The organism is Herbiconiux sp., assembly GCF_004297105.1.
In the GTDB taxonomy this organism is placed as follows: domain Bacteria; phylum Actinomycetota; class Actinomycetes; order Actinomycetales; family Microbacteriaceae; genus Herbiconiux.
This window is the reverse complement of sequence record NZ_SCVE01000012.1, coordinates 393,673-449,869: the sequence shown is the minus strand read 5'-3', so window position 1 is coordinate 449,869 and position 56,197 is coordinate 393,673. Positions and strand designations below refer to the sequence as shown.

The following is a 56,197-nucleotide window of genomic DNA, read 5'->3' as shown; positions in this document are numbered from 1 at the left end:
CGCGATCGCAGACCGGTTCGGTCGGCGCCGCGTGATGCTGGTGGGCCTCACACTGCTCGCCCTCGCCAGCGCCTCCACGGCTCTCGTCACCACACCCGAGCAGCTCATCGCCGTGCGCGCCGTGGTGGGCATCGCCGCCGCGATGACCACCCCCGGCTCCCTGGCGCTGGCCTTCCGGCTCTTCGATGAGGAGTCCCTGCGCGTTCGGGCGCTCACGCTCATCTCCACGGTGGGCCTCGTGGGGTTGGCCGTCGGACCGACGGTGGGCGGCTTCATCCTCGCGTTCGCACCGTGGCAGGTGCTGCTCCTCATCAACGTGCCCATCGCGATCCTCGCCTTCATCGGCATCCGCGTGGGCGTCGCGAACGACCTCCCCGAGGAGCTGCATCGCGACCCCCTCGACGTTCCAGGGGCGCTCCTCGGCACGGCCACCATCGTTCTGACGCTCGTGGCTCCGACCCTGTTCGTCGACGAAGGAATCGGGTCCTGGACTCCCTGGGCTGCGAGTGCCGGCGCCGTGGGGGCGGCCGCCCTCTTCGTCGTCCGCGAACGCACCGCGCGCTACCCGCTCCTGGACCTCGAACTCGTGGCGCTTCCCCTCGTCTCGAGCGGCCTCGCCTACAAGGCCGCTTCCGGTCTCGCGATCGCGGGCCTCGGCTACATGGTCACCCTGCAACTGCAGTTCGCGTGGGGATGGCCGCCCGCGCTGGCATCGATCGGAATGCTCCCTCAGGTCATCGTGCTGTTGTTCGGCGGCCGTCTCGTGGGTCCGTTCCTGCGCGTGGTGGGGATGAATCGTGCCGCCTGGATGAGCGCGGCGGCGGTTGTGCTCGGCCTCGCCGTCTTCGCCGTGGGGAGCCGCTTCGGGTACGTCTGGATCGCGTTCGCCCTCGTCCTCGTGGCTGCAGGGATGCGGATCGTCGGCGTCGTCGCCGGCACCAACGTCATGACGGGGCTGCCCGAGAACCGCACCACCATCGGTGCCGCCCTGGTCGACACCTCGAGTCAGGTCGCCACGGGAGTCGGGATCGCCGTCACCGGCACCATCCTCGCCGCGCTCTTCACGGGCGACATCTCGTCGTCCGCCTGGAGTGCCGACCAGGCCGCCAGCTTCCAGACCGGAGTCACGGTCGCGGGATTCGCCGTCACCGCCCTGGCCGCCGTCCTCGTGCTGTTCGGGATGCTCCGAGCCCGATCAGGTCGCGGCGCCCTCTAGACACCGAATCACGTCAGGCGAACCCGTCCGTGGGCGGGATGCTCCGCCCTGCGATGAGCCGGCGCAGCCACAGGGCGCTGTCCTTCACGATGCGATCCTGCGTGTCGTAGTCGACCCGGATGATGCCGAAGCGCTTGGAGTAGCCGTAGCCCCACTCGAAGTTGTCGAGCAGGCTCCACACCTGATAGCCGCGCAGGTCGACTCCCTGGGCGAGCGCCCGGTGCGCGGCCGTGAAGTGCCGCTGCAGGTAGTCCACGCGGAGTCGATCGTGCACACGCGGAGCTCCGTCGGCACCGTCGAGGGTCACGACATCCTCGAACGCGGCCCCGTTCTCCGTGATCATCAGCGGCTGCGAGGGGAATTCTTCGTGCAGGGCCAGCAGCAGCTCGAGCAACCCCGACGGATCGATGTTCCAGCCCATCGAGGTATACGGCCCCTCCTGCGGCAGGAACTCGACGTCGTCGGCACCCGGCCACGGCGACCCGCCGACATCCTTGTGTCCGTCGGCCATCAGCCGCGGCGACACCCCGTCCCAGTGCCGCACGACGGTGGTGGCGTAGTAGTTCACGCCCAGCACATCGATCGGCTGGCGGATCACCTCGAGGTCGCCGGCCTGCACGAACGACCAATCGGTGACGGATGCGGTGTCCTCGAACAGGTCGGCAGGGTACGCGCCGTGCAGCAGCGGCCCCGTGAACGCCCGGTTGGCGATGGCGTCGATCCGGCGCACCGCGTCGGCCCCCGACGCGCCCGATCCGGCCTCGGCCCGCAGCACGTGCAGGTTGAGGGTGATGGAGTACTGCGGTGCGTTCGACACGACCGGGCGCAGCGCCTCGATCGCCAGGCCGTGCGCCAGGTTGAGATGGTGCACCGCCTTCAGCGCCGCCTCGGGTGAGGTCACCCCGGGAGCGTGCGCCCCCGACCCGTACCCCAGGTAGGCCGAGCACCAGGGCTCGTTCAGGGTCGTCCACACCGCGATGCGGTCGCCGAGCGCTTCTCCCATGATGCGGGCGTACTCGGCGAAGGCCAGCGCCGTCGACCGGGCGGTCCAGCCGCCCTCGTCCTCGAGCGCCTGCGGCAGATCCCAGTGGTAGAGCGTGGCGATCGGCGTGATGCCGCGGGCGATCAGGCCGTCGACGAGGCGCGAGTAGAACGCGATCCCCTCGGGCAGGGCTGGTCCCCGGCCGGTGGGCTGGATGCGCGGCCAGGCGATCGAGAACCGGTACGACTCGAGTCCCAGCTCCTGCATCAGGTCGAGGTCGGCCTCCCACCGGTGGTAATGGTCGTCGGCCACGTCACCGGTGTCGCCGTTCCAGACCTTTCCCGGGGTGTGACTGAAGGTGTCCCAGATCGACGGCCCGCGACCGTCCTCGTCGAAGGCTCCCTCGATCTGGTACGACGCGGTGGCCGAACCGATCACGAACCCGGGTGGAAAGGTCAGTCCCGTGTCTCGGTAGTCGTCCCGCCCCGTCGTGGGGTCACCGGAGTCGTGCGTCGCGCTCATGCGCCGGCCTCCCGCACCGCGAACTCGAGGTCGGCGGCATCCGTCGTCACCGCGACCGAGCCGTCACCTGTGCGCGTGATGTCGAACACCACGGTGCGCCCGTCGGAGGGCGAGGTGACCGTCACCGACGACGGCCCGCCGCCGCCCGGGTAGGTCACGAACGACAGCGAGTCGAAGTAGTCGTGATCGGGCCGGTCGACCCGCGACGTCATCGGCAGCACCGATCCGCCCCGCACCCAGACCGGGAGACTGAAGACATCGTGCGTCTCGCGCCGCCAGGTACCCACGGGCAGTACCACGGTCTCGCCGGTCAGGAGCTGGGTCCACGTGCCGGCGGGCAGGTAGTACTCGACCTGCCCCGACGCGGAGAACACCGGAGCCACGAGCAACGACGACCCCAGCATGTACTGCCGGTCGAGGTAGCGCACAGCGGGGTCGGCCGGGAACTCCAGGAGCATCGGCCGCATGAACGGCACACCCGTCGAGTGGGCTTCGAGCCCCACGGAGTAGAGGTAGGGCATGAGCGACAGCTTCAGGGTGGCGAACCGTCGGGTCACCTCCACGGCCTCCTCGTCGAAGGCCCACGGCACCCGGTAGCTCGTGGAGCCGTGCAGACGTGAGTGCGACGAGAGCAGCCCGAACGCCACCCAGCGCTTGAACACCTCCGGATCGGGGGTTCCCTCGAAGCCGCCGATGTCGTGGCTCCAGAAGCCGAACCCGCTCAGCGCGAGCGAGAGCCCGCCGCGCAGCGTCTCGGCCATCGACACGAACGACGAGGAGTTGTCGCCACCCCAGTGCACGGGCATCCGCTGGCCGCCGGCCGTGGCCGATCGGGCGAACAGCACCGCGGAGCCCACCCCGTTCTCCTCTTCGAGCACCTCGAACACGGCCTCGTTGTAGAGCTGGGTGTAAAGGTTGTGCATGGTCTCGGGCGACGAGCCGTCGTGCCACACCACGTCGAGCGGTACGCGCTCGCCGAAGTCGGTCTTGACGGCGTCGACCCCCTGTCGCGCCAGGGTGCGCACCTTCTCCTGGAACCAGCTGCGCGCCTCGGGATTGGTGAAGTCGACGAGGCCCATTCCGGCCTGCCAGAAGTCCCACTGCCAGACCGTGCCGTCGGGCCGCTTCACCAGGTAGCCGGCGGCCGCGCCCTCGGCGAACAGGGGCGAGCGCTGGGCGATGTAGGGGTTCAGCCAGGCCGACACCCGCAGCGAGCGCTCGTGCACGCGGGCGAGCATGCCCTCCGGGTCGGGGAAGGTACGGGCGTCCCAGTCGAAGTCGGTCCAGTTGAACTCGCGCATCCAGAAGCAGTCGAAGTGGAAGACCGACATCGGCAGCTCCCGCTCCTGCATGCCGTCGATGAAGCTCATGACGGTGGCCTCGTCGTAGTCGGTGGTGAACGAGGTCGAGAGCCACAGGCCGTACGACCAGGCGGGCACGCGTGCCGGACGGCCGGTCAGTGCGGTGTAGCGCGACAGCACGTCCTTCGGTGTGGGCCCGTCGATCACGAAGTACTCCAGGGCCTCGCCCGCGGTCGAGAACTGCACCCGCTCGACCGCCTCGGATCCCACCTCGAACGAGACGTGCTCGGGGTGGTTGACCAGCACGCCGTACCCCTCGGACGAGAGGTAGAACGGCACGTTCTTGTAGGACTGCTCGCTCGAGGTGCCGCCGTCGGCGTTCCACGAGTCGATGGTCTGACCGTTCTTCACCACCGGGCCGAAGCGCTCGCCGAGTCCGTAGATCGTCTCGCCCACACCCAGGTCGAGCTGCTCGTGCACGTAGTGGGCGGATGATGCCAGTCCCGTGGTGGTGACGCCCGCGATGCCGGCAGGCTCCGCGGCGACCGGCGCGCCGGGCGCGAGCGTGATGTAGCCCACCGATTTGTGGCCGCTCGCGGTGAGGGGCCGGGTCACGCCGTCGGCGGTCGTGGAGTGGAAGCTCAGAGCCCAGGGCGCCCCTTTCGCGATGCGGGCGGTGAGCGACCCCGTGGTGAGAGTGCCGGCGTCGCCGTCGAGGCGGGCCGTGCCGACCCCGCTCTCTGCGCCCACGAGTTCGAAGCCGGGCGAGGGCCGGGTGCCCTGGAAGTGCTCGATCCGCACCCGCACCACGCCCTCGAGCGGCGACGAGAGGGTCACGGTCAGCAGCGGCCGATTGAGCACATCTCCGCGCGATTCGATGCGCTTCGTGGGGGCGGACACGACGAGGCTGTTGTCGCGCTCCTCGATGTCGTAGGCCTCCTGGGCGTAGACGGCGGAGACTCCGGGTCGGACGTGCCAGAAGCCGTCGGTGAACTTCATTGATTTCCTTCGTATCGGTCGTGGTCGGCAGTCGTCACTTCACCGCGCCGGCGGTGATGCCACGGGTGAGGGTGCGCTGGAAGATGAGGAAGAACACCAGGGTCGGGATGAGGCCGAGGAGTGCCGAGGCGCTCGTGGTGGTGACGTCCATCAGCCGGTCTCCCTGCAGCACGCTGATGGCCACGGGCACGGTCTGGTTGTCGTTCGACACCAGGAACGTCAGGGGGATGAGGAATTCGTTCCAAGTCCAGATGAAGAAGAAGATCAACAGCACCGAGAGCGTGGGCCGGGAGATGGGCACGATCACCCGCCACAGTGTCTTCCAGCGCCCGGCACCATCGAGGGCGGCCGCCTCGAGCACCTCCTTGGGGAAGGTGCCGAAGACGCTGGAGAGCAGATAGGTGCCGAACGCGCTCTGGATGACGGTGAAGATGATGATGACGCTCCACACGTTGTCGTAGAGGCCGACCTGCTTGAACATGTAGTAGAGCGGGTAGAGCAGCGCCTCCTGCGGCAGCAGGTTCGCGAGCAGGAACAGCACGATGATCGACGTGCGGGCACGCACGCGGCCGATGCCGATCGCGAAGGCGTTCAGCACCGAGATGAGTACCGCGAGCACGGAGACGACCCCGGAGATGAAGATGCTGTTCCACAGCTTCTGGGGGAAGTCGACGCGTTCCCAGAACCGCACGATGCCGTCGAAGTAGAGCTGCGTCGGCAGCTGCAGCGGGCCGGTGGCCGCGTAGTCCTGCGGCGACTTGAACGAGTTGATCAGAATCAGGATGAACGGGAACGCGATCAGCACGGCCACCACGATGGCCGCCGCCAGCAGCACCCAGTCGGTGACGGTGCGTGGCCGTTTGCCGTTCTTGCGCCGGCGCTGCAGACCGGCGGATGCCCGGGGCGGGCGCGGGGGAGCCATGGGCTCTCCGGCATCCGGAGCCGACCGGCTGATGGGGGTGGTGGCGGTCACAGGCCGGCCCTCTCCTTCTCTTCCCCGCGTAGTTGAGCGCGGATGAATGCGATGGCGACGATCGCGATGATGACGGTGAGCGCCGTGGCGATGGTGGCGCCGTAGCCCACCTGCTGCGACTGGAAGAACTCGCTATAGGCGTAGTACGCGGGCACCAGGGTGGAAGTGCCCGGCCCGCCGCCGGTCAGCACGTAGATGGGGCCGAAGACCTTCAGCGCCGCGATGGTGCACGTGAGGGCCACCACGTAGATCTCGGGGCGGATGATGCTCACCGTGATCGAGCGGAACCGCTGCAGCCAGTTGGCGCCGTCGAGTTCGGCGGCCTCGTAGAGTTCGGGGTCGACCCGCTGCAGCGCGGCCATGAAGATCACGATCGGGTAGCCGATCTGCACCCAGACCATCACCAGCATGATGCTCGCCAATGCCGTGTCGGGGCTGCCCAGCCAGTTGTGGGCCAGGGTGCCGAGACCGATCGACTCGAGGATCTGGTTGAGGGCGCCGTCGTCGCCCGGCCGGAGGATCCAGCCGATCACGATGCCGGCGACGGCCACCGGGAGGATCTGCGGAAGGTAGTAGGTGGCTCGCAGGAAGCTGGCCAGCCGGCCGCCGAACTTGCGCCCGATCAGGTCGAACAGGAGGGCCGCCAGGAGCAGGCCGAGGAGGGTCGGCACGATCACCATCGCGATGATCATCGCGATGGAGTTGCGGAACGAGGCCCAGAAGGCCGCGTCGCCGAACAACTCGATCCAGTTGTCGAGGCCGATGAACTCCGGTGGTTTGATGCCGCGCCACTCGGTGAAGCTCAGGTAGACGTTCCAGCCGAGCGGGATGAGCACGATGACCGTGAGGAGCACGAACCCGGGGAGGAGATAGAGCCAGTAGGCGCCGCGGCCGCGGCCGCCCCGGCTCGGGATGAGAGGCTCATCCGGAGCCGGGGCGACCTTGGCGGGGCGCTTCGCCGCGCGGACGAAGGGCACGGAGGTTGCCATGAGGGGCCTTCTTGTCTGGGCCTGCTGGTGCAGGCCTGTGGGGGCGGGCGTGCTCGTTCGGGTGCCGGCTACTTGCGGAAGTCGTCGACGTACGAGTCGTAGTCTCCGCCCAGGGTGCTGAGCACCGTGGTCGGGTCCTCCGAGCCGTTGATGAGGTTCTGCAGCTCGCCGTTCAGCTCGTCGTAGAACGTGGGGGTCGGCCAGTCGGGGTAGAAGGCCAGTCCGTCGCGCTCGTTGATCGTGTTGAACTGGTCGATCAGTTCTTTGCTCTTCTCATCGGTGATGTCGGCGATGTTCGCGGCCACCGGCACACCGCCGTTGTTGCCGAGGATCGCCTGGATCTCGGGGCGCATCGTGATGTCGATGAACTTGTAGGCCAGGTCGGGGTTCTTGGCGCTGGACGGGACAACCCACATGTTGCCCGCCGAACCGAGGCTGAGCTCCGACTCCGGGAACTCGAAGATGCCCCAGTCGAAGCCCGTGATCTCCTGGGTGAACCGGCCGTACCACCAGCTGCCCGAGACGAACATCGGCGAGTCGCCGTTGATGAACGACACTCCGGCGTCTTCGGCCTTGAGGCCCGACGCGTCCTGTGAGATGTAGCCCTTGTCGACGTAGTCCTTGATGGTGTCGGTGGCGTACGTGAGCGGCTCGCCCTGCCAGTCGACGGGGTTGGAGTAGAGCTGGTAGTCGTTGACCCAGTCGCGGTCGGCCTTGCTCAGGGCGAGCTGGTACCACAACTGGCCCAGCGGATACTCCTGCGCGGACTCGGCCAGCGGCGTGGTTCCGGCGTCCTTGAACTTCTTCAGGTCGGCCTCGAATTCGGCGTAGGTGGTGGGGGGCTCGATGCCCTGCGCGGCGAACGCGTCCTTGTTGTAGTAGACGGTGACGAACTCGCCGTAGTTCGGCACGCCGTACCACGGGCCGGAGCCCATGATGCCCTCGTCGTTGTAGCGGGCGGTGGTCTGCAGGGCGGGAGCGAGCTTGTCGTCCCAGCCGTACTGCTCGACCGCATCCGTCATGTCGGTCAGCAGACCCTGGCTGGCCAGGAGGCCCGCGGTGCCGTTGCCCTTGGCGTATTCGAGGATGTCGGGCGCCTCGTTGGAGTTGAGGACCTGGCTGGCCGTCGAGCGGATCTGCTCGAAGCCCTTCTCCTCGAACTTGACCGTGGCGCCGGTCTCCTCTTCGAAGATCTTGATCGCCTCGTCCCAGGCCTTGCCCATGGCACTGTCGGTCGACTCGTAGTGCCACAGGGTGAGGGTCTTGCCCTCAGCCGAGTCGGTGGAGCTGCCGGAGCAGCCGGCCAGCACGGTGGTCGCGGCGGCGAGGGCCGCGATTCCGGCGAATACGCGAGTGCGTCGTTTCACTGTCTACCTCCTTGTAGTGAGCAGGATGCTCGTGAGCGGTACGGCGGGTGGTGCGATGGTGCGGGATCGAACTGTCGAAGCGCTTCGATAATGCGCTTCGGCACGAGGTGGATGGATGGACGGGCCGGCGTCAGCCGGACATCGCGAGGACTCAGGCGACCGAGGAGGTCGAGCCCCTCGTGATGTATGAGGGCGGCACCAGCTCGACCACGGGTTCGGAGAACCCGTCGAGCTGGTGCATGGTGAGCTCGACCCCACGGCGCCCCGTGATGAGGGCGGGAAGCGGGATGACGTCGAGCGGGGGGTCGAGCATGTCGGTGGGGAAGCTGGAGCAGGCCGAGAGGATCGACAGATCGTTCGGGATGCTCACTCCGTCGCTGCGGAGCAGCTCGAGGAGCATGGTGTGCACGGGCTCGTTGGCGTTGAGAACGACGGCCGTCATCTCGGGGAGGCTCTGCCGCAGCTCCTCCACGGCGGCGCGCACGCTGGCCGGCTCCTGCTCGGGCATCACGAAGTGCAGGGCGACACCCTTGTCGGCTGCCGCCTCCACGAAGGCGTCGCGGAATCGGATGGGGAAGTTCGAGCCGCGCGCGTAGAGGTCGAGCGGGTGTCCGATCAGGCCGATCTGCCGGTGGCCCAGGGCGGCGAGCCTCTCGACCGACAGCCGCGCGGCCGCCTCGAAGTCGAGGTCGACGCAGGTGAGCCCGGCCGTGTCGGCCGGGATGCCGACGAGGGTCACGGGGATGTCGAGCTCGCGCACGAGCGGCACCCGGTTGTCGTCGCGGTCGACGTCGAGCAGCACGATTCCGTCGACGAGTTTGGAGGAGACCATCCGCCGAAGCCCGTTGACCGCCTCGTCCTGAACCAGCAGCACGGTGTCGTAGTCGAACTCGCGCGCAGCCTCGGCGATGGCCAGCACGAACGTCATGTGCGCGGGTGCGTAGGTGTCGGCGTGCAAGGGAGCGCTCAGGGCGAGCAGGTTGGTGCGGCTGCCGGCCAGCATCCGGGCGCCCGCGTTGGGGCGGTAGCCGAGTTGGGCGACGGCGGCGTCGATGCGATCGCGGGTCGCGGCACCGATGGCGCGCTTGCCGCTGAGAGCGTAGGACACGGTCGAGATCGACACTCCCGCGGCGCGGGCGACGTCGTTGATCGTTGCCATGCGCGCCTCCTCCGACGTCTTTGCCAGTTGTCGAAGCGCTTCCGCGAAGCGCTTCGACAGAAACGATAAGCGGACACCCGCATCGAGGTCAACCCATTCGTGCGAAAGCGTGGCTGCGGCGGATGTGCGGCCTGTCGCCTCGCTCTGAGCGGAGCGGCGGGCGCAACCCGGCTCGTCGGAGGAGAGGGGCCCCGCGATCGGTCAGCGCGAGACCGCCCGGATCATCGCCGGACCGGCCCACAGGATGAGAGCCAGCACCAGCACGACGAACCCGAGGAACGCGGGCACCAGGGGCAGCGCAAGCAGAGCCGCACCCACGAGCAGCGGTGGCACGGTCATGCCGGCAAAGGCGAGCAGGAAGATGCCCGCCGTGATCTCGCTGCGGTTCGCGGCGGTACCGAGCGAGGCCGCGGTGGCCAGCGCCCCGCGGAAGACGAGACCGACGCCCGCTCCGGCCACCACCCCGCCGGCGACGAAGAGGGCTGCCGAGGCGGTGAGGTCGGCGAGGCCGAGGGAGATGAGGCCCGCTACCATCGCGAAGACACCGAGTCGGAGCTGCGTGCGCGTCGACAGCCGTGCGAACACGACTTGCGCGAGCGCCGCCGCGCCGAACACCGAGAACGACACGATCCCGGCGATGAGGTGGTCGGTCTGGTGCAGCAACTGCGCGAGGAAGGTGGGCGCCACCGAGCCGAACAGCCCGGTGACCGCGAAGGCCGCGAAGGCCCCGATGCCCGCCGCCCAGTACGCCCGGCGGCTTTCGGCGGGAACCCGCACGCGCTGCGGGCGGTAGGGGCCGTGGTGACGGCCACGCGTCACCGTCTCGGGAACGAAGGCGTAGGCGAAGCCGACAGCGACGAGTGCGGCGAGGAACGCCAGATACGGTGCCACGAGCGGCTGGGGCGCCCACTCCGCGAAGAGCCCGCCGATCAGCGGCCCCAGGGCGAGCCCGCCCATGTTGGCCACGCCCGCGATGGTCGCCGCGAAGCCCACCGTGGCGGCCGGATGGCTGATCCGCCGCAGGTCGGCGAGGTGGGCGGTCGCGGTGGCCGTGAGGATGCCGATGCCGAGCCCGGCCACGAAGCGCGCCGTGATCAGGCCCACCGCAGAGGGCCAGACCAGGAAGAGCACGGCCGCCAGCACCTCGATGAGCACCGAGGTCAGGATGATGCGGCGACGGCCGAGCCGGTCGCTCACGTGCCCCGCGAGGTAGAGCGCGAGCATCACGCCGATCGAGTAGGCCGCGAAGATCACCGTGATCATCACGGTGGGGAAGCCGTCGCGCTGCTGGTAGATCGCGTACAGGGGAGTGGGCACGGTGTTGAACGCCATCATCACCAGGAACGCGACGGCCGTCACCCAGAAGCCGGCACGATGGGGCAGGCGGAGGCGGGTGTGCGAGGAAGGTTGCGGGGTGCTCGACTCCGGGAGGGTGTGCAGGGGGATCGACATCGTGCTCATGCCATGATCATGCGCCGCAACAGTCATCGAGTCCAACGAGTTTTATCGCACATAGTAATCGATTTCGTCTATGATCCGGATCATGGAGACCCGCCTGCTGGAGTATTTCGTCGCCGTGGCCGACGAACTGAACGTCACCCGCGCCGCCGCCCGGCTCTATGCGGCTCAGTCCACCGTGTCGGCGGGCCTGCGCAGTCTGGAGGCCGACCTCGGTGTCACCCTGTTCGAGCGCAGCACGAAAGCGGTGCGACTGCTCCCCGCCGGCGAAGAGCTGCTGCCGCTGGCCCGGCGCGTGCTCGATGAGGTGGCCGTGATGCGGGAGGCGGCCCCGGAGTCAGGCGCGGGCTTCCGCGGACGGGTGCGTATCGGCACATTCGCCGCGCTTCAGCTTCTCGATCTCCCCGGCGTGCTCGGGCGGTTCCGGCGCAACCATCCGCGGGTGGATCTTCAGTTGACCGTGTCGCCGACGGGTTCGACCGGGCTCGCCGACGACCTCACCCACGGCCGTCTCGATCTCGCTCTCACCTCGTTGCCCACGACCTCGGCGCTCGAGAGCTGGCCGCTGGCGAGCTACCCGTTCGTGGCACTCCTCCCACCCGCTCATCCGCTTGCCGGTGCTCGATCGGTCTCCCTCGCCGAATTGGCCGACGACGACTGGGTCGATCTGCAGCCGGGCTTCGGCAATCGCGTGATGGTCGAGCACGCGCTCGCCGACCGGGGCATCGTGCGCCACATCGCCGCGGAGTTGGCGGAATTGCCGGCCGTGGGTCCCTGCGTCGCGGCGGGCCTGGGTGTCGCGGTGGTGCCCGATCTGGTGTCGAGTGAGGGCTGCGTTCGCATGCCCCTGGCTGAACCCATCGGGCCCTGGGTCGTGTCGCTCACAACGCGTCGCGGCCAGAAGCGGCGACCGGTGGTGGTCGCACTCATCGACGAGGTTCGTTCCGCCATGTCCGACAGGGATGGGCCCATCGCCCTCTGACGATCGGCGTGCCTGTTCCCTGCGCGCACCGGTAGGCCATCGGGCCACATCGACCTACGGTGGTCAGTGCAGCGTCCGGGAGGAACACGATGACCACCACTACGAGCGGTACCTCACTGAGTGAGGCCGACCTCGAGCGTCGTGCTGCGCTCCGGCGCATGAAGACGCTCGCGACGGCCCTCCTGGTGCTGGCGGCGATCGTCTTCGCGATCGCCTTCGCGTTCGAGGATCGCTACGCGTGGCTGGGTTACGTTCGGGCGGCGGCCGAGGGCGCGATGGTGGGTGCGCTCGCGGACTGGTTCGCGGTGACCGCGCTGTTCCGGCATCCGCTCGGGTTGCGCATTCCGCACACGGCGATTATCCCGAACCGCAAAGACGAGATCGGGGAGAGTCTCGGCGAGTTCGTGGAGCAGAACTTCCTCTCCGACGAGGTGGTGCGCAGCAAGCTGGCCACCTTCAGCGTGGCCGACCGGCTGGGCGCCTGGCTCGCCGACCCGGTGAATGCGGAGCGGGTGAGTGCCGAGGGAGCCGTGATGGCGCAGGGTGTGCTGCGCTTCTTCAGCGACCGCGACGTCGAGAGCCTGATCGAGAGGCTCGCCCGGGAATACCTGTTCGACCGCGAGTGGGCGCCCACGATCGGTCGGGTCGGGTCGGAACTCGTCGCCGCCGATCAGCAGCGCGCGATCGTCGACGCGCTCGTCGATGCGGCGGAGACGTGGCTCAGCGAGCATCCGGATGCTCTCGGCGAGGTCGTCTCCACCCGTCTGCCTCGCTGGGTTCCCGGGTTCGTCGGCGGCCTCGCCGACTCGCGCGCCCATCGGGAGGTGATCGGCCTGCTGCACGCGGTGCGCGACGACCCCGAGCATCCGCTGCGGCAGGCGATCGACGGCTACCTCGTCGATCTCACCGATCGGCTGCAGCACGATTCCGCGATGGCGGAACGGGTCGAAGAGATCAAGGCGGAGTTCCTGCGGAGTCCTCGGCTTCGCTCCTTCGCCGGCCGGCTCTGGGAGGCGGTGAAGACGACGCTCGCGGAGTCGCTGGCCGACCCCTCGAGTGAGTTGCGGTCGGCCGCGGCATCCGCACTTGTCGATGTCGGTGTGCGGCTCTCGAGTGATCGCACGCTCTCGGCGAAGATCGACGCGTGGATCGCCGATGCGGCCGGCTATGCGGTTCAGAAGTACCGCCACGATCTCGCCTCGGTGATCAGCGACACCGTGAAGCGGTGGGATGCTCGCGAGACCACGGAGAAGATCGAGCTGCAGGTGGGCCGCGATCTGCAGTTCATCCGCATCAACGGCACGGTGGTGGGGGCGATCGCCGGCGTCGGGATCTACGCGATCGCGACAGGCGTGCACGCTCTGTTCGCCTGATCGATCGACTGCGCAGAGAACGACGAGTGCCGGGGGCGGCTGCTCAGGGGGTGTGCACGAGCGTGTTCGCGTCGCGGCGCATCGACGTGGGGTACTCGGTGGTGGGCGTGCCGATGCGCACGAGCATCTGGATGGTCTGCCCGCCGGGCGCGTACTCCTCGTGGATGGCGGCATAGGGCGCGGCCATCGAGGGGTACTCCTGCAGGACCTGGCTGAGCGGCTGCATCACGAGGCCGAGGGATCGGGCACGGAGCGAGATGTCGGCGTAGAGGATGCCCGCCTCGACCTGCTCCGCACGACTGTTCCCGGTGGTGCTGATCACTCCGTAGGCAGGCGTGGCGGCCACGGCGGCGTCGGTCAGCGCGATCGCGTTCTTCGCTCCCGCGGCGTCGTCGTTCAACGAGGGGACGACGGTGATGAGTCCCTGCAGGAAGTACTTCATGAACCCGCTCGTTCCCTGCCCCTCGACTGCGAACCCGGAACGCGCATCGTTCTTGGCCTGCTCGGTCGAGGAGAAGACGGCGTCACTCTCCGCGGTGGCCGCCGCGTACTGCGTCTCGATGAGGGTGCCTTCGGCGCCGAGCTGCCCGAATCGCGTCCGATCGCGCTGGTCGGTGAAGATCTGAAGCGCGGCACCCGACTCGGCCGCCAGCCCGGTCAAGATGCTCTGCTGATCGGCGCTGAGCGGGGTGTCCGCGTAGGGGGAGCGATTGGTGTCGGAGAGGAAGAGTGACGCGTAGTCCGGGGTGCTCGCGGTCGCATCCGGCGTGAGTGTGATCTTCGCCACCGGCAGCGAGTTCATGGCGGTGGCGAGATCGGTCTCGTCGTAGTCGCCCTCGGGAAAGAGCTCGAAGTCGGCTCTGTAGCCCAGGTGGGCGGCGGAGACCCGCAGATACTGCAGGAACGTTCCCTGCGAGACCATGGTCTGTCGGGCGAGCGGATCCACGGCGGGCGTGAGCCGGGACGCATCCGTGTAGAGGTAGAGCACGTCGGCCTCGGCCGGATCGAGGGTGATCGTCCACGGCTGCATGTTGTGGCCGCTCGGGGCGAGTTCGGCCTGCGAGACGACCTTCATCCGGAGGTCGGTGAATTCGTCGGCGTAGCTCGCGGACCACGGATCGAGGTAGTGCGCGGGAACGAAGATCCCGCCCACGGTGAGGATGGCGCCCAAGCCCAGCGCGGCCACTCCGACGACGGACCCGACCACGATCAGTGTGACTCTGCGCCCTCGGTGGGCCCTCTTCGTCGTCATGAGACGTTCCCCGGTGAGATGAGTGCCGCATCGGGAACGACGAGGCAGGGTGTGCTGAGGTTCAGGAGGACACTGAGACCGGTCGATCCGAGGAGCGCTTTCTGGAGCACGGACTTCGACCGGCGTCCCATGACGGTCAGGATGGCCGGAGGGTCGACCTCGAGAAGAGCGACGGCGGAATCGGCTCTGGTCACGGTGCCCTCGACCGTGATGCCGGGAAAGTCATGTCCGACGCGATCGACGACCGCGTCGAGGAACTCCTGGTGCGGCGTCTCGACCACCGACAGCACCTCCGGGTCGAGCGGCCAGGGGTTGAACCACATGACGGGAGGCGACCAGGCGTGGACGATCCGGAGCGGTTGAGCTGCTTCGAGCGCGAGCTGCGCGGCGAAGCGCGCCAGGTCGCCGCTCTCCTCGCTCCCGTCGATCCCGACGACGACACCGTGCCGCCCCTCTCCGGCGACGGACGGGACGATTGCGACGGGCCCGGACGCGTGGGCGATCAGACGAGCGCCGAGTGACCAGCGTGCCGGAGCGTGGAGGACGCCGCCGGACCCACTGCCGACAACGAGGAGGACCGCCGGGGTGGATTCGCGGAGAAGACTGTGGAGCACGTCTCCTTCCCGAACGATCGACGTGACCTGCAGGCCGGGGGCCGCCTCACGAATCCGTGAGGCGCGGCGTTCCAGCGTCGCGGCGGCCGTCTCGGGGTCGTCGCGGGTGAGAGGTTCGTCGGGGAGAACGGTCATCCCGTCATCGACGTACAGAAGAGTGAGGTCGCTCTGGCTCTCACCGGCATGCTGAACCGCCCAGCTCAAAGCCACCTCGGCGTCTGCGCTGCCGTCGTACGCCACGATCACCCGCATGAGTGCTCCCTCTGTCGACTTCAGGATGCCCGCACGACGACGGGTGGGGCAGGGTACTTGGTCCTCGATCCGGTGTGAACGGACGGCGTGCGGAGCGCGCGGAGGGCGTTCAGGATGCAGATGAGGTCGACAACCTCCTGGATGCCGGCGCCGACCGCCGCCGGGATCACCCCGAAAGCGGCGATCACCATCAGCGCACCGCTCAGCGCGATGCCGATCCAGATGCTCTGCACTGCGATCCGCACGCTGTCCTGCCCGATGGCCACCGCGGAGGCGGCCCGGGACAGATCGTCGACGAGGATCACGACATCGGCGGAGTCGCTCGCGGCGGTCGCCCCGCGTGCGCCGAGGGCGATTCCCACGTCGGCGGCCGCGAGGACGGGTGCGTCATTGACCCCGTCGCCGACCATCACGACGGGGCGTTCGATCAGCGCGGCGACCGCCGTGACCTTGTCGGCCGGAAGGCATCCGGAGCGCACGTCGGAGATGCCGGCCTGCGCGGCGATCGACACCGCGGTGGCATGGGCGTCTCCGGTCAGCATCACGATCTGCCGGGCTCCCCTCCGTTTCAGCTCGGCGATGGTGGCGCGGGCGTTCTCCCGGATCCGGTCATGGGCGATGATCGCGCCCGCGAACCGGTCGTTCACGGCGACGTAGATCGCGAGTTCCCCGGTGGCCAGCTCGTACTCGTGGGCTGCAGGTGCCAAAGGACGGATGAACGACAGCTTCCCCACCCGCACGGTGTCGGCGCCGAACGTCGCCGCGACTCCCGCGGTCGCAACCTCACCGGCGTCGTCGGTCGACTCGAGCACGAGTCCCTCGGCGTGTGCCTGCGCGATGACCGATTCGGCGAGCACGTGGCTCGAGTACTGCTCTGCGGATGCGGCGAGGCGCAACAGCTCGTGTTCGGTGAATCCGCTCTCGGTACGGATGCCCCTGATCGAGGGCCGGCCCTCGGTGAGGGTGCCTGTCTTGTCGAACACCACGCTCCGGGTGCGCGAGAGCGCTTCGAGCACGGCCCCGCCCTTGACGATGACGCCGGTGCGCGCCGCCCGGCTCATCCCGGCCATGAACGCGATCGGCGCCGCGATGATCAGCGGGCACGGGGTGGCGAGCACGAGCACCTCGGCGAACCGCACCGGGTCGCCCGAGACGACCCAGGCCGTGATGCCGATGAGCAGGGCGGCCGCGGTGAACGGTAGAGCGAAGCGGTCGGCGAGCCTCACCACGGGCGCCGGATGCGACGAGGCCTCCGTGACGAGGAGCACGATGCTCTGGTACTGGCTGTGAGCCGCATCCGTCGTCGCCGTCATCGTCACCGCGGTCTGCCCGTTGATCGACCCGCTCAAGAGCAGCTGCCCGCCGCGGTGCTCGACGGGCAGGCTCTCGCCGGTCAACGACGACTCGTCGAACTCCGCGGATTCGACCTCGTCGGCGAGCAGCCCGTCGACGGGAACGATCTCCGACGGCCGCAGGAGCAGCCGGTCGCCGACCGCCACGAGCGCGACGGGGATGTCTTCGATCTCCTGCTCTGCGGTGGCGCCCCGGGTGATCCGGTGGGCGATCCGGGGCGCGCGGTCGATGAGTGAGCGGAGCTCGTTCTGGGCGCGCGCCTGGGCGAAGTCCTCCAGAGCCTCCCCTCCCGTGAGCATGAGCACGATGATCAGCGAGGCGAGGTACTCGCCGACCAGCACGGTCGACACGATCGCGATGACCGCGAGCAGGTCGACACCGATGACGCCTTTGCGGAGCCGGGCGAGCATCCGCACGAACTCGATTCCGGCGATCAGGAGCGCATAGCTCGCCACCACCGCGGCTGCCCCGGCTGCGACCCCGACGAGCACCAGGATGCCGGCGACCGCGCCGACGGCCACGGTCGCGACCACGAGGGGATAGCGGATGAGAGCGGAACGGGATGCCACGATGATGCCTCCTGGGCGGCTGGCCGGACTGCAACTCTCGCCGCTCCGGACCAGCAGGCACAGAGTCGTTGGTCATCTTGCGTGACGGGACCAATGGCACTGATGCCCGGGCCGGGAGCGCTCTACCGTCGGAGCATGTCCATCCTGATCGTCTACGAATCGCTCTTCGGAGCCACCCACGAGGTCGCCCATCGGCTCGAACCGAATCGCTCATGAGCTCGATCGCAGCGGGGGCACCCGACGAAGCGGCGCTGGCGCCCGGGAGCATCGTGGTGGGGCACGACGGCTCGGCCCAGTCCGACCGCGCACTCGCGGTGGCCCTCGACCTGGCACAGGCGCTCTCCGTACCCGTCGTCATCGTGCGCGCCTGGTCGATCGAGACCGCGCCCCACGGCACCATCTTCCACGACGGATACGCGGCATCCTTCGCCGAGATCACCGCGGCCGTGCGCGAACGACTGCGCGCCGAGACCGCAGACCTCGTGGCTCGGTACCCGGGCTGTCGTGTCGATGTCCGCGGGGTGCTCGGCCAGCCCTCCGAGGTCTTGGCCGGCGCCTCGGCGGGTGCGCGGATGCTCGTGGTCGGGTCGCGGGGGCTGGGCGGCTTCGCCGGGCTGCTCCTGGGTTCCGTGAGCGAGCAGTGCATCCGGCACGCCCGCTGCCCTGTGCTCGTGGTGCCCATGGCCGGCTGATCGGCCGTTATAAGAATGCTGGAAGAATTCGCGCCCACTCTTGGAGTACGACCAGAGAGAGGGCGACCCCATGTCACTTCGCACGACAGGTACACGGCGGGCACGGACGGTGACCGGCGCGCTCATCGCGGCATCGCTCGCGACGGTCGCCGCCGGGAGTGCGGGGTTCTGGGTCTCCACGACGAGCACCGCCTCCGCGACCACCAGCACGACCACGGGAACCGGAAGCTCGGGAACCGGGTCGAGCAGCTCCGGGACGGGCTCGAGCAGCTCCGGTTCGAGTGGATCCTCGTCCGGATCCAGTAGCTCGAGCACGAGCCCGCTGTCGCCGTCCAGCAGTGGCACGACCCACGCCCGTTCGACCGGGTCGTGACATGACCACCGCCGGTCTGCAGAGTGCGACGTCGGAGTGGTCGGTCTGGACCACCGAGGCCGCGCTCACCGTGGCCGACGCCGATTCACTCGACGCCGCACGCACATTCGCCGATGCCGTGATCGCGCAAGTCGATCAGGCCTGCAGCCGGTTCCGACCCGACTCCGAACTGGCCCTGATCGCGGCCCGCCAGGCATCCGGGGTCGCCGTGTCCCCTCTGCTGGAGCAGCTGCTGCGAGCCGCCCTCGATGCGGCTGCTCTCACCGGAGGGGCTGTCGATCCCACCCTGGGGATGCGGCTCGACGCGCTCGGCTACGCCGGGTCGTCGGGCGATGAGACGGTCAGTGTGACCACGACCGATCGGGCGTGGAAGCGAGTCACCCTCGAGCACGGCGTCCTCACCGCTCCCGCGGAGGTGCGGTTCGATCTCGGCGCCACGGCAAAGGCGTTCGCGGCCGACCTCATCGCAGCGACGATCGACCGTGAGGTCAGTGCCGACGGCGTGCTGGTGTCTCTCGGCGGCGACATCGCGACGGCCGGACCGGCCCCGGAGGGCGGCTGGTCGATCCTGGTTCAGGATCTCGACCGCGATCCGGCCGCAGCCGTGTCGCTCACCGCCGGGATGGCGATCGCCACATCCAGCACCCAGAAGCGACGCTGGCTACAGCACGGTGTCGAGCGCCACCACATCCTCGACCCGCGATTCGGCCTCCCGGCCGCGCCGGTGTGGCGCACCGCAACCGTCGCCGCCGGCACCTGCGTGCTCGCCAACGCGTACTCGACGGCGGCCATCGTGAAGGGCATCCACGCGCCGGCCTGGCTCGAATCGTGCGGTGTCACGGCGCGGCTGGTCGACCATCACGGCCGTGTGGTCACCACGTCGAGCTGGCCCTCCGGGTCGGAACGCGATCCCTCCGAAACCGTCGAGGAGTTCTCCCCATGAGCGAAGTGCTGTGGGCGATCGGCCGGATGAGCGGCATCGTCTCCCTGATCCTGTTCACGCTGTCGACCGTGCTGGGCATCCTCACCCACCGCGGGCGCCCTCTTCCGGGCCTGCCCCGCTTCGGCGTCGTGATCGTCCACCGCAACGTCTCGCTGCTGGCATCCGTGTTCCTGGTGCTGCACGTGGCCACACTGCTGGGTGACAGCTACGCGAAGCTCAACCTGGTCGACGTGGTGGTGCCCTTCCTCGGATCGTTCCAGCCCTTCTGGCAGGGGCTCGGCACCGTGGCGTTCGACCTGGTGCTCGCCGTGATCATCACGAGCCTGCTGCGGCACCGGATCGGCGACAGGGCGTTCCGGTTCGTGCACTGGTTCGTCTACGCCATGTGGCCCATCGCGGTGCTGCACTCCATCGGCAACGGAACCGACGGAACGAGCGGATGGTTCGTGCTCATCCTGGCGGCGTGCCTCATCGCGGTGGGGTCCGCGGTGATCTGGCGGCTGTCGACCCGCTCGCGCAGTCCGCGGGTCATGACCCCGGTCGCACCTGGCTCGGGAAGGAGCATCCGATGACCGACACGGCCACCCATGGCGCTGCCAGGCCGGTGCCCGCCCGATCGCATCCGCGGGTTCTCGCGACTCTCGGGCGTCCCGACTGGGCGACCCACCTCGCCACGCACGGGCCGCTGCCTTCCCTCGTGCCGAACCTCGTCGAGATCCTGCAGAACGCAGGGCTCGTCGGGCACGGCGGCGCCGCCTTCCCGGTCTGGCGCAAGATCGCATCACTGGCCGGAGCGCCGGCGGCGATCATCGCGAACGCGGCCGAGGGAGAGCCCCTCAGCCACAAAGACGCCGTGCTGCTCGCCAACGCGCCGCAGCTGGTGCTCGACGGCCTGCTCGTGCTGGCGGGCACGCTGGCGCCCCGCGCCAAGCTCCTCCTGTACGTCAACCCGCTGAGCCTCGAGAGCGCAGAACGAGCGGTCGCCGACCGGCCCGACGGGCGGCGCATCCAGGTGGTCGCGGCGGCCGACGGCTTCGTGGCAGGCGAGGTGTCGGCCGTGGTCGACTCGCTCAGTGGCGGCCGTGGTGTGCCTCGTGACCACCCGCATCACCTCACCGAGAGGGGCCTCAAAGGCAAGCCGACCTTGGTGTTCAACGTCGAGACGCTCGCCCACCTCGCCCTGATCGCCCGGCACGGCCCGGAGTGGTTCCGGTCGGTCGGCACACCGGATGACCCGGGAACCCGGTTGATCAGCGTCTCCGGTGCCGGCCTCGAGGCCCACGTGCGGGAGGTCGACGGGGGAACGCCACTCGGCGACGTCCTGGCCAGGTGTGGACTGGGCGAGACCGCGGTGCAGGCGGTGCTCGTCGGTGGGTACCACGGCGCCTGGGTCGAGCGGTCGCGCCTGGGGGCGCCGCTCACGGCGAAAGCGACCCGAACGTCCATCGGCGCGGGCGCCGGTGTCATCCACGTCCTCGGCGTCGAGGAGTGCGGCATCCACGCATCCGGAGCCATCCTCCGCTATCTGGCATCGCAGTCGGCGCAGCAGTGCGGACCGTGCCTGTTCGGTCTGCCGACACTCTCCGGTGCCTTCGACGATGTCACCACCGGCTCGGGGCGGCAGGGCGACCTTCTCCAGCGGATGCTCGCAACACTCCCCGGGCGGGGTGCCTGCCACCATCCGGATGGCACGGTGCGCTTCGCGACCTCGGCGCTCGGCGTGTTCGCCGACGAGGTCACCGCTCATCGGGCCGGGCGCTGCCGCGCCGCCGGAGCCCGACGATGAGCGCCCGCAACAGACCGGTGGTCGCCCGTCTGCACATCGACTGGACCCGCTGCGACGCGCGAGAGAGTTGCATCGAACTGCTCGACGGCCGTCTGCGTGCCGACGACTGGGGCTACCCGATCGCGCCGGGCGTTCCGGCGGCGGAGCAGAGCGACGTACCGCTCCGAGCGGATGAGCTCGACGCGGGGCGGGATGCGGTCGCCCTCTGCCCGCGCCTCGCCCTGACGCTGAGAGGCCCGGCGTGACGCTGCCGGCGGCTCAGCGCGCCAGTGCAGAGATGAGATTGAGGGTGGCCGCGAGCACGATCACCCCGAGCACGTACGAGAGCAGCGCATGCCGGAGTGCGTCGCGGCGGATCAGCGTGCTGGTGACGTTCGTGTCGGAGACCTGGTACGTCATACCGAGTGTCAACGCCAGGTAGGCGAAGTCGCGGTACTCGGGCGGGTCGGTCTGGTTGAAGTCCACACCCGTCCCGCCGGCCCGGTAGTAGATGGCCGCGTACCTCAGCGTGAAGAGCACGTGCACCAGCATCCAGGATGCGGCCACGGTCGCCAGCGCGGTCGCGGCCAGCCCGAACCGCGCCTCGCCGGTCACCGAGCCCGATTCGATCAGGAGGAGGGCGACGGCACCGAAGCTCGCGATGCTGGCGAGGATCAGAAGCGTCTGCGACACCGGCTGGGTGGGGTCTTCCCGGGTCGCGTGGGTGGCCGTGTCGGCCGGGCCCAACCGGATGACCGTGATCCACACCCAGACCGAGAACGCGCCGGCCGCGGCGATCCACCCCACCGCGGGCGCGAACGGCCACGACCCGAGCACGCCGGTGATGACGGTGACCACGATGAAGGTGACGAACAGCACGCCGACGCGCACTCCGGCTCGATGCCAGAAGGTCTCGAACTCGTGGTGGCTGCGCGGCACGGTGAGCAGTCTAGGTGAGCCGGGTGGTGAGGTGGGGGCCGGCGGAATCGGCCGGGTCGTCGCCGACGCGGACGCCGATCGCACCCAGGCGATGATCCGATGACCAAAGACCCTGCTGCACAGCGACGGATCGTGCGATTCTCCGAGGATGGACACGACAACGGAAACGGATGACGACCCTCGCGCGACACGGTTCGGCGTCGACGGAACAGGCATTGCGATCGACACCCTCGCCGAGGAGGACACCTCGTCGACCCCGGGGAGAATCGTCGTCGGCATCGACGGATCCGATCAATCCCTCGACGCGCTCCGCCGTGCCCTCCGGATCCGTGGGGATTCGGACGCCCCCGTGGAACTGGTCGCGGCGTGGCAGTACCCGAACTTCTACGGTGCCATGACCTCGCCGGACTGGTCTCCGGAACGGGATGCCGAGGAACTGCTCGCCGATGCCACGAAAGCGGTCTTCGACGAGACGGCGCCCGCGTGGCTCACCCGCACCACGCGGCGGGGCAACCCCGCCGAGGTGCTCATCCAGGAGAGCCAGGGCGCGGACATGCTCATCCTCGGCAGCCGCGGCCACGGCGGCTTCGCCGGCCTCCTGCTCGGGTCGGTGAGCATGGCCTGTGCCGAGCACGCCCATTGCCCGGTGCTGATCATGCACGAGCCCGCCGCTCCTCACTCGGACTGAGGTCACCCGCCCGTTCATCCCGCGCATCGACAGCTGGACGGGGGGACTCCCTATCGCGTCGGCCAGCCCGTGTAGGCCTCGGCCAGATAGGTGCGGCCGGCCTCGGACTCCACGACGGTGCTCAGTTCCCCGCGCTGACGGAGGCGGTCGAACGCGCTGGCGTCGGGCGCGACATGGAGCATGCTCGTCATCCACCAGGAGAAGTGCTGCGCCTTCCAGATGCGATCGAGAGCGCGCTCGGCGTAGCCCTCGATCAGTCGGTCGTCGTCCTCGCCGAGCAGGGCGCCGAGTGCCTGGGCGAGCAGCACCACATCGGCGATGGCGAGGTTCATGCCCTTGGCGCCCGTGGGTGGCACGGTGTGAGCGGCGTCTCCGACGAGCGCGATCCGGCCGCGACGCAGCTCGTGCGCGACGAAGCTGCGGAACCGCAGCACATCGCGCTGGATGACGGGGCCTTCGTTGAGGGTCGTTCCCGGAACCCGGGCCTGAAGCGTGTCCCACACCTCGGCGTCGCTCGGAGCGGAGGGATCGGCGTTCGGGTCGCACTGGAAGTACATCCGCTGCACCTCGGGGCTGCGCTGACTGATCAGCGCGAACCCGGCATCCGAGTTGCTGTAGATGAGTTCGTGCGAGCTCGGCGGCGCCTCGCAGAGGATGCCGAACCAGGCGAACGGGTATTCCCGGAAATAACCCCCTGTGCTCGAGCCCGTCACGGCCGCCCGCACCACGCTGCGCGACCCATCGGCACCCACCACGAAATCCGCCTCGATCCGGAGCGGCTCCCCGTGCGCATCCGTGGCGACGACCGCCGGATGCTCGGGGTCGCCATCGTCGACGCCCTCGACCGTCACGCCGAAGCGCAGGTCCTGCCCGGCTCCGAGGCGCAGTGCGAGCAGGTCCTTCAGCACCTCGTGCTGCGGGTAGAGCCAGACGCTGCGGCCCACGAGCGACGGGAAGTCGATGCGGTGGCCCTCGTCGCCGAAGCGCAGTTCGATGCCATCGTGCCGATGGCCGACGGTGTCGACGCGGGTGCCGGGATCGATGGTGCGCAGCAGATCCACGGTGCCCTGTTCGAGGATGCCGGCTCGGATCGTCGACTCGATCTCGGCCCGCGAGCGGGAGTCGACGACGATCGAATCGATGCCGGCATCGGCCAGCAGCTGCGAGAGGATGAGCCCGGCGGGGCCGGCGCCGACGATGGCGACGCGAGTGCGGATTGTGGGGGGCATGACGTCTCCTTCGACGTGGGATGCCGCCATTCTGGGAGCTCAGGGCGCGCCGACTGGTGGCACTTCCCGATGATCGGGAATCTCAGTCAGGATCGATAGCCGAGCGATCGGGCGATGTCGATGGCCGCGCGGTGCAGCTCCACCATCGCGAAGTTCGACTCCGCATCACGCGGCAGCACCACCGACAGGGCGGCGATCACCTGCCCCGTCTCATCGCGCACGGGAACGGCGAGACCCGTCGACACCTCCTCGATGTAGCCCGGGGCGATGGCGTGGCCCAGCTGGCGCACCTCGGCCAGCTTGCGGCGCACCGTCTCGGGATCCGAGAGCGTCGCCCGAGTGAGTGGCGTGAGCCGCGAGGACAGCACGCGCTCCTGGAGGTCGACCGGGCCGAAGGCCAGCAGCACCAGGCCCGAACTCGAGGCGTGGAGGGGCAGCCGGCCGGCGACGCGGGTGATGTTCGAGCCCGACTCCGGACTGCTGAGCCGTTCGAGGAAGAGCGCCTCATCCTGTTCCAGGATGGCGAGTTGGGTGTGCTCCCGCACCCGCGACTGCACCCGCTCCATGAACGGCATCGCGGCCTGGCGCAGGCGGAGCGCGTGCGAGGAGCGGGTGGAGAGCTCCCAGAGCCTCATGCCGATGCGCACTCGGCGCTCTTCATCGCGCTCGAGCAGGCCCGCCCCGACGAGCTCGTTCACGATGCGGTGCGCCGTGGAGCTCGGCAGCCCCGATCGGCGGCCGATCTCGGTGGCGGTCTGCACCGTGCGGGTGGGGGTGAAGGTGTCGAGGATGCGCACGAGGCGATCGGTCGCCGAGTCGCCGGTGGGGGAGTTGGCCATGGTCCATGATGGCACCCCCCCCAAGAATCCTTCCCGTTCATCGGGAAGGATGCGCGTGCGGCGGGTGCGGTGGAGCACCATGGACGGACGCAATTCCGAGGCGTCGAAGGAGACACCGTGACCCCACAGAGCGCCGTGGCTCCAGAGACCCTGCTGGCCGCGCCCGACCAGGCGACTCAGCGCGAGATCAGTGCCGAGATCGGCGCGCTGCACGCCGACCTCGAACGCCGGGAGCAAGCGGGGGAGCGCATCCGCTCGACCGTGCACGACTTCGCGGCCTACCGCTCGAGCGTGCTGCGGCACCCCACCAAGAACCTCAAGCTCGTCGACCCCGAGACGATCGAGCTGCTCTCACCGGCCTTCGGGCAGCGCGACGTGGCGGCGGTCGAGAGCGACCTCACCGTGCAGCACGCGGGCGAGCCACTCGGCGAGCGCATGACGGTGCGCGGCCGGCTCACCGACTCCTGGGGCCGCCCCGTGCCGAATCAGCTGATCGAGATCTGGCAGGCCAACTCGGCCGGCCGCTACATCCACCAGCGTGACCAGCATCCCGCGCCGCTCGACCCGAACTTCACCGGCGCCGGCAGAGCCATCACGAACGATGCCGGCGAGTACGCCTTCACCACGATCAAGCCGGGCCCCTATCCGTGGAAGAACCACGTCAATGCCTGGCGGCCGGCGCACATCCACTTCTCCGTGTTCGGCAGCTCGTTCACGCAGCGGTTGGTGACGCAGATGTACTTCCCGGGCGACCCGCTGTTCGCGCTCGACCCCATCTTCAACACCATCTGGCGGCAGAAGGATCGGGAGAGCCTGATCGGCGTCTACGACCACGACCTCACGTCGCCGGAGTGGGCCACCGGCTATCGCTTCGACATCGTGGTCGACGGCCCGGATGCGACCTGGTTCGAGAACGAGGGCGAGTGACCATGGCTGTTCCCGCGCGCACCCTGCGTCCGACTCCCGGCCAGACGGTCGGCCCGTTCTTCGCGTACGGCGTGGAGTACGAGCGGATGCACCAGATCGTCGACCCGTACGCCCCCGGTGCCGTGCTGCTGGGAGGCACGGTCTACGACGGTGCCGGATCGCCGGTCCCCGACGCCTTCGTGGAGATCTTCGGCGCCGACGAGAGCGGGCGGGTGCCACGCGACCGCGGGGCCTTCCGGCGTGACGGCCACACCTTCACCGGCTTCGGCCGGGCCTTCACGAACGACGAGGGCCACTACGAGTTCTTCACCCGCACCCCCGGAGCCGCTCCCGGGCGGCCGGCGTTCTTCGCGGCGATCGTCTTCGCGCGCGGTCTGCCCGACAAGCTGCACACCCGGATCTACCTCCCCGACGACCCCGGCGCTCTGGCCTCCGACCCGTTCCTGGCCTCGCTCGATGCCTCCGAACGGGCGACGCTGACCGCCCAGCGGCTCGACGACGGCTCGCTGCGGCATGACATCCGGTTGCAAGGAGAGAAGGAGACGGTGTTCCTTGAGTTCTGACGCCGACGCCGCCGCTTCGTTCGACCGCGGCCTGCTCTCGCCGGTGGCGGTAGGACACGACGCCGTCGTCTCCGATGACGGCGTGCTCGCCGCCCTGGTGCGCGCCGAGCTCGGACTGGTGCGTGCCTGGTCGGCGCTCGGAGCCCTGCCCGGCGAGACGGCCGACTCGATCGCGGAGGCGTGGGAGTCGCTCGTGATCGATGTCGATTCGCTCGCCGAGAGTGCTGTCGGGGGCGGCAACCCGGTGATCCCGCTGGTGCCGCTGCTCAAGAATGCGGTTCCCCCGGAGGTGCGCACCTGGGTCCACCGCGGTGCGACCAGTCAGGACATCGTCGACACCGCCCTCATGCTCATCTCCCGGCGGGCGGTCGATGCGCTCGTCGCGGTGCTGACCGATGTCGAGGACTCGCTCTCCGCGTTCGCGGCCGAGCATCGAGACGTCGTGTCCGCGGGCCGCACTCTCGCCCAGCATGCGGTGCCGACCACGGTCGGCTACCGCGCGGTCGGGTGGCTGTCCGGCATCCGTCGCGCGTCGGTGCGGTTGCGGCAGCTCACGCTGCCCGTGCAGCTCGGAGGCGCGGCGGGAACCCGGGCGTCCTTCCTCGAGCTCGGTGGTCCCGCCGCGGGTGAGCTGCCCGAGCGGTACGCAGAGGCGCTCGGACTCGACCACACCGTAGCGGTCTGGCACACGAGCCGCTGGCCGGTCACCGAGCTCGCCGATGCCCTCGCACAGACCACGGATGCGCTGGGCAAGCTGGCCGCCGACGTCGTCACGCTCTCGCGCACCGAGATCGCGGAGGTGTCCGCCGGAGTCGGGGGCGAATCATCCGCCATGCCGCACAAGAGCAATCCCGTGGCGGCCGTGCTGATCCGATCCGCAGCCCTGCGCGCCCCACAGTTGGCAGCGACCCTTCATTTGTGCGCTGCCCTGGCCGCCGATGAGCGCCCCGCGGGCGCCTGGCACGCCGAGTGGCCGACCCTCCGCGAACTGCTGCGGATCGCTCTCGGAGCGGCCACGCATGCCGCGCAGCTCACCGCCACCCTGAGCGTCGATCCGCACGCGGTGGCGCGCAATCTCGCGCTCACCCGCGGCCTCCTCGTGTCCGAGCGGCTCTCGATCGTTCTCACCCCTCTCATCGGAGCCGAGCGGGTGGCGGCGCTCGTGGCCGCCGCCGGCGCGGGTGGCGATCTCGCGGAGCTGATTCGCGACCTCCCCGAGTGCGCCGGCCTCGACATCCCCGATCTGCTCGACCCCGCCGCGTACACGGGGGATGCCCGCGCCGCGGTCGACCGCGCCACGACCCCGGCCGATGGCACCGAGGAGGAGCGCGCATGACGGTACCCGTCCTGGCGTTGCGGGAACTCGGCGGGTCGGCCGGGCAGCCCGTGCTCGTGCTCGGTCCCTCGCTCGGCACGTCGACCATCCTGTGGGAGGCGGTCGCGCTGAGCGGACAGTACCGGCTGGTCGCGTGGGACCTGCCGGGCCACGGGGCATCCCCGGCCGCCACGCACCCGTTCACGGTCGCCGAGCTGGCCGACGCCGTCGCCGCAGCCGTCGACGGCCCGTTCCTCTATGCCGGCGTCTCCCTGGGTGGGGCGACCGGTCTCGAACTGCTGCTCCGGCACCCGCAGCGCGTGCGTGCCGCCGCGATCATCGCCTCCGGCGCCCAGCTCGGCGAGCCGCAGGCCTGGCGTGAGCGGGCGGCGAAGGTGCGTTCCGAGAGCACGTCGAGCATCATCATCGCCTCCGCTCAGCGCTGGTTCGCGCCCGAGTCGATGGCGGCGCATCCGGATCTCACCGGCCGCCTGCTCCATGCTCTTCAGGACGCCGACGACGAGTCCTATGCGCTCTGCTGCGAGGCACTCGCCGACTACGACGTGCGGAGCCGGATCGCCACGATCAGCGCGCCGGTGCTCGCCCTCTGGGGCCGGGACGACGCGGTCGCCCCCGAGTCGAAGGCGGTCGAGATCGCCGAGGGGGTCGCCCGGGGCGAGATCGGCGTGATCGAGGGAGCCGCCCATCTCCCGCCCGCGGAGCAGCCGGAAGCCACGCGGGCCGCCCTGACCGAGTTCTTCGCCCGGCACACCGAGGGAGCGCGACAATGACCCGACCCGACGGCCCCGGCCTCACCGATGCGGAGCGGTGGGAGCAGGGCATGGCCGTGCGCCGCGCCGTGCTCTCCGGCGAACACGTGGATGCGGCCACCGCCGCGATCACCCCGCTCACCGCCGACTGGCAGGACTTCATCACCCGCACGGCGTGGGGCGACGTCTGGTCCCGTCCCGGCCTCGACCGGCGTTCGCGCTCGATCGCCGTGCTCACCTCCCTCATCGCGCACGGTCACCACGACGAGCTCGCGATGCACCTGCGCGCCGCGGTGCGCAACGGGCTGACCGTCGATGAGGTCGGTGAGGTCATTCTGCAGTCGGCCATCTATTCCGGTGTTCCTGCCGCGAATGCGGCGTTCCGCGTCGCGAGCGGCGTGTTCGCCGAGACGTCACCTGCCGAGGGTTCGACGGAGGGGGCCTCGTGATCGACAAGACCGTGAGCACGGTGGCAGAGGCGGTGGCCGGCATCGAAGATGGCTCCACGATCATGATCGGCGGTTTCGGCCGCGCCGGTCAGCCCGTGGAGCTCATCGACGCGCTCATCGACCAGGGGGCGAGCGATCTCACCGTGGTGAGCAACAACGCCGGCAACGGCGACCTCGGCCTGGCGGCGCTCCTCGCCCGGGGCCGGGTGCGCCGGATGATCTGCTCCTTCCCGCGCCAGCACGACTCCTGGGTGTTCGACGGTCTCTTCCGCGCCGGGCAGATCGAGCTCGAGGTGGTGCCGCAGGGCAACCTGGCGGAGCGCATCCGTGCGGCCGGTGCGGGCATCGGCGCGTTCTTCACGCCGACCGGGGTCGGCACCGAGCTCGCCGCCGGCAAGGAGGAGCGCGTCATCGACGGGCGCCGCTACGTTCTCGACTACCCCATCAAGGCCGATGTGGCCCTCATCGCGGCCTACCGCGGCGATCGCTGGGGCAACCTGGTGTACCGCGAGACCGCCCGCAACTTCGGGCCCATCATGGCCGCCGCCGCCACGACCGCGGTCGCGCAGGTCGATCACGTGGTGGAGCTCGGTGCGCTCGATCCGGAGTCGGTGGTGACCCCCGGGATCTTCGTGAACCGGGTGGTGGCCGTGAGCCCGCGTCGTTGGGTCGAGAACGGCGAGTTCGTGGGCGGCGTCGATGTCGACGGCGAACCCCTCGAGGTGGCCCGGTGACGGGGATCGGCCGCGTGGAACTCGCGGCGCGCATCGCTCAGGACATCCCCGAAGGGTCCTACGTCAACCTCGGAATCGGTGCGCCTACCCTCGTGGCGAACCACCTGCCCGAGGGGCTCGAGATCATCCTGCACACGGAGAACGGGCTGCTCGGCATGGGCCGGGCACCCGAACCGGGGCGGGTCGACCCCGACCTGATCAACGCCGGCAAGCAGCCGGTCACCGCCCTGCCCGGGGCGGCGTACTTCCATCACGCCGACTCCTTCGGGATGATGCGCGGCGGGCACCTCGACATCTGCGTGCTGGGGGCGTTCCAGGTCAGCAGCGCCGGGGATCTCGCGAACTGGTCGACGGGTGCGCCGGGGGCCATCCCTGCGGTGGGCGGGGCGATGGATCTGGCGATCGGCGCGAAGAACGTGTGGGTGATGACCGATCTCCTCACCCGGGACGGGTCATCCAAGCTCGTGGCCGAGTGCACCTACCCGCTCACGGGCGTCGGATGCGTCTCCCGCGTCTACACCGACCGCGCGGTCTTCGACGTGACCGACGGCGGCTTCCGCGTGAGGGAGCTCCTCGGCGACACCACCGTGGCCGAACTCGAACAGCTCACCGCACTGACCCTGGAGGAGCGATCATGACCGCGAGCGTCATCTACGACGCCGTGCGAACGCCGTTCGGCCGCGCCGGCGGCGCCCTGTCGGGCGTGAGGCCCGACGACCTGGCCGCCGTCGTCATGGCCTCGATCGTCGAACGCGCGGGGCTCGACCCGGAGCGTATCGACGACGTCGTCTTCGGCGACGCGAACCAGGCCGGGGAGGACAACCGCAACGTCGCGCGCTTCGGCGCCCTGCTCGCGGGATTCCCCACCTCGGTGACGGGAACCACGGTCAACCGTCTGTGCGCCTCCTCCTTGGACGCCGTCATCCAGGGCTCCCGTGCGATCGAGTCGGGAGATGTCGACATCGTGCTCGCCGGCGGCGTCGAGTCGATGAGCCGCGCCCCGTTCGTGCTGGAGAAGTCGCCCAAGGCGTGGCCGGCATCGGGCAACCCGACTCTCTGGAACACGTCGATCGGCTGGCGGATGACCAACCCGGCTCTGCCCTCCGAGTGGACGGTGAGCAACGGGGAGTCGGCCGAGCACATCGCCCGGACGTGGGGCATCGGCCGCGACGCCCAGGACGAGTTCTCGGTGCGGTCGCATCGCCTCGCGGCGGAGGCCTGGGCATCCGGGGTCTTCGCCGACGAGATCGTGCAGGTTCCGGGCGCGCCGCTCGTGCGGGACGAAGGCATCCGCGACGGCACCTCGGTGGAGAAGCTCGCCGCGCTCGCCCCGCTGTTCGCGAGGGACGGGAGCGTCACCGCCGGCAACTCCTCGTCTCTCAACGACGGCGCCTCCGCCGTGCTGGTGGCGCGGGAGGGTGCGCTCGACGGCGAACCGCTGGCCCGTATCGTCGGGCGGGCGAGCCACGGGGTCGACCCTCAGGACTTCCCGATTGCGCCGATCGAGGCCGCGAACAAGGCCCTCGCTCGCGCCGGCCTCGGCTGGAACGACGTCGACTTCGTCGAACTGAACGAGGCCTTCGCCTCGCAGTCGCTCGCGTGCCTGAAGGGGTGGCCCGACCTCGACCCGGCCGCACTCAACATCCACGGCGGCGCGCTCGCCATCGGGCATCCGCTCGGCGCCTCGGGTGGCCGCATCGTCGGCCATGCCGCGCACGAGCTGGCCCGGCGCCGCACAGGGATCGCCGTCGTGGCCATCTGCATCGGCGTCGGGCAGGGTCTCGCCGTCGTTCTCCAGCGCTGATCTCCGTACTCGACCACTCCACACGAAAGGGCGAAGATGCTCCTCGAACGCACCCTCATCCAGTCCATCGGCTTCCACAACGTGACCGAAGGCGGTGAGGTGACCGGCTTCCAAGTGCGCCTGCGGATGCAGTCGTACCGGGGCATGACCGCCTCGCTGATCGACGGTGTCGCGGTGCGGGTCGATGACGTCGTCGACGTGCCCGCCGACGTTCCGCTGTGGACGCTGCAGGGCGAGACCCGCACGCTGCAGCAGCTCTGGGACTCGGAGGGCCTGCGCTGGCCCCTCGAGGACGCCGCGATCATCACCGTGCCCTACCCCGGTGGGCTCTCCGAAGGGGTGCACGAGGTGTCGGTCGAGCTCCGTCTTCGCATGTCGTACATCCCGGAGGAGCACCAGCCGTCGGTGTTCCGGGAGACGCGGTCGATCACGCTGCGCTCCTCGGACGACGGTGGGCCGTTCCAGTACGGAGTGAGCCTGTACAGCTTCATGCACGACTTCGGTACGGTGCTCGATCTCGAGTCGGCGCTCGCCCATGTGGCCGACGTCGGCGCCACCGGTGTGGAGATCCTCGGAGAGGCGCACGTCGCGGGCTATCCGGAGCCGTCGACCGCGTGGCTCGACCGGTGGTTCGCCCTGCTCGAGCAGTACTCCCTCACCCCGACGAACTACGGCTCCTGGATCGACACACGGCTTCACTCCAGCGGACCCAATGCGCGAGCGATGACCGCGGCGGAGAGCGCGGCGGCTCTGCAGCGCGACCTGCGGCTGGCGAAGCAGCTCGGCTTCTCCTTCGTGCGCCCGAAGATCGGCGTGGTGTCGAGCGACCTCGTTCCCGACCCGATCTGGACCGAGTCGGTCGAACGCAGCCTCGAGCTCGCCGCCGACCTGGACGTCGTGATCGCGCCGGAGATCCACTCGCCGACGCCGGTCAAGCATCCGGTCGTCGACGACTACATCGATCTCATCCAGCGCACCGGCACGAAGCACTTCGGGCTGCTCATCGACACGGGGATCTTCCAGGACCGCCCGATCCCGCTGCGCCCGGGCGAGACGCGCGAGACCCGGCCGGCCTTCCTCGACGGTATCGGCGTCGATCCGGCCGACCTCCTCGCGATCGGCGAGTACGTGGTGTTCGTGCAGGCGAAGTTCCACGACATCGACGAGGATCTCGTCGATCAGCAGATCCCGTGGCGCCCCGTGCTGCAGGGCCTGAAGGATGCGGGCTACACCGGGTACCTCTCGAGCGAGTACGAGGGTGAGCGCGACCCCTGGCGGTCGATCGAGCAGGTGCGCCGGCAGCACTCGCTGATGCGCGGCATCGCGTCGCGACTCGACTGACGGGCCGGTGCACCGCTCAGGACGAGCGGTGCACGGTCTCCTCGACCAACCGGCCCGCCTCGGCGAAGAGGGCGCGCATCCAGGCGTGCTCCGGATCGTTGCCGTGAACCGGATGCCACCAGAGCGCGTTCGTGATGGGTGTGGCCGCGAACGGCAGCTCCACGATCCTCAGGCCTCCGATGCTCCGGGCGAGCGGCACGAGGGCGCCCTGGATGAGGCCGACGCGCTGGCTGCCGAGCACGAAGTACGGCATCGAGAGGAAGCTCTCCACCACCACGTCGATCTGCGGCTCGACGCCGAGCTGCTGGATCTGCCGAGCAGCCGACGTGAAGGCGCTCCGTGACGCGTAGGTGAGCACGAACGGGAGAGCGGCGAGGTCGGCCATGGAGAGCGTCTCGCCCACCGCGGTGTTCGAGTCGGCCACGACCGCGTGCCAGTCGTCGTGCCAGAGGTCGGCATAGGGCATGTCGGTGATGAAACCGTGCGGCAGGATCATCGCATCGGCCGACCGGAGGCGATTCGCGGCGTCTTCCACGACGACGGGATTGTGCAGCAGGAACCGGAATCGCACTCCGCTCGTGCGCTCGGACGCGAGGCGCGCGACGACGGTGCCGATCGTGGCGAACCCGTAGTCGGAGCCGTAGATCGAGAACTCGCGGCTCGACTGCGCCGGCGACCAGGTCGCCTGGCTCTCGAACACCCGCCGTGCGGCCTCGAGAGCGGTGGCGGTGTGCTCGGAGATGCGCAGCGCGAACGGCGTGAGCTCGTAGGAGTTGCCCCGGCGCGCCAGGATCGGGTCACCGAAGTGCGTGCGCAGCCGGGCGAGCGAGGCGCTGAGCGCCGGCTGGCTGAGGTGCAGCCGCTCGGCCGCGCGGGTCACGCTGCGTTCGGTCAGGAGCGCGTCGAGGGCCACGAGAAGGTTCAGGTCGAGCCGGGAGAGCTGCGAGTAGTCGGCCACGACAGTGTGATCCTCCGGTCAACGGGCGATGTTCGACTCTACCTTATGCAGCACATCGAAAGGACTTATGTGCTTTTCTAGCACAAGGGATGCAATACTGGCGAAACAGCAGGCGTGGCCCACCGATGGGCCGCCGACAACGAAGTCAGAAAGGCTGGACATGGCACAGCAACGTCGCTCTCGCGTCCTCCGCACGACCCTGGTGGCCGCTACGGCCGCGACCGCCCTCATCCTCGCCGGTTGCTCCGGTTCGAGCAACGAATCGTCCGGAGACAGCAACTCCTTCACCTTCACGTTCGCCACGTCGAACAACCTGAAGAGCCCCTACCAGTCGCTGGCCGATGACTACATGGCCGCCAACCCCGACGTGAAGATCACGTCGAACCCCACGCCGAACGACAAGTACGGCGAGACCATCCGCACCCAGCTCTCGGCCGGCAACGCGTCGGACGTCATCCAGACCACTCCCGGCTCCGGCGACGCCCGCGGCCTCGTGCCCCTCGCGGAGGCGGGCTTCCTCGCACCCCTCGGCGACACGGCGAAGAACCTCGTGCCGAAGGGGAGCGAGTCGATCTTCGAGTACAACGGCGAGGTCTACGGCCAGCCGCTCGACTTCACGGTCGCCTCGATCGTGGCGTCGATGGGCACCGCCGGGCAGAACGGCATCACCGAGTTCCCGACCACGATGGACGACCTCTACGCCGACTGCAGCACTCTCACCGCTGCGGGCAAGTCGATGTTCGCCGTGGCGGGCGCCGCCGGCCCGAACGCCGGCCTGACCGCCCAGGCCATCGCGGCCAGCCGCGTCTATGCCGAGACCCCCGACTGGAACCAGCAGCGCGCCGACGGCAAGGTCACCTTCGCCGGAACCGATGGCTGGAAGGACACGCTCCAGACGATCATCGACCTGAAGAACGGCGGATGCTTCCAGCCGGGCGTGGAGGGTGGCGGATTCGATGCCATCACCAACGGCCTCGCGGGCGGAACGTCGATCGGCGGCTTCATCCCGTCGGGATCCGCGGTGGAGATCGCCGCAGCTGCTCCCGCGGAGGCGGACTTCAAGATCCAGCCGTTCCCGGCTCCTGACGGAGGCAAGCAGTACGTGCTCGCGAGCTCGAACTACACGATGTCGCTGAACGCCAAGTCGGCCGACAACAGCGCGGCCAAGGACTTCATCGACTGGCTCGCCACCCCTGAAGCCCAGCAGAAGTACTTCGAGTACTCCGGTGAGCTCCCGATCTCGGCCTACCAGGACATGGACCTCAGCGACACGGTCTACTCCTCGGTCGTCGACCTCCTCACCGATGGCTCCTACACGCCGCTTCCCGCGAACGTGTGGCCCAACCCCTCGGTGTACGACGCCCTGCAGACCGGCGTCCAGGGCCTGCTGACGGGCCAGAAGACGGTCGATCAGGTGCTCGCCGACATGGATTCCGCGTGGGACGCGTGATCCGACGCGACTGAATCGGGTGCCGTCCGGGGGAGGATCTCCCTCGGACGGCACCTCTTCCCGGCCCCGATGACGATGAGGACATCATGAGCGCTACTCTCCGAACCCGCGACGAGCACCGCGAACAGCCGCGCGACGACACCCGCGCACCGCGCCGTTCACGACAGCTCTCGTTCGGGCACTGGTGGTGGGCGCTCCCCGGCATCGTGATGGTGCTCGCGATCCACTACGTCGCCACCTCCATCGGCGGCTTCTTCGCCTTCACGGACTGGTCGGGCATCGGCAGTTTCGCGTTCGTCGGCCTCGACAACTTCGTCAAGATCTTCTCGGACCCGACGAAGTTCGGGTCGCTGCTGAACACGCTGTTCCTCGCCTTCGGATCGGTGATCATCAGCAACGTCGCCGGCCTCGTGCTCGCACTCGGCCTGAACCGCGGACTCAAGTCTCGGTACATCCTGCGGGTTCTGTTCTTCATGCCCGTGGTGCTCAGCCCGCTGGCCGTGTCGTACATCTGGAAGTTCATCTTCGACTACAACGGCCCGATCAACCTGATGCTGAAGTCGATGGGACTCGGCGAGTACGCCAAGGCCTGGGTGGCCGACCCCACCTGGGCGATCTGGACGGTGCTCATCGTGCTCGTCTGGCAGAACACGGGCATCGCGATGGTCATCTACATCGCGGGGCTGTCATCGGTTCCGGTCGAGGTCGAGGAGGCGGCGGCCATCGACGGCGCCACGCTCTGGCAGCGCTTCGTGCACGTCACGCTCCCCGGCATCCGACCCGCCGTCGCGATCTCCACGACCCTGGGGCTGGTGAACGGGCTGAGGGTATTCGACCAGATCATGGCCCTCACCGGCGGTGGGCCGGCGGGAGCGACGGAGACCCTGGCCACCCAGGTCTACAAGCAGTCGTTCGCGCTGGGCAACTTCGGCTTCGGTGCGGCACTCGCCCTGGTGCTGACCGTCATCATCCTCGTGTTCGCCGTCATCCAGCAGCGAGCGACCAGCGGCAAGCAGGGAGAGAACTGACATGTTCCGCTACACCAAGTTCACCGCCATCCGCGAGGTCGCCTTCTGGATCATCGCTCTGATCTTCCTGGCGCCGTTCTACTTCCTCATCACCACCGCCCTCAAGTCGGACAGCGAGGCCATCACCTCGTCGACGCTGGCGCTCCCGGTGTCGCTCGACTTCTCCAACTTCACCAAGGTGCTCACCGCCTCCGGCAACTCCAATGTGGTGATGGGTCTGGTGAACAGCGTGATCATCACGGCGGGAAGCATCGTGCTGCTCGTACTGCTCGGGTCGCTCACCGGCTACGTGATCTCGCGCAGCACCCGGCGCTGGAGCCGCGGGGTGTTCTACCTCTTCCTCATCGCGATCGTGCTGCCGACCCAGCTGGGCACGGTGCCGCTGTACATCGGAGCGCGCGCCATCGGCCTCACGGGCTCGGTCTGGGGCATGATCCTGCTGTTCTCCGGGATGCTGCTGCCCTTGGCGATCTTCCTCTACGCGGGCTTCTTCCGCGGTCTCGGCACCGAGTACGAGGAGGCGGCCGCGATCGATGGAGCGAGTCGCACGCAGATCTTCTTCCGGATCGTGCTCCCGCTGATGGCCCCCGCCACCGGCACGGTCGCCACGCTGGCCGGGCTGATCGTCTGGAACGACTTCTTCACCTCCTTGATCTTCCTCGGCGGATCGCAGAACCAGACGCTGCCCGTGGCGATGTACTACTACATCGGCTCCCTGGTGTCGTCGTGGAACCAGATCTTCGCCATCGTCATCGTCTCGATGATCCCGATCCTGGCCTTCTTCCTCTTCGCTCAGAAGCAGTTCATGCAGGGGTTCGCGGGCGGCCTCAAGGGATAGCCCCCTACGCCCGCAGTTTTCCGACCACACCTCTCACGAAAGCAGGACACCATGTACACGCTCGCGCCCAATATCGAACTCCTCTACACCGAGGCCGGCGACTACCAGGACCGCGTGCGCGCCGCCGCCGCCGCCGGATTCACCGCCGTGGAGATGTGGGGGCCGACCGGAGTCGACGCCCCCGCGAAGCCGAAGGACATCCCGGCGCTCAAGGCGGCGCTCGAGGAGACCGGCACAGCGCTGGTGGCCCAGCTCTCGGAGCCCCGCACCCAGTTCATGATCCCGCCCCGCGACCACTCGCAGTTCTACGCGAAGCTCGACGAGGGCGTCGCCATCGCCCAGGAACTCGGCACGCCCCGCATCGTCGTGGGCAGTGGCACCGGCTTCGGTGGATCGAAGCGGCAGACGCAGCTCGACGAGCTGATCGAGATCTACCGCAAGGCCATCGCGCAGATCGATGGATCCGGCGTGACCCTCGTGCTCGAGCCTGTGAACGTGCGGGTCGACCACCCCGGCTCGCTGCTGGACCGCACCGCGGAGGGCGTGTACGTCGCCCGGGGCGTCGACTCGCCCTTCTTCGGCGTGCTCTACGACATCTACCACTCGGCCGTCGAGGGGGAGGACATGGCCGCCGAACTGGCGAACGGCGGCGAGCTGATCAAGTACGTGCAGCTGGCCGACGCGCCCGGGCGCGGCGAGCCGGGCACCGGCGCCCTGGACTGGGACGAGCGGCTCGGTCTTCTGCGTGCGGCCGGCTACGACGGACCCATCGGGCTGGAGTACTACCCGACCACCGAGAGCAACGCCTCCGTCGCTCTCATCCGCGAGGTCGCGGCGCGGTCATGAGCGACCGGCGCTATCCGGATGCGGTCGACGTCGCGATCGTGGGAAGCGGGCCGACCGGCGCGGCCTACGCGCGCATCCTGAGCGAGGAGGCCCCGGGCCTCACGATCGCGATGTTCGAGGTGGGCCCGACGGTGTCGGAGCCCGCCGGATCGCACGTGAAGAACATCGTCGACCCGGATGCCCGGGCCGCGGCCCAGCGGCGCTCCGAGGGGCCGGGCGCCGGCGAGGCGACCCTGAACTCGCCCCGTGCGGTGGCGGAGGGGGCGCGCCGGGCCAGACCCGGCACCTTCCTGCTTCCCGACGGCGACTTCGCCACGAGCGGAGACGGCCTCCCGCTCGCCGCCATGTCGAGCAACGTCGGCGGCATGGGCGCGCACTGGACGGCGGCCTGCCCGCGTCCCGGTGCGAGCGAGCGCATCGGCTTCCTCGACGACACCGGGGAGCTCGACCGGCTGCTGGACGAGGGCGAGAGGCTGCTGGGTGTCACGACCCACGCCTTCGACACCGCTCCCTTCGGCGACCTCCTCCGGGAGCGGCTCGCCGCCGCGGTCGACGAGGGGCGCACACCCGCCGCGAGGGTGCAGCGGATGCCGCTTGCCGTGCATCGGCGCGATGACGGCGCCCTCGTGTGGTCGGGCTCCGATGTCGTGCTCGGCGACGTCACGCGGGCCAATCCGCACTTCGAGCTCCTGGACGAGACGCTCGTGACCCGGGTGGTCCAGGATTCCGAGGGCCACCGAGTTTCGGGCGTCGAGGTGCGCGACCTGCGCACGGGTGACACCCACCTGGTGCGGGCCCGGTTCGTGGTGGTGGCGGCCGACGCGATGCGCACGCCGCAGCTGCTCTGGGCGTCCGGCATCCGTCCTGACGCTCTCGGCCGGTACCTCAACGATCAGTCCCAGGTGGTCTTCGCCGCGCGCATCACGGGCATCGAGGATTCCGTGGACGGCACGGCCGCCGCGGCCGGCGGAGCGCTCAGCGAGTCGAGCGGCGTGAGCTGGGTGCCCTTCACCGACGAACTGCCCTTCCACGGACAGGTCATGCAGTTGGATGCGTCGCCGATCCCGCTGGCCGACGACGACCCCGTGATCCCCGGCTCGATCGTGGGGCTGGGCCTGTTCTGCGCCAAGGAGATCCGCCGTGACGACCGGCTGGAGTTCGCGGACGATGCTCTCGACGCCTACGGCCTCCCCGCCATCCGGGTGCACTACGCGCTCACCGAGCGCGATCGTGCGGTGATCGACCGGGCGCGTCGCGAGATCGTGCGACTCGGCGAGGCCGTGGGTGCGCCCCTGGACGATCATCCGTTCCAGCTCCCGCTGGGGGCCTCGCTGCACTACCAGGGCACGACTCGAATGGGCGAGACCGACGACGGCACGAGTGTCTGCGGTCCCGAGAGCGAGGTGTGGGGGGTTGAGGGCCTGTTCGTCGCCGGCAACAACGTCATCCCCACCTCGACCGCGTGCAATCCCACCCTCACGTCGGTGGCCTTGGCCGTCAAGGGTGCGCGAGCGATCGCCACTCGCGCGGTTTCCGCGCATTGACTTATGTCGATTTCCAACCATAGAATGACTGAATAATGACAAAGTTGTCACCGACGAGGAGGACGGGATGATCCCCGATCGCATCATCGAGCAGAACACGCTGAAGACGGACGGCTCCACCTCGACGGTGGAAGTGCGCCTCCCCTGGTACCGCTCGCTGCCCGCCGCATCGGTCTCGGAGGTCGAGTTCAGTGTGGACGGCGTCGCCGCCCCCGCCGACTCGATCCGCTGGACCATGAACGGCCGCACCTACAGGCTCGACGACCTCGTCGGCGTGATCGACGAGTGGTGGTTCCCCACCGACTCCGCCGTGCTCTCGGGCAGCATCCCGCTCGAACCCGGCGGATCGCACGAGGTGCGGGTGGCGCTGAAGCTCTACATCCCCTACATCGTCACCGATCACGGAGTGCTTCGAATCGAAGAGCACAACGAGAAGACCATGGAAGCGGTGGCATCATGACGACCCGACTCGGCACGCCCATCCAGGGCGTCACGCTCTACAGCTTCACCCGCGCCTTCCACGCCCGGGAGTACGACCTCGAAGCGCTGCTGCGCAAGGTGGCGGCCGAGGGCTTCGGGCCGGGGGTCGAGATCATCGGCTTCTCGAGCATCCGCGACTTCCCCAAGGTCGACGACGCGTTCGTGGGCTGGTTCCGCGACATCATGGCCGAACTCGACCTCGTGCCGACCTCATTGGCCGCCAACGGCGACTGGGCGGTGGATCCGCGCCGCCTGATGAGCATCGACGAGGTGGTCGAGTACATGACGCCCCAGGTCGAGGCCGCGGCGGCACTCGGGTTCCCGGTGGCGCGCATCACGCCCACAGGTCTCCCGCCGGAGTTCTTCGAGAAGATCCTCCCGGTGGCCGAGCGCACCGGCGTCACTCTCGCCCTCGAGGTGCACGCCCACCACCACGGCCGTCACGAGGACATCATCCGGCTGCGCGACGCGTTCGAGCGGATCGACTCGCCCCTGCTGGGCTTCACCGCCGACTGGGGCGCCACCGTCGTGGGCTTCGCTCCGTCGCTGCTCGAGGCCTACCGGCGGCGCGGCGCGAGCGAGGAGTTGCTCACCGCGGTGAGCGAGCTCTGGAACCGCACCTACCAGGAGGGGCCGCCCGAGACGCAGGAGGCGCACGGCGAGCGCTTCGGCGCCTTCATCGGGCTGGCCCACCAGTACGGCCGGCCCGATCTGGGAATCGACTTCGCCATCAACGGCACGGGGCTCTTCGGTCCCGCGCAGATCGACACCTGGGAGGGCATCGCCCCCTGGATCCGTCACGTGCACGGCAAGTTCTTCGGCATCGACGAGAACGGCGAAGAGCCGTCGGTGCCGGTGCGCGGGCTCATCCGCTTCCTGATCGAGCACGGCTACAGCGGCGCCATCTCCAGCGAGTACGAGGGCTGGCACTGGAACTCCTGGGAGAGCCCGTTCGACATCATCCGGGGCGAGCACGCCGTGCAGCGCTCCGCCGCGGCCGACGCCGGCTCGCGGATGATCACCGATCCCGCCGAAGCGCGCGCGATCCTCTCCTCCCACCTCGCCCAGCCCACCCGCTGAGCTCACGAGAAAGACAGACCATGGCAGACGGAATCGCCGGTACCGGCATCGACCTCGGCATCACGCTCTACTCGCTCACCAGCGAGTTCGCTGCGGGGCTCTACACCCCGGAGACGCTCATCAAGGCGGTGGCCGACAACGGCATCGGCCCGGGAGTGGAGTTCAACTTCGCGCAGATGCTGCGCACCTACCCCGACGTCGACGACGCGTTCGTGAAGCTCTGGTTCGACAGCCTGGAGAAGTACGGGCTGGAGGCCAGCGCGGTCGGCACCAACCTCGACATGGGGCGCCGCAAGGGCCGTGACATGTCGCCCGACGAGGAGTACGAGTTCTTCGCCCGGCAGCTGAAGTCGGCGCACACGCTCGGCTTCAAGACGATCGTCATCCGTTCGGCGGGCAAGGAGCTGCTGCGCAGCCTTCTGCCGCTGGCCGAGAAGTACGACCAGCGCCTCGGCTACGAGATCCACGCCCCTTCAGGGCCGAACGACCAGAAGGTCGTCGAGATCCGCGAGGTGTACGAGGAGCTCGGCAGCGACCGGCTCGGCTTCACGGCCGACTTCTCGTCGACCATGCACAGCCTCTCGCCGACCCTGCTGCGCACGCTCAGCCAGATGGGGATGCCGGAGAAGTACTTCGAGGTGATGGACGAGATCTGGCACGAGCCCACCCCGATGTACGTGCGCAACCAGAAGTTCGAGGACTTCCTGACGAGCGAGAACTTCGACTTCGCGCGTCTCGGCCCCTTCACCCGGCTCGCGTTCAACATGCACGGACTGGTGCCCGCGGAGGAGTGGCTCGACATCATGCCGCAGATCTTCCACGTGCACGCCAAGTTCTACGACATCGACGCCGAGGGCCAGGAGCCCGCCATGGACATCCCGCTGATCGTGCAGCAGTTCGTGAAGGGCGGCTACAAGGGCTACCTCTCGAGCGAGTGGGAGGGCCACGCCTTCTCCGATCTCGGCGAGGCCGACCCCATCGATCTGGTGAAGAAGCAGCACGCGCTCATGCGCCGTGCCATCGAAGACTACGCGGCCGTCTCGGCCTGACAGGGGAATCACCATGACAGACACCACCATCGAGCCGACCGTGGCCGAGCTGGCCGCCGAGATCGCGCGACTGCGCGATGAGGTGGCGGATGCCCGCCGCCTCGCCCAGCACGCCGAGGATCGCGGACAGGTCGAGAACCTGTTCAGCCGGTACATGTACCTGCACAACGCGTTCCAGGACGAGCAGATCATCCCGCTCTGGGTGAAGGAGGGCACCGAGGGCATCCGGGCCCGGTACACCAACGCCGGCCAGTACACCACGTGGGAGAGCGTCACCCGCTACCACCGCGACCGCCCGAGCCCCGTGGGCAAACTCATCCTGCACGCCACGACCACCCCGGTGATCGAGGTCGCCGCCGACGGTCAGACCGCCAAGGGCGTGTGGCTGATGGCCGGCACCGAGTCGGGCCTCACCGACCCCGAGGTCGCGAAGGCCTTCCCCGACATGTACTCGCCCGACGAGGTGCTCGGTAAGAAGGTCTGGGCGCACTGGGTGTGGTGCAAGTACGCCATCGACTTCCTGAAGCAGGACGGCGAGTGGAAGTTCTGGAAGTTCCGCTGCTACGAGCTCGCCCGTGCTCCCTTCGAGGAGAACTGGGTGAGCTTCGGGGTGAAGAACCAGGGTGCCTTCGACCTCGACCTGATGTACTTCGGCGACGACGGCAAGCCGGTGTTCATGCCGCCGGCCGATGAGCCGGCTCCCGAGCTCAACTACCCCTACAACCCCGAGACGGTGCAGAAGCTCGAGCCGGTACCGCCGGTGGCGCACGACACCTTCGAAGACACCTTCAAGTAAGGACGAATCCCATGGCAACCCACAATTCCCTGTTCTCCGAGAACGACGTCCGACGCACCGACGACGGCATCGCGGTCTCGGTGCAGCTGCCCTGGTACCGCAGCCTCTGGCTCTCGGCCGTCGACGGCGTCGCCGCCACGGTGAACGGCGTCGCCGTTCCCACCGAGCGCCTGCGCTTCTCCCTCGATGGCACCGTGTACCGCATCGAGGAACTGCCCGAGCAGTGGGACACCCTCTGGTTCGTGGCCGATCGCCCCGACGTGCTCATCTCGCTCGACGAGGTGCCCGCGGCGGGCGAGAAGATCACCGTCGAGGTGGTGCTCACGATGCGCCTGTTGTACATGCAGATCGCACCGGGCCGCTACGTGACCAACCGCGTACCGGTCGAGCGCGAGGTCGTGCTGGCATGACCCTCCGGGTCGCGCTGATCGGCTACGGCTTCATGGGCGCTGCGCACTCGGTGGGCTGGCGCCAGGCCCCGGCGGTGTTCGACCTGCCCGATGCGGTGGAGATGGCGGTCGTGGTGGGCCGCAACGCCGAGGCCGTCGCCGAAGCAGCGGCTCACTGGGGCTGGGCGGAATCCGCCACCGACTGGCGCGAGGTGATCGCCCGCGACGACATCGACATCGTCGACATCGTCACCCCCGGTGACTCGCACGCCGAGATCGCCATCGCGGCGCTCGCCGCCGGCAAGCACGTGCTGTGCGAGAAGCCGCTGGCGAACTCGGTCGAGGAGGCGGAACGGATGACGGCTGCAGCGGCCGAAGCGGCCACCCGCGGCATCCGGTCGAGCGTGGGCTTCACCTACCGACGGGTGCCGGCCGTGACCCTGATGCGCGATCTCATCGCCGAGGGACGGATCGGCACCGTGCAGCAGGTGCGTGCGGCCTACCGTCAGGACTGGCTGGTCGACCCCGCCATGCCGCTCGCATGGCGGCTGCAGAAGGAGCACGCCGGCTCGGGGGCACTCGGCGACATCGGCGCCCACATCATCGACATGACGCAGTTCGTGACCGGGCAGGCGATCGAATCGGTGTCGGGTGTCGTCGACACGATCGTGAAGCAGCGCCCGCTGCAGGGGTCGGGATCCGGCCTCGCGGGAACCGCCGCCGAAGGCTTCGGCGAGGTCACGGTCGATGACGTCGCGATCTTCACCGGCCGGCTGGCGGGTGGGGCTCTTGCCTCGTTCGAGGCCACCCGGTTCGCCACCGGCCGGAAGAACGCGCTCACCCTCGAGGTCTCGGGCGACAAGGGGGCTCTGGCCTTCGACCTGGAAGACCTCAATTCCGTGCGGTTCTACGACCGCACGGCGGAGGAGCAGCTGCAGGGCTTCACGCAGATCCTGGTGACCGAGGGCGTGCATCCGTACATCTCGGCCTGGTGGCCGGCAGGGCACATGCTCGGCTACGAGCACGGCTTCGTGCACCAGGCGAAGGACTTCGTGGAGGGCATCGACAAAGGCGTCGACGCCCATCCCACATTCGCCGAAGGGCTCGCGGTGCAACGAGTGCTCGAGGCGGTGGAGCTCAGCGCGGGAGATCGCTCGCGCTGGGTGCGGACGGACCGCGAGGACGCCCTCGCGGGTGCAGGCAAGGAGAACTGACATGGCACGACCGATCACCCTGTTCACCGGCCAGTGGGCCGATCTGCCCTTCGCCGAGGTGGCGAAGCTCGCAGGGGACTGGGGCTACGACGGCCTCGAGATCGCCTGCTGGGGGGACCACATCGACGTGTCGCGGTGGGACGACGCCGAGTACGTGCAGTCGCGGCGCGACATCCTGGCCGCGAACGGCCTCGAGGTGTACGCCATCTCGAACCACCTGACCGGCCAAGCGGTGTGCGACGACCCGATCGACCAGCGGCACCGCGACATCCTCTCGGATCGTGTGTGGGGCGATGGGGAGCCCGAAGGCGTGCGGCAGCGTGCGGCGGAGGATCTGAAGAACACGGCCCGGTTCGCGGCGGCACTCGGGGTGACCACGGTCAACGGCTTCAGCGGCTCGAGCATCTGGAAGTACGTGGCGATGTTCCCGCCCGCCTCCGACGAGATGGTGGAGGCCGGCTACGCCGACTTCGCGGCGCGCTGGAACCCGATCCTCGACGTGTTCGAGGAGGTGGGAGTGCGCTTCGCGCTGGAGGTGCACCCGTCGGAGATCGCATACGACTACTGGACCGCCAAGCGCACCCTCGAGGCCATCGGGCACCGGCCGAGCTTCGGATTCAACTTCGACCCCTCGCACTTCGTGTGGCAGCAGCTCGACAGCGTAGCTTTCGTGCTCGATTTCGCCGACCACATCTTCCACGTGCACGTGAAGGAGTCGGTGACGAACCTCGACGGCCGCAACGGCGTGCTCGGGTCGCACCTGCCGTGGTCGAACCCGCGCCGCGGCTGGACGTTCGTGTCGACCGGGCACGGCGACGTGGCCTGGGAGCCGCTCTTCCGGGCGCTCAACTCCATCGGCTACGACGGACCCACCTCCGTGGAGTGGGAGGACGCCGGCATGGACCGCCTGGTCGGCGCCCCCGAGGCGCTCGCCTTCGTGCGCAAGCTCGCCGAGATCACCCCGCCCCACGCCTCCTTCGACGCGGCCTTCTCCACGAAGGGCTGAGCGGATGGCCGGGAGCGCGGGTGGCCGGGTGCGCTGGGCGGTCGTCGGAACGGGTGGCATCTCGCGGCGCACGGTGCGCGACCTGATCGCCAGTGGCGATGCCGACGTGGTGGCGGTGGCATCCCGCACGCAGGAGACCGCGGATGCCTTCGCGGCCGAGTTCGGGCTCGCTGCGGCCTTCGGGTCACTGGCCGACCTGTGCGCCTCGGACGCGGTCGACGCGGTGTACATCGGCACCCCGCACAGCACGCACTTCGCGTACGCCAAGACGGCACTGGAAGCCGGGAAGCACGTGCTGTGCGAGAAGCCGCTGACGATGACCGCCGATGAGGCCATCGAGCTGGGCGAGATCGCCCGGCGGCACGACGTCTTCCTGATGGAGGCGATGTGGATGAAGTTCGGTCCCGGTGTGCAGCGCTCCCTCGAGCTGATCGCCTCGGGGGTGATCGGCGAGCCCCGGTTCCTGCAGGCAGGACTCGGCTATCCCGTTCCCGAGGACGGACCGCCGCGATTCTGGGATGCCGCCCTCGGAGGTGGCGCCCTCTACGACATGGGCGTCTACACGGTCGCCCTCGCCCAGCTGCTCTTCGGAACGCCGACGTCGATCACCGCCGGCGGGGCCATGCGCCCGGACGGGGTGGACCTGCACGAGAGCTATCAGCTCGAGTTCGCCTCCGGCGCATCGGCGCAGCTGGTCACGTCGATCACCTTCCTCGTTCCGCCGCGCGGCTGGATCGGGGGCACCCGAGGCAGCATCACCTTGGACGAGCCGCTGTTCTCCCCGCGCAGCATCCGGGTGACGACCGGGCGGCCTCCGGCGCCGCCCGAGGTCGAGACCATCGAGTTCCCGCCCGAGGATGTGGGCTACCTGCCGATGTTCCGGGCGGTCAACGCGGCCATCCTCGCCGGCGAGCGCGAGCATCCGACTCATCCTCTGTCGGCCACCGTCGACGTTCTCCGCACGCTCGAGCAGATCCGTTCGCTGCTCGCCTCTGCACCCTCCACGAAAGGCTGACCGATGGCGACGACAGGATACGACGAGCGGATCGCCGTGCTGGCCGACCGGGCGGAGATCGGCGACCTCATCCTCGAGTTCGCCCGCTGCATCGACGACTCCGACCAGGCCGGCTACGCTGCCACCTTCGATGAGCAGTGCGAGTTGATCCTGCCGTTCGCCCGAGTGGTGGGCCGCGCCGCGATCGAGGCCATGCCGTCGCCGCAGCCCGGAATGCGCACGCACCATCAGATCTCGAACATCCTCTTCGACATCGATGGCGATTCGGCGCGCACGAGGGCCTACCTCACGGCCACGCACGTCTTCGACGCGACCCGGCCCACCGACACGGCTCAGGCCGGCGGCTGGTATCTGCACGAGCTCGTGCGCACGGCGGCCGGCTGGCGCTTCCGCCGCGTCGAGCTCGTGATCGTGTGGGAGACCGCCGAGCCGATGATCCGCGACGCCGCCCACCCCGCACCTGCCCACCTGCTGAACGGAGAGATCCTGTGACCGTACTGAACGTCCTGATCCTGTCGGGCCACATGACGATCGAGCACGACAATGAGAACCGCAGTTTCCGGCTGCACAATCAGTGGCTCACGACGCTCCTGGAAGACACCGGCCGGTTCAAGGTGCGCGTGGTCGAGGACCCGCGGGGCCTCGGCGCCGAGATCATCGACAAGTACGACGTCGTCATCGTCGTGTTCGAAGGACGCGACGGATTCTTCGACAACGCGGTCGGGTTCGGTGCCGAGACGGATGCCGCGCTGCTGCGCTTCGTGCACGACGCCGGCAAGGGCATCGTCTGGTTCCACGGGTCGGCCGCGCAGGAGGACCGGTGGGGATACCCCGAGGAGTACAACGTGATGCGCGGGGCGAAGCTCAGTGCCTACGAGACGGGCCTTCGTCCGCGGCCGTGGGGTGAGGCCCTTCTGAAGACGGTCGAGCCGCGGCATCCGATCACCGAGGGCATCAGTGCCACGTGGACCGTCACCGGTGACGACATCCTCACCGGCGTGCAGCTGTACGACGGTGCGCAGGTGCTCCTGACCACGTTCGACGACCTCGAGTCGTACGAGAACGCCCCGATGTGGCCGATGTCGCACTACCCCGTGGTCATCCCCGAGGGCGGCATCGCTGCGCTGAACGGCATGAACACCGACCAGCCCATCGCCTGGATCAACGAGTACGGCGCCGGCCGCTCGTTCACGATCACGATCGGTCACGACATCGACACGTTCCGGCGCATCGAGTTCATCCGCCTGTTCCCGCGCGGTGTCGAATGGGCGGCGACCGGCGAGGTCGAGCTTCAGGGCCCCGACCGCCGCGGCGACCGCCGATTCCTCCCCTGGCCGTACTACAACCACGAGGGCTGACCCGGGCGGGTCTTCGCGACCGTCCAGTGGGTATGAACCCCTCTCTCGATTTCCTGGCCGTGTGGGACTATTTCGCAGATCGATTCTTCGTCGCTGATGGAATCGGCGACGTCACGTGAATCGCATCATGCTCCCGAGGAAGACGAACATGGACTGGAACTCAGGCACCTGGACGAACGCGCCCGACCACGTAGAGGTGGCCGATGACGGGATGTACGTCACCGCCGCCGAGGGGAGCGATGCCTGGCGCATCACCTCGTACGGCTTCGTGCACGACACCGAGCACGCCCTTCTCGCGCCCCTAGCTCCTGGCACCGCGATGGAGGTGTCGTTCCGCCTTGACTTCTCCGCGCAGTTCGATCAGGCGGGGATTTTCGTCAAGGTCGACGAGAGCACGTGGATCAAGGCCGGTGTCGAACGCAGCGACGGCGAAGACAGCCTCGGCGCTGTCGTCACGCGCGGGGTCTCCGACTGGTCACTCTCTCCCGTGCCGGGGTGGCGAGGACGGCTTGTCACCATCCGCGCCAGCCGCGCGGGCGACGCACTGATAATCCGAGCCCGAGCGGACGACGAGCCGTGGCGCCTCGTGCGAGTCGCCCCCCTGGATCCTGACGCCGTGGTGACGGCGGGTCCGATGTGCTGCGCACCGACACGCGCCGGGCTCACCGTCCACTTCACGGGATTGCAGAGTGGACCGGCGGATGCAAATCTGCATCCCGACGATTGAATCTCGACCGACCTCGCGAACCGTAGGCCAACGGTGGTGGCGTCTCAGAAAGGGTTCGGCCCCGCTCGCCATGCGTCACCTCCGCGAACGTCACGCGAAAGGCGAGTGACAGAACGGTCACTGTCCGGCTCGCACGAGGCCTTCCGTGATGGCGCGCCGCGCCAGGGCGAGGTGCGCGCGGGTCATTGCCGTCGGGTCGTCGTCGAGCCACTCGTGCCCGCCCCACTCGCTGGTGAGCGTGCCTGCGAAGCCGGTGGAGTCGAGCGCGGCCGCGATGTCGCGGATGGGCTGTGAGACGCGGCCGCCCGCGTCGTCGAGATCCCAGAACTTCAGGTGAACCGCGGACGTGAACGGGAGGATGCCGGCGAGGTCGCCGACGGCCGAGCGGCCGAAGCGGATGAGCAGGTCCATGTAGAGCGTGTGCACCGCAGGCGGAACCCCGCCCGAGCCGAGCAGTCCGCGCACCGCGTCGAGCGTCGCCGGATCGAGCCACTCGTCGCTGAGCCGCCGCACCAGCTCCGACGGCACCCCGCCCGCCGCGAGCCGCTCCAGGTAGCTCGGCGGCAGCGAGGGCATGAGCAGGCTGATGTCGACCACGAAGCGCAGCCGGGGGTCGTCGCGCCGCACGATCTCCTCGCACGCCTCGCGATGCGCGGGTGACTGCGGGGTCTGCTGGCCCTGCACCTCCTCGAACAGGGTCAGTTCGAGCTCGTGCAGCACCGGCAGCACCCGGTCGAGCAGGGTGGGACCGGCCTGGCCGATGGGCAGCCGGATGCCGACCGCTCCCGCGCGGGCGGCGGCCTCGAGCTGTGGGCGCAGGAAGGCCAAGCGCTCCTCGTCGGTGCGCCGGCGGCTGGGGGAGCTCCAGTCGTCGATGCTGCCGCCCACGATGCCGATCCGGCCGCCCACCGCGGCGAGGCCGTCGCGCAGGGCGTCGACCTCGTCGCCGTCGGGCGCCGGGAAGCCCCGCCACACCTGCCCGGCCTCGATCTCCACCACCTCGGCCACCCCGTCCGCGACGATGCCGACCGTGATGTCGTGCGCCGAGCGCTTCCGGTCGATGATCTCCGGCGTCCAGTTGAAGCCGCTGGCGGCCAGCACCCAGCCCTCGGGCAGGGTCGCGGCCGACCCCGTGCCGAGGGTGAGCATCCGCTCGAACCGGAACGGCAGGGTGAGCGGCGCATCCGGACCGGCCGGCAGGTACGGGACGACCAGCGAGAACGACACGTCCACCCCATGGATGCCCGGGGCGAGCGACCGTGCGACCTGCAGCTCGAGCGCATCCTGGAGGAACCACCATCCGCTCTCCTCGGCGAGTTCGATCGGCCGGATCGGCCGTCCGTCGACGACCACTCGGAGCTGCTCCGTGACCGGCTCGCCCCCGACCACCAGCTCGAGCCCGGCGAGGCTCGACAGGGGCAGTGACCGGATCCAGGGCAGCGACAGCCGCAGTGCGAAACCGGCCGGGGTCGACACGAGCGCGTCGTCGCGCAGGGCGGGCAGCGTCATCGCAGTCCTCTTTCGTCCGCTTTTGTAGCTAACGTACCTGCTAATGTAGAAAAACGAAAGAAGTCATCGACGACCGAAGGAGACGCCCCCGATGAAGTGGAGCTACATGGACCACTGGCGGAGCCAGGGTCCGCACGGGCCGATCGACCAGTGGGAGTCGCGCGCGACGATGGACCGCTTCCTCAAGCAGGTCGCCGCGGTCGGGTACGACGCGATCGACACCTTCGACTTCCGCTGGTACCAGATCATGGGCGAATACGGGTCGGTGGCGAACTACCAGGAGTTCGTTCAGGAACGCGGCCTCGACCGCATCGTGAACACCTTCCATGCGGCCGACTACGACCCCCGCGTCTACGCGCCGCACATCCCCGAGACGCACGCGAACATCCTCGAGGACTTCCGGGTCACCATGGACCGCTGGTCGGGCATCCGCCTCGACAACATCATCGTGATGCCGGCCACGCTCTACTACGACATGGAACCGGTCACCGACGACAAGATCAAGATCACCGCCGAGCTCTGGAACAAGGTCGGCGAGATCACGAACGCGGCCGGAGTGAAGCTCACCTGCCACCACGAGTTCTTCTGCGGCATCCAGTCCCGCGCCGAACTCGACACCTTCTACGCGGCGACCGATCCGGCGCTGGTGAACCTCTTCGTCGACACGGCGCAGCACTGCATCGCCTCGGTCGACCCGATCGAGTTCTACGAGGCCTACGCCGACCGGGTGTCGGGCTTCCACTTCAAAGACACCCGGCACCAGGATCTGATCGGCGACTTCAAGCGCCGCCCCGATTCCGAGATCATGTCGGACACCACCGCGAAGTGGTTCTACGAGATGGGCGACGAAGACGGCCTCGTCGACTTCGAGAACTTCATGCGCGCCGTCGCGCGGAACGGGTACGACGGCTACCTCAGCGTGGAGCACGACAAGGCCAACAAGCTCGGCGGCGACCACGCCGAGAGCACTGCCATCGCCGCCTGGTACGCCAAGAACGTGCTCGAGCGCGTCGCTGCAGAGGAGGTTGCCCGATGATCCGCTGGAGCTACGGCATCAATCAGTTCAAACCGCAGTTCGATGACTTCGTGCGGCGTCGCGACCACCTTCGCGCGCTGCGGGTCATCTCGGCCTCCGGCTTCTCGGCGGTCGAGCTGAACGCAGGCAGCGGGCGCTGGGAGCCACTCGGCAATCCCCAGCAGATCGCCGCGAACTTCGGCTCGGTCGCGGCCTTCGGTGCATTCGTGCGCGAGCAGGCCCTCGACACGGTCAGCAGCTGGTTCTGGGATCCGTCGATCCGGCTGCAGGAGGACCTCACCCACGGTGACGATGCCTCGTCGTCTTCGCCGGATGCCCGGGCCGCACTGGTCGGACATGCCCGCTGGTTCTCATCCGCCCTGGCCGAGCTGGGGGGCGACGTGCTCGTGGCGCGGCCCGCCGCATCCGCCGCGCAGCTCGCGAGTCTCGACGACGACGTCATCGAGACGCTCGCCGAATCGTGGACGGCCGTGGCCGATGCGATCGCCGTCGACGGTGTGCGGCTCGCGCTGCACTTCGACTTCTATTCGGCACTCCGTCGTGACGACGGGCTCGAGCGGCTGCTGCAGGCGACGGATGCGCGGGTCGGCTTCGCGGTGGACACCGCCGAGTTCACCATCGCCGGTCTCGATCCGGTGGCGTTCTACCGGGCGCATCCGGATCGGGTGACGCACGTGCACCTGAAGAATGCCGCCGCCGTGGACGATCTGGACGAGTACACGATGCCCGCACCCGAGTTCACGCTGCTGCGAGCGGGCGGCTCGCGCGCCGTTCCGCGCTGGTTCACCGAGCTCGCCACGGAGCCCCTGCTCGTGGATGCACCCGGCTTCGTGCGAAGCCTGGCCGAGCACGACTACGACGGCTGGGTGGTGGTGGAGAGCGACCTCACTCCGCACCCTCCGACCAGCGCGATGCTGAACGGCTGGGAGGTGCAGCACGTGCTGGCACCCCTCGCCGGGAGCTGAGCTCAGGCGTCGGGCCGGCCCGGACGGGCGCTCTCGATGGTGGGTCGGCCCAGCGCGAACCAGCGCGGGAAGGTCACCTCGAAGAGCTCCTCCCGGGCCAGCTCGGCTCCGCCACGGAGCGGCTCGGCCTCGTCGTCGGCCGAGTTGATGATCACCAGGTCGCGGGTGGCGAGCGGGAGGGAGAGCTCGTACACGCGCTGCCGCACCTCGGCCAGATAGAGTTCGCCGGCCGCTGCCGCCGCGCCGCCGATCACGATCGCGCTCGGATTGAACATGTTGACCAGCGCGGCGATCGACTCGCCGACGACCCGCGCCGACTGCTGGATGAGCGCGATGGAGAGGGCGTCGCCGTCTTCCGCCGCGCGGGTGATCATCTCGGGGGAGAGCGTGCCGTCGGTCTCCTCGGCGCGCCGCGCGAGGTAGCCGGTGCGGTCGTTCTCGAGGGCCAGCTGGGCATCGCGCACCATCGCCCATCCGCCGGCGACGGCTTCGAGGCAGCCGATCTTGCCGCACCGGCACACGGCGTCGGAGCCGCTCACGCGCACGTGCCCGATGTCGCCCGCGGCACCATTGGCGCCGCGGTGGATGCGACCGCGCGAGAGCAGGCCGGCACCGATACCCGTGCCGATCTTGCAGTAGATGAGGTCGGCGTGCTCGCGGTGCCGGAGGGCGCGCTCGTTGAAGGTGAGCAGGTTCGCGTCGTTGTCGACCCAGACGGGGGCGTTGAAGTGGGACTCGAAGCGACGGCGCACGTCGAAGCCGTTCCAGCCGGGCATGATGGGGGGCGCGACGGGGCGGCCCGTCTCGTAGTCGACGGGGCCGGGCAGTCCGACGACCACGCCCCAGACGGGGATGTCGTCCGTGCCGTCCATCAGCTCGTCGAGCATCTGCATGACCTCGTCGAGGGTGCTGGCGGGGCCGCGTGCGATGTCCCAGTTGCGATGCGCCGTGTCGAGCAACTCGCCCCCGAGATCGGCGATGCCGACCCGGATGTGCAGGGCGCCGAGCGCGCACACCACGATCCGACCCGCCTCGACCCGGAAGCGCAGGGTGCGGGCGGCGCGGCCGCCGGTGGAGGGCGCGAACTCGCTGTCGGCCAGGAAGCCGAGCTGCATGGCCTGGTCGACGCGCTGGGTCACCACGCCTCGACCCAGTCCGGTCAGCCGGCTGATCTCCGGGCGGGTCGTCGCCTCGCCGGTGCGCACGAGATTGACCACGCGCAGGAGGCTGGTCACCTCATCGGTCTGTGCCCCGAATCGAAGGGTTGACTCGCTTGCCATCATCCGATGATGGCACAGGTGGGAGGGTATCGAACGGAAGTGGGCCGGACTAGTGCCGGATTTCTTTCAAGTTAAGTAGGATTTGAACCGAAGTGACTTCGAGGGGGAGGTTCAATGACACCGCGAGGAGTCGGGATCATCGGGGCGGGGCCCGGGGTGAGCGCGCTCCACGCGCCCACGCTGGGGCGACTGGCCGGTCGTCTCAGGATCGTACACGTCGCCGATGCGGGCAGCGGGCGGGGGGCGGCCATCGCTGCGCCGTCGGGTGCCCGGCACTCCACGGGCGTGGGCGAGCTCCTCGCCGATCCCGCCGTGGAGGTTGTGGCCGTGTGCAGCCCGCCCGAGTTCCACGCGGGGCAGGTGCTGGCCGCGATCGAGGCCGGCAAGCGTGCCGTGTTCTGCGAGAAGCCCCTCGCCCTGACCGCTGAAGACGCCCGGGCTGTGGTCGACGCCTGCCGAGTGAGCGGCACGGCTCTCGTCGTGGGTACGAACCACGTCTTCGATCCCGCCTGGGCGCGGGCCAAGCACCATCTGGTGGGCAATCGAGGACGCGTGCAGACCTGGTCGGCCACCATCGCGCTGCCCCCGAACGGCCGCTATCACGATCTCGTGACCGAAGTCGCGCCGGCCTCCCCTCCGCCGGCCGGCCGACCGGCGCCCGACTGGTCGGATCCGCGGGTGGCCGCGGCCGTCGTGCGTCAGCTCGTGCTCGGTCTCGGCATCCACGACCTCCCTGCACTGCGCGACGTGGCGCCGGTGTTCGAGCAGGTGGTGTTCGCGCAGCCCCTCGTGCCGATCGGCTATCTCATCGGTCTGGTCGCGGGGGGTGTGGCGATTCAGCTCACCGCCGTGATGCTGCCGCGCGGCGCCGACGCGCTCTGGCGGCTGTCGATCGGTACCGGATTCGACGACGTCGACGTGGAGTTCCCGCCGGCGTTCGTGCACGCCGGCAGTGCGACCGTGACCGTGCGCACGAGTGACGGCACGATCACGCGGTACCCGGCGACGCCCGAAGACGGGTACGTCGAGGAGTGGCGTGCGATTGCCGATGCGCTGGATCACGGCCAGCCCGCTGAGTACGGCGAACTGCTCGATGACGCTCTGTTCGCCATTCAGATCGCCGACGCGGCGGCCGAGGCCGTGCTCGCGGCCGCGGCGCGGAAGGGGACATCATGATCGGGGTGCGAGCGCCGCTGGCGTCCTACCGGGTGGCGATCACCGAGCTCCCCGAAAGAGCCCGCTCTGCGAACGACCCGCGGGGCTCGATCGTGGTCGTCGGCGGCGGGACCGGATGGTTCGCGCGGGCGGTGTCGGCGGTGGAGGCGGGCGCGGCCGGACTGGTCGTGGCCGACCCGGCCGTGGAGGTCTCCGGGATCTCCGGCTTCGCCGAGTCCGACCTGAGGGGAGTGCCGGTGGCGCTCGATCGCGAACTCCTGCGCCCCGACGTGGCTGCCGAGATCAGCCGGGAGCAGCCCGCATCCGTTCTCACCGCAACCTGCGCCGCACCCGCGGCGGCGTTCGACCGCACGATCTGCGACGCGGTGGGCTGGCTGCGCGTGCTCGCCGGTGGGCCGCTGCAGGTGACCGCTCTGCAGGCAGGTGACGGGGGGCTGATCATGGCGGTGGAGGGCCGGGGATGCCCGGGCGGGGTGCTGGCGCGGGTTCTCGTGGAACCGACCGCGGTGCCGCGGCTGCGGGTCTCGGCGATCGGCGCGGTTCGCTCCGAGGTCTCCGCCGCCGCGGCCGCCGCCACCGTGGTGAGGATGGATGATGAACGGGGAACCCTGATCGCTCCTGCCCGATTCGAGACGCGGCAGCGGCTCGCGCTGCGCCGTGCGATCGCCGCGGTGACGAACGGGACGATGCTCGACGACCTCCACGAGTTCGCCATAGACGCCGAGATCGCCCTCGCCGGCCGCCGTGCCCTGTCGCCATAAACATCGATGATCCCGCGCATAGGCATCATCGGCTTCCCCAATGGTTTGATTCCGACAAAAGTGGGTGACGGGGCCGAGGCTGCCCCCGTCGAAAGGAACGATCGAAGATGATCAAGCTGCTCTCTCACCTCTCCTATGTGGCGATCACGTCGCCCGACGTCGAGGCTTCCGTCGAGTTCTACACGAACCAGGTGGGGCTGATCGAGGTCGATCGCGTCGACGGCGCCGTGTACCTGCGGTGCTGGGGCGACTACTACGCCTATTCCGTCGTGGTACTGCCGGGCGACGAACCGTCGCTGGCCACGGCCGCGTGGCGCACCACGAGCGCGGAGGCTCTCGATGAGGCCGCCAAGCGCATCGAGGCCGCGGGCATCGAAGGCGAGTGGCTCGACGATGTGCCGCACATCGGCCGCGCCTACCGTTTCACCGGACCCTGGGGCCACAGCCTGACCCTGCACTGGGATGTCACCCGGCACCACGACACCGAGGGTGAGGCCGCGTCGACCTACCCCGACCGGCCGTCGCGCCGCAGCAAGGTCGCCGGCGCTCCCCGTCAGCTCGACCATGTGACCATCGCGACCAGCGACGTCGACGCGTTCGCCGCGTGGTACAACGAGGTGCTCGGGTTCCGCATCATGGCGCGCACCGTTCTCGACGAGGCCCCCATCTCGGTGTTCTCCGTGCTCACCACCAACGAGAAGTCGCACGACCTCGGTGTGGTGCTCGACGGTTCGAGCCGCGCCGGTCGCGTCAACCACTACGCCTTCTGGGTCGACACCCGGGAGGAGCTGCTCATCGCCGCCGACATCCTCGGCGAGAACGGCTACCCGATCGAGTACGGCCCGTCGATCCACGGCATCGGCGAGCAGAACTTCCTCTACTACCGTGAGCCCTCCAGCCTGCGCATCGAGCTCAACACGGGCGGCTACCGTAACTATGTGCCCGACTGGACTCCCAACA

General features: G+C 69.1%; 55 protein-coding genes (2 of these 55 running past the window's edge). 39 read left to right on the top strand and 16 right to left on the bottom strand.

All coding sequences use genetic code 11. From position 1 onward, the window contains the following. Window positions 1–1,216, top strand: the 3' portion of a protein-coding gene (locus EPO52_RS08535; RefSeq protein WP_290804680.1) for an MFS transporter. The gene continues 260 nt to the left of window position 1, outside the view; 1,216 of the gene's 1,476 nt are visible here — the last part of the coding sequence; its start codon lies beyond the left edge, outside the window; the stop codon is at window positions 1,214–1,216. A gap of 13 nt (window positions 1,217–1,229) precedes the next feature. On the opposite strand, the gene EPO52_RS08530 is transcribed toward EPO52_RS08535, so the two are convergent. The 7 genes from EPO52_RS08530 to EPO52_RS08500 form a co-directional block, all read right to left on the bottom strand. Beyond that, entirely contained in the window at window positions 1,230–2,720 is a 1,491-nt protein-coding gene (locus EPO52_RS08530) for a GH1 family beta-glucosidase (protein WP_290804677.1), read from the bottom strand. Next, complete coding sequence (yicI, locus tag EPO52_RS08525; protein WP_290804674.1) at window positions 2,717–5,020, bottom strand: alpha-xylosidase; 2,304 nt, start codon at window positions 5,018–5,020, stop codon at window positions 2,717–2,719. The genes EPO52_RS08530 and yicI overlap by 4 nt, the downstream gene beginning before the upstream one ends. A gap of 34 nt (window positions 5,021–5,054) precedes the next feature. Then, window positions 5,055–5,942: a carbohydrate ABC transporter permease gene (locus EPO52_RS08520; protein WP_290806165.1), complete on the bottom strand. Its 888-nt coding sequence runs from the start codon at window positions 5,940–5,942 to the stop codon at window positions 5,055–5,057. A 47-nt stretch (window positions 5,943–5,989) separates the two neighbouring features. Continuing rightward, on the bottom strand, window positions 5,990–6,982 hold the full coding sequence (locus EPO52_RS08515) for a sugar ABC transporter permease (protein ID WP_290804670.1): 993 nt from the start codon (window positions 6,980–6,982) through the stop codon (window positions 5,990–5,992). Window positions 6,983–7,050: 68 nt separating this feature from the next. Further along, on the bottom strand, window positions 7,051–8,349 hold the full coding sequence (locus EPO52_RS08510; protein WP_290804667.1) for an extracellular solute-binding protein: 1,299 nt from the start codon (window positions 8,347–8,349) through the stop codon (window positions 7,051–7,053). A 151-nt stretch (window positions 8,350–8,500) separates the two neighbouring features. Further along, window positions 8,501–9,508 (bottom strand): LacI family DNA-binding transcriptional regulator, encoded by a 1,008-nt coding sequence (locus EPO52_RS08505; RefSeq protein WP_290804664.1) that lies wholly within the window; start codon window positions 9,506–9,508, stop codon window positions 8,501–8,503. A gap of 201 nt (window positions 9,509–9,709) precedes the next feature. Beyond that, window positions 9,710–10,969, bottom strand: coding sequence for an MFS transporter (locus EPO52_RS08500; protein ID WP_290804661.1), 1,260 nt, complete (start codon window positions 10,967–10,969; stop codon window positions 9,710–9,712). A gap of 82 nt (window positions 10,970–11,051) precedes the next feature. On the opposite strand from EPO52_RS08500, the gene EPO52_RS08495 reads away from it, so the two are divergent. Then, a complete protein-coding gene (locus EPO52_RS08495; protein ID WP_290804659.1) occupies window positions 11,052–11,948 on the top strand; it encodes a LysR family transcriptional regulator in 897 nt (298 codons plus the stop codon). Between the two features lie 89 nt (window positions 11,949–12,037). Beyond that, window positions 12,038–13,321 (top strand): DUF445 domain-containing protein, encoded by a 1,284-nt coding sequence (locus EPO52_RS08490; RefSeq protein WP_290804656.1) that lies wholly within the window; start codon window positions 12,038–12,040, stop codon window positions 13,319–13,321. Between the two features lie 43 nt (window positions 13,322–13,364). On the opposite strand, the gene EPO52_RS08485 is transcribed toward EPO52_RS08490, so the two are convergent. The 3 genes from EPO52_RS08485 to EPO52_RS08475 are packed head-to-tail and all read right to left on the bottom strand — an operon-like array spanning window position 13,365 to window position 17,361. Then, entirely contained in the window at window positions 13,365–14,573 is a 1,209-nt protein-coding gene (locus EPO52_RS08485) for a hypothetical protein (RefSeq protein WP_290804654.1), read from the bottom strand. Beyond that, window positions 14,570–15,439, bottom strand: coding sequence for a universal stress protein (locus tag EPO52_RS08480; protein ID WP_290804652.1), 870 nt, complete (start codon window positions 15,437–15,439; stop codon window positions 14,570–14,572). The genes EPO52_RS08485 and EPO52_RS08480 overlap by 4 nt, the downstream gene beginning before the upstream one ends. Window positions 15,440–15,459: 20 nt before the next feature. Continuing rightward, complete coding sequence (locus tag EPO52_RS08475; RefSeq protein ID WP_290804649.1) at window positions 15,460–17,361, bottom strand: heavy metal translocating P-type ATPase; 1,902 nt, start codon at window positions 17,359–17,361, stop codon at window positions 15,460–15,462. A gap of 212 nt (window positions 17,362–17,573) precedes the next feature. On the opposite strand from EPO52_RS08475, the gene EPO52_RS08470 reads away from it, so the two are divergent. The 5 genes from EPO52_RS08470 (at window position 17,574) to EPO52_RS08450 (ending at window position 21,400) form a co-directional block, all read left to right on the top strand. Continuing rightward, entirely contained in the window at window positions 17,574–18,053 is a 480-nt protein-coding gene (locus EPO52_RS08470) for a universal stress protein (protein ID WP_290804646.1), read from the top strand. Between the two features lie 374 nt (window positions 18,054–18,427). Beyond that, window positions 18,428–19,369 carry an FAD:protein FMN transferase gene (locus EPO52_RS08465; protein WP_290804644.1) on the top strand — a complete coding sequence of 314 codons (942 nt, stop codon included), beginning with the start codon at window positions 18,428–18,430 and terminating at the stop codon, window positions 19,367–19,369. Beyond that, window positions 19,366–19,941: a ferric reductase-like transmembrane domain-containing protein gene (locus tag EPO52_RS08460; protein ID WP_290804642.1), complete on the top strand. Its 576-nt coding sequence runs from the start codon at window positions 19,366–19,368 to the stop codon at window positions 19,939–19,941. Before EPO52_RS08465 ends, EPO52_RS08460 begins: the two co-directional genes overlap by 4 nt. Further along, window positions 19,938–21,155 (top strand): NADH-ubiquinone oxidoreductase-F iron-sulfur binding region domain-containing protein, encoded by a 1,218-nt coding sequence (locus EPO52_RS08455; RefSeq protein WP_290804639.1) that lies wholly within the window; start codon window positions 19,938–19,940, stop codon window positions 21,153–21,155. The genes EPO52_RS08460 and EPO52_RS08455 overlap by 4 nt, the downstream gene beginning before the upstream one ends. Beyond that, window positions 21,152–21,400: a ferredoxin gene (locus tag EPO52_RS08450; protein WP_290804636.1), complete on the top strand. Its 249-nt coding sequence runs from the start codon at window positions 21,152–21,154 to the stop codon at window positions 21,398–21,400. Before EPO52_RS08455 ends, EPO52_RS08450 begins: the two co-directional genes overlap by 4 nt. Before the next feature lie 13 nt (window positions 21,401–21,413). On the opposite strand, the gene EPO52_RS08445 is transcribed toward EPO52_RS08450, so the two are convergent. Further along, window positions 21,414–22,073, bottom strand: a complete 660-nt coding sequence (locus tag EPO52_RS08445) for a DUF1345 domain-containing protein (RefSeq protein WP_290804633.1) — start codon at window positions 22,071–22,073, stop codon at window positions 21,414–21,416. 148 nt (window positions 22,074–22,221) lie between these two features. On the opposite strand from EPO52_RS08445, the gene EPO52_RS08440 reads away from it, so the two are divergent. After that, entirely contained in the window at window positions 22,222–22,761 is a 540-nt protein-coding gene (locus EPO52_RS08440) for a universal stress protein (protein WP_290804630.1), read from the top strand. A gap of 50 nt (window positions 22,762–22,811) precedes the next feature. Here the strand turns inward: EPO52_RS08440 and EPO52_RS08435 are convergent, their stop codons facing one another. After that, a complete protein-coding gene (locus EPO52_RS08435; RefSeq protein WP_290804627.1) occupies window positions 22,812–23,990 on the bottom strand; it encodes a 4-hydroxybenzoate 3-monooxygenase in 1,179 nt (392 codons plus the stop codon). A gap of 86 nt (window positions 23,991–24,076) precedes the next feature. Beyond that, window positions 24,077–24,844, bottom strand: coding sequence for an IclR family transcriptional regulator (locus tag EPO52_RS08430; protein ID WP_363339737.1), 768 nt, complete (start codon window positions 24,842–24,844; stop codon window positions 24,077–24,079). Window positions 24,845–24,946: 102 nt separating this feature from the next. On the opposite strand from EPO52_RS08430, the gene pcaH reads away from it, so the two are divergent. From pcaH to EPO52_RS08385, 9 genes are read left to right on the top strand one after another with little or no spacing between them, the layout of a single operon-like run. After that, on the top strand, window positions 24,947–25,756 hold the full coding sequence (gene pcaH / locus EPO52_RS08425; protein WP_290804624.1) for a protocatechuate 3,4-dioxygenase subunit beta: 810 nt from the start codon (window positions 24,947–24,949) through the stop codon (window positions 25,754–25,756). Between the two features lie 2 nt (window positions 25,757–25,758). Next, the gene (gene pcaG / locus EPO52_RS08420; RefSeq protein ID WP_290804622.1) at window positions 25,759–26,319 is read left to right on the top strand and encodes a protocatechuate 3,4-dioxygenase subunit alpha; all 561 of its coding nucleotides are present in this window, start codon (window positions 25,759–25,761) and stop codon (window positions 26,317–26,319) included. After that, window positions 26,309–27,655, top strand: coding sequence for a lyase family protein (locus EPO52_RS08415; RefSeq protein ID WP_290804620.1), 1,347 nt, complete (start codon window positions 26,309–26,311; stop codon window positions 27,653–27,655). Before pcaG ends, EPO52_RS08415 begins: the two co-directional genes overlap by 11 nt. Then, window positions 27,652–28,425 carry an alpha/beta fold hydrolase gene (locus EPO52_RS08410; protein WP_290804617.1) on the top strand — a complete coding sequence of 258 codons (774 nt, stop codon included), beginning with the start codon at window positions 27,652–27,654 and terminating at the stop codon, window positions 28,423–28,425. The genes EPO52_RS08415 and EPO52_RS08410 overlap by 4 nt, the downstream gene beginning before the upstream one ends. Continuing rightward, window positions 28,422–28,853 (top strand): carboxymuconolactone decarboxylase family protein, encoded by a 432-nt coding sequence (locus EPO52_RS08405; protein WP_290804614.1) that lies wholly within the window; start codon window positions 28,422–28,424, stop codon window positions 28,851–28,853. The genes EPO52_RS08410 and EPO52_RS08405 overlap by 4 nt, the downstream gene beginning before the upstream one ends. Further along, the gene (locus EPO52_RS08400; RefSeq protein ID WP_290804611.1) at window positions 28,850–29,587 is read left to right on the top strand and encodes a 3-oxoacid CoA-transferase subunit A; all 738 of its coding nucleotides are present in this window, start codon (window positions 28,850–28,852) and stop codon (window positions 29,585–29,587) included. Before EPO52_RS08405 ends, EPO52_RS08400 begins: the two co-directional genes overlap by 4 nt. Further along, on the top strand, window positions 29,584–30,225 hold the full coding sequence (locus tag EPO52_RS08395) for a 3-oxoacid CoA-transferase subunit B (RefSeq protein ID WP_290804608.1): 642 nt from the start codon (window positions 29,584–29,586) through the stop codon (window positions 30,223–30,225). The genes EPO52_RS08400 and EPO52_RS08395 overlap by 4 nt, the downstream gene beginning before the upstream one ends. Further along, window positions 30,222–31,391, top strand: a complete 1,170-nt coding sequence (locus EPO52_RS08390) for a thiolase family protein (RefSeq protein ID WP_290804605.1) — start codon at window positions 30,222–30,224, stop codon at window positions 31,389–31,391. The genes EPO52_RS08395 and EPO52_RS08390 overlap by 4 nt, the downstream gene beginning before the upstream one ends. Window positions 31,392–31,427: 36 nt before the next feature. Beyond that, window positions 31,428–32,732, top strand: coding sequence for a DUF6379 domain-containing protein (locus tag EPO52_RS08385; protein ID WP_290804603.1), 1,305 nt, complete (start codon window positions 31,428–31,430; stop codon window positions 32,730–32,732). Window positions 32,733–32,748: 16 nt separating this feature from the next. Here the strand turns inward: EPO52_RS08385 and EPO52_RS08380 are convergent, their stop codons facing one another. Beyond that, window positions 32,749–33,690, bottom strand: coding sequence for a LysR family transcriptional regulator (locus EPO52_RS08380; protein WP_290804601.1), 942 nt, complete (start codon window positions 33,688–33,690; stop codon window positions 32,749–32,751). Window positions 33,691–33,850: 160 nt separating this feature from the next. Between EPO52_RS08380 and EPO52_RS08375 the strand changes: the two genes are divergently transcribed. The 16 genes from EPO52_RS08375 to EPO52_RS08300 all read left to right on the top strand — a co-directional run bounded on the left by EPO52_RS08375 (window position 33,851) and on the right by EPO52_RS08300 (window position 48,510). Continuing rightward, window positions 33,851–35,140 (top strand): extracellular solute-binding protein, encoded by a 1,290-nt coding sequence (locus EPO52_RS08375; RefSeq protein ID WP_290804600.1) that lies wholly within the window; start codon window positions 33,851–33,853, stop codon window positions 35,138–35,140. 86 nt (window positions 35,141–35,226) lie between these two features. Beyond that, window positions 35,227–36,168 (top strand): sugar ABC transporter permease, encoded by a 942-nt coding sequence (locus tag EPO52_RS08370; protein ID WP_290804598.1) that lies wholly within the window; start codon window positions 35,227–35,229, stop codon window positions 36,166–36,168. A 1-nt stretch (window position 36,169) separates the two neighbouring features. After that, window positions 36,170–37,006, top strand: a complete 837-nt coding sequence (locus tag EPO52_RS08365; protein WP_290804595.1) for a carbohydrate ABC transporter permease — start codon at window positions 36,170–36,172, stop codon at window positions 37,004–37,006. Between the two features lie 51 nt (window positions 37,007–37,057). Beyond that, complete coding sequence (locus EPO52_RS08360; RefSeq protein ID WP_290804593.1) at window positions 37,058–37,852, top strand: TIM barrel protein; 795 nt, start codon at window positions 37,058–37,060, stop codon at window positions 37,850–37,852. Next, entirely contained in the window at window positions 37,849–39,396 is a 1,548-nt protein-coding gene (locus EPO52_RS08355) for a GMC oxidoreductase (protein ID WP_290804590.1), read from the top strand. The genes EPO52_RS08360 and EPO52_RS08355 overlap by 4 nt, the downstream gene beginning before the upstream one ends. A gap of 67 nt (window positions 39,397–39,463) precedes the next feature. Further along, the gene (locus EPO52_RS08350) at window positions 39,464–39,856 is read left to right on the top strand and encodes a DUF6379 domain-containing protein (RefSeq protein ID WP_290804588.1); all 393 of its coding nucleotides are present in this window, start codon (window positions 39,464–39,466) and stop codon (window positions 39,854–39,856) included. Continuing rightward, window positions 39,853–40,956 (top strand): sugar phosphate isomerase/epimerase, encoded by a 1,104-nt coding sequence (locus tag EPO52_RS08345; protein WP_290804585.1) that lies wholly within the window; start codon window positions 39,853–39,855, stop codon window positions 40,954–40,956. The genes EPO52_RS08350 and EPO52_RS08345 overlap by 4 nt, the downstream gene beginning before the upstream one ends. 20 nt (window positions 40,957–40,976) lie before the next feature. Next, window positions 40,977–42,005, top strand: coding sequence for a TIM barrel protein (locus EPO52_RS08340; RefSeq protein WP_290804582.1), 1,029 nt, complete (start codon window positions 40,977–40,979; stop codon window positions 42,003–42,005). Window positions 42,006–42,018: 13 nt separating this feature from the next. After that, entirely contained in the window at window positions 42,019–42,801 is a 783-nt protein-coding gene (locus tag EPO52_RS08335; protein ID WP_290804578.1) for a nuclear transport factor 2 family protein, read from the top strand. A gap of 11 nt (window positions 42,802–42,812) precedes the next feature. Continuing rightward, entirely contained in the window at window positions 42,813–43,211 is a 399-nt protein-coding gene (locus EPO52_RS08330; RefSeq protein ID WP_290804575.1) for a DUF6379 domain-containing protein, read from the top strand. Then, window positions 43,208–44,404: a Gfo/Idh/MocA family oxidoreductase gene (locus tag EPO52_RS08325; protein WP_290804572.1), complete on the top strand. Its 1,197-nt coding sequence runs from the start codon at window positions 43,208–43,210 to the stop codon at window positions 44,402–44,404. The genes EPO52_RS08330 and EPO52_RS08325 overlap by 4 nt, the downstream gene beginning before the upstream one ends. A 1-nt stretch (window position 44,405) precedes the next feature. Beyond that, complete coding sequence (locus EPO52_RS08320; protein WP_290804570.1) at window positions 44,406–45,410, top strand: sugar phosphate isomerase/epimerase family protein; 1,005 nt, start codon at window positions 44,406–44,408, stop codon at window positions 45,408–45,410. A gap of 4 nt (window positions 45,411–45,414) precedes the next feature. Further along, a complete protein-coding gene (locus tag EPO52_RS08315; protein ID WP_290804567.1) occupies window positions 45,415–46,425 on the top strand; it encodes a Gfo/Idh/MocA family oxidoreductase in 1,011 nt (336 codons plus the stop codon). A 3-nt stretch (window positions 46,426–46,428) separates the two neighbouring features. Further along, window positions 46,429–46,917 carry a nuclear transport factor 2 family protein gene (locus EPO52_RS08310; protein ID WP_290804564.1) on the top strand — a complete coding sequence of 163 codons (489 nt, stop codon included), beginning with the start codon at window positions 46,429–46,431 and terminating at the stop codon, window positions 46,915–46,917. Further along, the gene (locus tag EPO52_RS08305) at window positions 46,914–47,783 is read left to right on the top strand and encodes a ThuA domain-containing protein (protein WP_290804562.1); all 870 of its coding nucleotides are present in this window, start codon (window positions 46,914–46,916) and stop codon (window positions 47,781–47,783) included. The genes EPO52_RS08310 and EPO52_RS08305 overlap by 4 nt, the downstream gene beginning before the upstream one ends. Window positions 47,784–47,931: 148 nt before the next feature. Then, complete coding sequence (locus EPO52_RS08300; RefSeq protein WP_290804559.1) at window positions 47,932–48,510, top strand: DUF1349 domain-containing protein; 579 nt, start codon at window positions 47,932–47,934, stop codon at window positions 48,508–48,510. A 117-nt stretch (window positions 48,511–48,627) separates the two neighbouring features. On the opposite strand, the gene EPO52_RS08295 is transcribed toward EPO52_RS08300, so the two are convergent. Beyond that, window positions 48,628–50,019 carry a DUF6379 domain-containing protein gene (locus EPO52_RS08295; protein WP_290804556.1) on the bottom strand — a complete coding sequence of 464 codons (1,392 nt, stop codon included), beginning with the start codon at window positions 50,017–50,019 and terminating at the stop codon, window positions 48,628–48,630. A 91-nt stretch (window positions 50,020–50,110) separates the two neighbouring features. On the opposite strand from EPO52_RS08295, the gene EPO52_RS08290 reads away from it, so the two are divergent. Beyond that, entirely contained in the window at window positions 50,111–51,055 is a 945-nt protein-coding gene (locus EPO52_RS08290) for a TIM barrel protein (RefSeq protein WP_290804553.1), read from the top strand. Continuing rightward, entirely contained in the window at window positions 51,052–52,020 is a 969-nt protein-coding gene (locus tag EPO52_RS08285; protein ID WP_290804552.1) for a sugar phosphate isomerase/epimerase, read from the top strand. The genes EPO52_RS08290 and EPO52_RS08285 overlap by 4 nt, the downstream gene beginning before the upstream one ends. 2 nt (window positions 52,021–52,022) lie before the next feature. Here the strand turns inward: EPO52_RS08285 and EPO52_RS08280 are convergent, their stop codons facing one another. Next, complete coding sequence (locus EPO52_RS08280) at window positions 52,023–53,300, bottom strand: ROK family protein (protein WP_290804550.1); 1,278 nt, start codon at window positions 53,298–53,300, stop codon at window positions 52,023–52,025. A 114-nt stretch (window positions 53,301–53,414) separates the two neighbouring features. On the opposite strand from EPO52_RS08280, the gene EPO52_RS08275 reads away from it, so the two are divergent. The 3 genes from EPO52_RS08275 to EPO52_RS08265 form a co-directional block, all read left to right on the top strand. After that, window positions 53,415–54,476, top strand: a complete 1,062-nt coding sequence (locus EPO52_RS08275) for a Gfo/Idh/MocA family oxidoreductase (protein WP_290804549.1) — start codon at window positions 53,415–53,417, stop codon at window positions 54,474–54,476. Then, complete coding sequence (locus EPO52_RS08270) at window positions 54,473–55,237, top strand: hypothetical protein (protein ID WP_290804546.1); 765 nt, start codon at window positions 54,473–54,475, stop codon at window positions 55,235–55,237. The genes EPO52_RS08275 and EPO52_RS08270 overlap by 4 nt, the downstream gene beginning before the upstream one ends. A gap of 107 nt (window positions 55,238–55,344) precedes the next feature. Next, window positions 55,345–56,197, top strand: partial view of a VOC family protein gene (locus tag EPO52_RS08265; protein ID WP_290804544.1) — the 5' portion only. The gene runs 170 nt beyond the window's last position; 853 of the gene's 1,023 nt are visible here — the first part of the coding sequence; it begins with the start codon at window positions 55,345–55,347; the stop codon falls past the right edge of the window.

What these genes read in the sequence shown, in the direction of transcription:
- EPO52_RS08530 (WP_290804677.1), bottom strand. Translation starts at nt 2,720, where the DNA reads ATGAGCGCGACGCACGACTCCGGTGACCCCACGACGGGGCGGGACGAC.
- yicI (WP_290804674.1), bottom strand. Translation starts at nt 5,020, where the DNA reads ATGAAGTTCACCGACGGCTTCTGGCACGTCCGACCCGGAGTCTCCGCC.
- EPO52_RS08520 (WP_290806165.1), bottom strand. Translation starts at nt 5,942, where the DNA reads ATGGCTCCCCCGCGCCCGCCCCGGGCATCCGCCGGTCTGCAGCGCCGG.
- EPO52_RS08515 (WP_290804670.1), bottom strand. Translation starts at nt 6,982, where the DNA reads ATGGCAACCTCCGTGCCCTTCGTCCGCGCGGCGAAGCGCCCCGCCAAG.
- EPO52_RS08505 (WP_290804664.1), bottom strand. Translation starts at nt 9,508, where the DNA reads ATGGCAACGATCAACGACGTCGCCCGCGCCGCGGGAGTGTCGATCTCG.
- EPO52_RS08500 (WP_290804661.1), bottom strand. Translation starts at nt 10,969, where the DNA reads ATGAGCACGATGTCGATCCCCCTGCACACCCTCCCGGAGTCGAGCACC.
- EPO52_RS08495 (WP_290804659.1), top strand. Translation starts at nt 11,052, where the DNA reads ATGGAGACCCGCCTGCTGGAGTATTTCGTCGCCGTGGCCGACGAACTG.
- EPO52_RS08490 (WP_290804656.1), top strand. Translation starts at nt 12,038, where the DNA reads ATGACCACCACTACGAGCGGTACCTCACTGAGTGAGGCCGACCTCGAG.
- EPO52_RS08485 (WP_290804654.1), bottom strand. Translation starts at nt 14,573, where the DNA reads ATGACGACGAAGAGGGCCCACCGAGGGCGCAGAGTCACACTGATCGTG.
- EPO52_RS08480 (WP_290804652.1), bottom strand. Translation starts at nt 15,439, where the DNA reads ATGCGGGTGATCGTGGCGTACGACGGCAGCGCAGACGCCGAGGTGGCT.
- EPO52_RS08470 (WP_290804646.1), top strand. Translation starts at nt 17,574, where the DNA reads ATGAGCTCGATCGCAGCGGGGGCACCCGACGAAGCGGCGCTGGCGCCC.
- EPO52_RS08465 (WP_290804644.1), top strand. Translation starts at nt 18,428, where the DNA reads ATGACCACCGCCGGTCTGCAGAGTGCGACGTCGGAGTGGTCGGTCTGG.
- EPO52_RS08460 (WP_290804642.1), top strand. Translation starts at nt 19,366, where the DNA reads ATGAGCGAAGTGCTGTGGGCGATCGGCCGGATGAGCGGCATCGTCTCC.
- EPO52_RS08455 (WP_290804639.1), top strand. Translation starts at nt 19,938, where the DNA reads ATGACCGACACGGCCACCCATGGCGCTGCCAGGCCGGTGCCCGCCCGA.
- EPO52_RS08450 (WP_290804636.1), top strand. Translation starts at nt 21,152, where the DNA reads ATGAGCGCCCGCAACAGACCGGTGGTCGCCCGTCTGCACATCGACTGG.
- EPO52_RS08440 (WP_290804630.1), top strand. Translation starts at nt 22,222, where the DNA reads ATGGACACGACAACGGAAACGGATGACGACCCTCGCGCGACACGGTTC.
- EPO52_RS08435 (WP_290804627.1), bottom strand. Translation starts at nt 23,990, where the DNA reads ATGCCCCCCACAATCCGCACTCGCGTCGCCATCGTCGGCGCCGGCCCC.
- pcaG (WP_290804622.1), top strand. Translation starts at nt 25,759, where the DNA reads ATGGCTGTTCCCGCGCGCACCCTGCGTCCGACTCCCGGCCAGACGGTC.
- EPO52_RS08410 (WP_290804617.1), top strand. Translation starts at nt 27,652, where the DNA reads ATGACGGTACCCGTCCTGGCGTTGCGGGAACTCGGCGGGTCGGCCGGG.
- EPO52_RS08405 (WP_290804614.1), top strand. Translation starts at nt 28,422, where the DNA reads ATGACCCGACCCGACGGCCCCGGCCTCACCGATGCGGAGCGGTGGGAG.
- EPO52_RS08390 (WP_290804605.1), top strand. Translation starts at nt 30,222, where the DNA reads ATGACCGCGAGCGTCATCTACGACGCCGTGCGAACGCCGTTCGGCCGC.
- EPO52_RS08385 (WP_290804603.1), top strand. Translation starts at nt 31,428, where the DNA reads ATGCTCCTCGAACGCACCCTCATCCAGTCCATCGGCTTCCACAACGTG.
- EPO52_RS08375 (WP_290804600.1), top strand. Translation starts at nt 33,851, where the DNA reads ATGGCACAGCAACGTCGCTCTCGCGTCCTCCGCACGACCCTGGTGGCC.
- EPO52_RS08370 (WP_290804598.1), top strand. Translation starts at nt 35,227, where the DNA reads ATGAGCGCTACTCTCCGAACCCGCGACGAGCACCGCGAACAGCCGCGC.
- EPO52_RS08365 (WP_290804595.1), top strand. Translation starts at nt 36,170, where the DNA reads ATGTTCCGCTACACCAAGTTCACCGCCATCCGCGAGGTCGCCTTCTGG.
- EPO52_RS08360 (WP_290804593.1), top strand. Translation starts at nt 37,058, where the DNA reads ATGTACACGCTCGCGCCCAATATCGAACTCCTCTACACCGAGGCCGGC.
- EPO52_RS08355 (WP_290804590.1), top strand. Translation starts at nt 37,849, where the DNA reads ATGAGCGACCGGCGCTATCCGGATGCGGTCGACGTCGCGATCGTGGGA.
- EPO52_RS08350 (WP_290804588.1), top strand. Translation starts at nt 39,464, where the DNA reads ATGATCCCCGATCGCATCATCGAGCAGAACACGCTGAAGACGGACGGC.
- EPO52_RS08345 (WP_290804585.1), top strand. Translation starts at nt 39,853, where the DNA reads ATGACGACCCGACTCGGCACGCCCATCCAGGGCGTCACGCTCTACAGC.
- EPO52_RS08340 (WP_290804582.1), top strand. Translation starts at nt 40,977, where the DNA reads ATGGCAGACGGAATCGCCGGTACCGGCATCGACCTCGGCATCACGCTC.
- EPO52_RS08335 (WP_290804578.1), top strand. Translation starts at nt 42,019, where the DNA reads ATGACAGACACCACCATCGAGCCGACCGTGGCCGAGCTGGCCGCCGAG.
- EPO52_RS08330 (WP_290804575.1), top strand. Translation starts at nt 42,813, where the DNA reads ATGGCAACCCACAATTCCCTGTTCTCCGAGAACGACGTCCGACGCACC.
- EPO52_RS08325 (WP_290804572.1), top strand. Translation starts at nt 43,208, where the DNA reads ATGACCCTCCGGGTCGCGCTGATCGGCTACGGCTTCATGGGCGCTGCG.
- EPO52_RS08320 (WP_290804570.1), top strand. Translation starts at nt 44,406, where the DNA reads ATGGCACGACCGATCACCCTGTTCACCGGCCAGTGGGCCGATCTGCCC.
- EPO52_RS08315 (WP_290804567.1), top strand. Translation starts at nt 45,415, where the DNA reads ATGGCCGGGAGCGCGGGTGGCCGGGTGCGCTGGGCGGTCGTCGGAACG.
- EPO52_RS08310 (WP_290804564.1), top strand. Translation starts at nt 46,429, where the DNA reads ATGGCGACGACAGGATACGACGAGCGGATCGCCGTGCTGGCCGACCGG.
- EPO52_RS08300 (WP_290804559.1), top strand. Translation starts at nt 47,932, where the DNA reads ATGGACTGGAACTCAGGCACCTGGACGAACGCGCCCGACCACGTAGAG.
- EPO52_RS08295 (WP_290804556.1), bottom strand. Translation starts at nt 50,019, where the DNA reads ATGACGCTGCCCGCCCTGCGCGACGACGCGCTCGTGTCGACCCCGGCC.
- EPO52_RS08290 (WP_290804553.1), top strand. Translation starts at nt 50,111, where the DNA reads ATGAAGTGGAGCTACATGGACCACTGGCGGAGCCAGGGTCCGCACGGG.
- EPO52_RS08285 (WP_290804552.1), top strand. Translation starts at nt 51,052, where the DNA reads ATGATCCGCTGGAGCTACGGCATCAATCAGTTCAAACCGCAGTTCGAT.
- EPO52_RS08280 (WP_290804550.1), bottom strand. Translation starts at nt 53,300, where the DNA reads ATGGCAAGCGAGTCAACCCTTCGATTCGGGGCACAGACCGATGAGGTG.
- EPO52_RS08275 (WP_290804549.1), top strand. Translation starts at nt 53,415, where the DNA reads ATGACACCGCGAGGAGTCGGGATCATCGGGGCGGGGCCCGGGGTGAGC.
- EPO52_RS08270 (WP_290804546.1), top strand. Translation starts at nt 54,473, where the DNA reads ATGATCGGGGTGCGAGCGCCGCTGGCGTCCTACCGGGTGGCGATCACC.